This window comes from Hoylesella enoeca JCM 12259 (assembly GCF_000613405.1).
GTDB lineage: Bacteria > Bacteroidota > Bacteroidia > Bacteroidales > Bacteroidaceae > Prevotella > Prevotella enoeca.
The window spans coordinates 115,344-173,014 of the sequence record NZ_BAIX01000001.1 but is presented as its reverse complement, the minus strand read 5'-3'; the positions used below and the strand labels follow the sequence as shown (position 1 = coordinate 173,014).

At 47.7% G+C, this 57,671-nt stretch carries 30 protein-coding genes and 7 pseudogenes (1 of these 37 only partly in view); 24 read left to right on the top strand and 13 right to left on the bottom strand.

What is annotated here, in order from left to right:
* Positions 1–55 precede the first annotated feature (55 nt).
* Positions 56–631: an outer membrane beta-barrel protein gene (locus JCM12259_RS00705; RefSeq protein WP_025065031.1), complete on the top strand. Its 576-nt coding sequence runs from the start codon at positions 56–58 to the stop codon at positions 629–631.
* A 399-nt stretch (positions 632–1,030) separates the two neighbouring features.
* Here the strand turns inward: JCM12259_RS00705 and JCM12259_RS00695 are convergent, their stop codons facing one another.
* Positions 1,031–1,987 carry a hypothetical protein gene (locus tag JCM12259_RS00695; RefSeq protein WP_025065029.1) on the bottom strand — a complete coding sequence of 319 codons (957 nt, stop codon included), beginning with the start codon at positions 1,985–1,987 and terminating at the stop codon, positions 1,031–1,033.
* 905 nt (positions 1,988–2,892) lie between these two features.
* On the opposite strand from JCM12259_RS00695, the gene JCM12259_RS00685 reads away from it, so the two are divergent.
* Positions 2,893–5,565: a substrate-binding domain-containing protein gene (locus JCM12259_RS00685; RefSeq protein ID WP_025065027.1), complete on the top strand. Its 2,673-nt coding sequence runs from the start codon at positions 2,893–2,895 to the stop codon at positions 5,563–5,565.
* 136 nt (positions 5,566–5,701) lie between these two features.
* Here JCM12259_RS00685 and JCM12259_RS00680 read toward each other — a convergent pair whose 3' ends face one another.
* On the bottom strand, positions 5,702–6,928 hold the full coding sequence (locus tag JCM12259_RS00680) for a 3-deoxy-D-manno-octulosonic acid transferase (protein ID WP_025065026.1): 1,227 nt from the start codon (positions 6,926–6,928) through the stop codon (positions 5,702–5,704).
* 25 nt (positions 6,929–6,953) lie between these two features.
* Positions 6,954–8,471: a glutamate--tRNA ligase gene (gltX, locus tag JCM12259_RS00675; RefSeq protein ID WP_025065025.1), complete on the bottom strand. Its 1,518-nt coding sequence runs from the start codon at positions 8,469–8,471 to the stop codon at positions 6,954–6,956.
* A 111-nt stretch (positions 8,472–8,582) separates the two neighbouring features.
* On the opposite strand from gltX, the gene JCM12259_RS00670 reads away from it, so the two are divergent.
* The 8 genes and pseudogenes from JCM12259_RS00670 (at position 8,583) to JCM12259_RS13020 (ending at position 25,241) form a co-directional block, all read left to right on the top strand.
* Positions 8,583–10,643: an HD family phosphohydrolase gene (locus JCM12259_RS00670; protein ID WP_025065024.1), complete on the top strand. Its 2,061-nt coding sequence runs from the start codon at positions 8,583–8,585 to the stop codon at positions 10,641–10,643.
* Positions 10,644–10,818: 175 nt separating this feature from the next.
* Entirely contained in the window at positions 10,819–12,339 is a 1,521-nt protein-coding gene (locus JCM12259_RS00665) for an outer membrane beta-barrel protein (protein ID WP_025065023.1), read from the top strand.
* Between the two features lie 430 nt (positions 12,340–12,769).
* On the top strand, positions 12,770–15,499 hold the full coding sequence (locus JCM12259_RS00660) for a carboxypeptidase-like regulatory domain-containing protein (protein ID WP_025065022.1): 2,730 nt from the start codon (positions 12,770–12,772) through the stop codon (positions 15,497–15,499).
* 172 nt (positions 15,500–15,671) lie between these two features.
* On the top strand, positions 15,672–16,052 hold the full coding sequence (locus JCM12259_RS00655; RefSeq protein WP_025065021.1) for a hypothetical protein: 381 nt from the start codon (positions 15,672–15,674) through the stop codon (positions 16,050–16,052).
* A complete protein-coding gene (locus JCM12259_RS00650; protein ID WP_148299525.1) occupies positions 16,040–17,563 on the top strand; it encodes a DUF6850 family outer membrane beta-barrel protein in 1,524 nt (507 codons plus the stop codon). Before JCM12259_RS00655 ends, JCM12259_RS00650 begins: the two co-directional genes overlap by 13 nt.
* 32 nt (positions 17,564–17,595) lie before the next feature.
* Positions 17,596–18,825, top strand: a complete 1,230-nt coding sequence (locus JCM12259_RS00645; protein ID WP_025065019.1) for a DUF4876 domain-containing protein — start codon at positions 17,596–17,598, stop codon at positions 18,823–18,825.
* Positions 18,826–18,844: 19 nt separating this feature from the next.
* Positions 18,845–21,653: pseudogene (locus JCM12259_RS13025) on the top strand (M16 family metallopeptidase).
* A 432-nt stretch (positions 21,654–22,085) separates the two neighbouring features.
* Positions 22,086–25,241 (top strand): annotated as a pseudogene (locus tag JCM12259_RS13020) (glycoside hydrolase family 2 TIM barrel-domain containing protein).
* 62 nt (positions 25,242–25,303) lie between these two features.
* Here JCM12259_RS13020 and JCM12259_RS00630 read toward each other — a convergent pair.
* Together JCM12259_RS00630 and JCM12259_RS00625 are read right to left on the bottom strand one after the other, a co-directional pair.
* Positions 25,304–26,215: a transporter gene (locus JCM12259_RS00630; protein ID WP_172793022.1), complete on the bottom strand. Its 912-nt coding sequence runs from the start codon at positions 26,213–26,215 to the stop codon at positions 25,304–25,306.
* 88 nt (positions 26,216–26,303) lie between these two features.
* Positions 26,304–27,041 (bottom strand): acid phosphatase, encoded by a 738-nt coding sequence (locus tag JCM12259_RS00625; protein ID WP_025065017.1) that lies wholly within the window; start codon positions 27,039–27,041, stop codon positions 26,304–26,306.
* A gap of 431 nt (positions 27,042–27,472) precedes the next feature.
* On the opposite strand from JCM12259_RS00625, the gene JCM12259_RS00620 reads away from it, so the two are divergent.
* The 9 genes and pseudogenes from JCM12259_RS00620 to pnp all read left to right on the top strand — a co-directional run bounded on the left by JCM12259_RS00620 (position 27,473) and on the right by pnp (position 41,728).
* Positions 27,473–30,175 (top strand): 4-alpha-glucanotransferase, encoded by a 2,703-nt coding sequence (locus JCM12259_RS00620; protein WP_025065016.1) that lies wholly within the window; start codon positions 27,473–27,475, stop codon positions 30,173–30,175.
* A gap of 283 nt (positions 30,176–30,458) precedes the next feature.
* Positions 30,459–32,383, top strand: a pseudogene (gene pulA / locus JCM12259_RS13015) (type I pullulanase).
* A gap of 82 nt (positions 32,384–32,465) precedes the next feature.
* Positions 32,466–34,285: pseudogene (locus tag JCM12259_RS13010) on the top strand (glycoside hydrolase family 13 protein).
* Positions 34,286–34,372: 87 nt separating this feature from the next.
* Positions 34,373–35,230, top strand: coding sequence for an enoyl-ACP reductase FabI (locus JCM12259_RS00605; RefSeq protein WP_025065015.1), 858 nt, complete (start codon positions 34,373–34,375; stop codon positions 35,228–35,230).
* 442 nt (positions 35,231–35,672) lie between these two features.
* Positions 35,673–35,843, top strand: coding sequence for a hypothetical protein (locus JCM12259_RS16655; protein WP_156409640.1), 171 nt, complete (start codon positions 35,673–35,675; stop codon positions 35,841–35,843).
* A gap of 27 nt (positions 35,844–35,870) precedes the next feature.
* Complete coding sequence (locus JCM12259_RS00595) at positions 35,871–37,520, top strand: hypothetical protein (protein WP_025065014.1); 1,650 nt, start codon at positions 35,871–35,873, stop codon at positions 37,518–37,520.
* A 182-nt stretch (positions 37,521–37,702) separates the two neighbouring features.
* Positions 37,703–38,119 carry a hypothetical protein gene (locus JCM12259_RS00590; RefSeq protein WP_148299524.1) on the top strand — a complete coding sequence of 139 codons (417 nt, stop codon included), beginning with the start codon at positions 37,703–37,705 and terminating at the stop codon, positions 38,117–38,119.
* 24 nt (positions 38,120–38,143) lie between these two features.
* Positions 38,144–39,103, top strand: coding sequence for a DUF6261 family protein (locus JCM12259_RS00585; RefSeq protein WP_025065012.1), 960 nt, complete (start codon positions 38,144–38,146; stop codon positions 39,101–39,103).
* Positions 39,104–39,337: 234 nt separating this feature from the next.
* The gene (pnp, locus tag JCM12259_RS00580; protein ID WP_025065011.1) at positions 39,338–41,728 is read left to right on the top strand and encodes a polyribonucleotide nucleotidyltransferase; all 2,391 of its coding nucleotides are present in this window, start codon (positions 39,338–39,340) and stop codon (positions 41,726–41,728) included.
* Positions 41,729–41,808: 80 nt separating this feature from the next.
* On the opposite strand, the gene gpmA is transcribed toward pnp, so the two are convergent.
* Entirely contained in the window at positions 41,809–42,501 is a 693-nt protein-coding gene (gene gpmA / locus JCM12259_RS00575; protein WP_025065010.1) for a 2,3-diphosphoglycerate-dependent phosphoglycerate mutase, read from the bottom strand.
* A 465-nt stretch (positions 42,502–42,966) separates the two neighbouring features.
* Here gpmA and JCM12259_RS00570 point away from each other — a divergent pair, with 465 nt between their 5' ends.
* From JCM12259_RS00570 to JCM12259_RS00550, 5 genes and pseudogenes are all read left to right on the top strand, one after another.
* Entirely contained in the window at positions 42,967–43,809 is an 843-nt protein-coding gene (locus tag JCM12259_RS00570) for a glycoside hydrolase family 32 C-terminal domain-containing protein (protein ID WP_025065009.1), read from the top strand.
* 77 nt (positions 43,810–43,886) lie between these two features.
* Positions 43,887–45,044 carry an MFS transporter gene (locus JCM12259_RS00565; protein WP_025065008.1) on the top strand — a complete coding sequence of 386 codons (1,158 nt, stop codon included), beginning with the start codon at positions 43,887–43,889 and terminating at the stop codon, positions 45,042–45,044.
* A gap of 16 nt (positions 45,045–45,060) precedes the next feature.
* A pseudogene (locus JCM12259_RS13005) lies at positions 45,061–45,953 on the top strand (carbohydrate kinase family protein).
* A gap of 506 nt (positions 45,954–46,459) precedes the next feature.
* Positions 46,460–48,279: pseudogene (gene argS, locus JCM12259_RS13000) on the top strand (arginine--tRNA ligase).
* Between the two features lie 36 nt (positions 48,280–48,315).
* Entirely contained in the window at positions 48,316–48,777 is a 462-nt protein-coding gene (locus JCM12259_RS00550) for an RNase H family protein (RefSeq protein WP_025065007.1), read from the top strand.
* Positions 48,778–48,779: 2 nt separating this feature from the next.
* Here the strand turns inward: JCM12259_RS00550 and ribD are convergent, their stop codons facing one another.
* The 7 genes and pseudogenes from ribD to rpsB all read right to left on the bottom strand — a co-directional run.
* The gene (ribD, locus tag JCM12259_RS00545; protein ID WP_374188294.1) at positions 48,780–49,790 is read right to left on the bottom strand and encodes a bifunctional diaminohydroxyphosphoribosylaminopyrimidine deaminase/5-amino-6-(5-phosphoribosylamino)uracil reductase RibD; all 1,011 of its coding nucleotides are present in this window, start codon (positions 49,788–49,790) and stop codon (positions 48,780–48,782) included.
* A gap of 36 nt (positions 49,791–49,826) precedes the next feature.
* A complete protein-coding gene (gene ispF, locus JCM12259_RS00540) occupies positions 49,827–50,309 on the bottom strand; it encodes a 2-C-methyl-D-erythritol 2,4-cyclodiphosphate synthase (protein ID WP_025065005.1) in 483 nt (160 codons plus the stop codon).
* 109 nt (positions 50,310–50,418) lie between these two features.
* Positions 50,419–51,591: a type IX secretion system outer membrane channel protein PorV gene (gene porV / locus JCM12259_RS00535; RefSeq protein WP_025065004.1), complete on the bottom strand. Its 1,173-nt coding sequence runs from the start codon at positions 51,589–51,591 to the stop codon at positions 50,419–50,421.
* Positions 51,592–51,632: 41 nt separating this feature from the next.
* The gene (gene porU, locus JCM12259_RS00530) at positions 51,633–55,193 is read right to left on the bottom strand and encodes a type IX secretion system sortase PorU (protein WP_025065003.1); all 3,561 of its coding nucleotides are present in this window, start codon (positions 55,191–55,193) and stop codon (positions 51,633–51,635) included.
* Positions 55,194–55,288: 95 nt separating this feature from the next.
* Positions 55,289–55,904, bottom strand: a pseudogene (locus JCM12259_RS12995) (fumarylacetoacetate hydrolase family protein).
* Between the two features lie 392 nt (positions 55,905–56,296).
* Positions 56,297–57,289: a translation elongation factor Ts gene (gene tsf, locus JCM12259_RS00515; RefSeq protein ID WP_025065002.1), complete on the bottom strand. Its 993-nt coding sequence runs from the start codon at positions 57,287–57,289 to the stop codon at positions 56,297–56,299.
* Between the two features lie 46 nt (positions 57,290–57,335).
* Positions 57,336–57,671, bottom strand: partial view of a 30S ribosomal protein S2 gene (gene rpsB / locus JCM12259_RS00510; protein ID WP_025065001.1) — the final stretch only. Its footprint extends 498 nt past the window's final position; the window shows 336 of its 834 coding nt (coding positions 499–834); the start codon falls outside the window, past its right edge; the stop codon is at positions 57,336–57,338.

The following is a 57,671-nucleotide window of genomic DNA, read 5'->3' as shown; positions in this document are numbered from 1 at the left end:
GATTGAACTGGAAACATAATCATAGAAAAGAAGTAAACCATAAAAATCAATTCTTATGAGAAGATTCATGTTTTTGCTGCTGCTGCTCTGTACGGGGCTTGAGGTTTCGGCACAACATCCAATGGGGTCGCTTACATGGCAGCCCAAGGTGGGGCTTAATGTGGCCAACGTTTCGGGTAGTTCGAGGTCGAGTCGTATAGGGCTTGCCGTTGGGGCCGAGGCAGAGTGGCAAGTGAAAGCGAAATTAAGTCTGGCAGCGGCTCTGCTATATTCACAACAAGGTTGCAAGGTTAAGGCTGGCAGTTATCAGGCTACCCACAAGTTTGATTACATCAATATTCCACTGGTGGTCAACTTTTATGTTGCCCGAGATTTAGCATTGAAGGTGGGATTACAACCCGCTTTCAATGTCAACGCCACAGTCAGGAGTTCATTAAATGGCTATACGGGCACAGCGAAAGAAGGGGGGATGGAAACATTTCTCGTAGAAGTGCCCTTGGGAATCTCTTACGAATGGCAGGGTTGGGTCATCGATGCCCGTTACAACTGGGGACTGAGCAGAATCAATAAAAGCAATGACCACAACAGTGTAACTCAAATCACGATCGGCTATAAATTCAATATGAAATGACGGGGTGCAGGCGACATTCAGTTTGTAAAAAACAGAATGACTGTCTGCACCGAGCTTGTTACCTTGCTGAACGGCAGAAAGATGTAAGCAGCTATAGCTAACGACAATACAAAGACCCATGCATATTTTATTATGGCACTCCGATCTTTGTCTTTTATAGCTCGAAACAAATCCATGCCCCGCATAATTAATGCATAAACGACGTAAATAAAGAGGCAGGTTCCGAACAGATTAACGGTGAGGTCCCAAAAAGTTACTTGCATAATACTTATTTGTTATCGTTGTTTTATTGGTGAGAATAGCGTCTTGGTAATCTATTATCCGTTATCGATTGCCAATACTCTACTCTTTGAGATTTTTATTGTTCCTACATTAGGAAAGATCGGATATATACGGTTGCTATCGTTTGAATTTGGGTTTTCGAATAGCGATATCATTATATAAAGAATCAATCATATCAGGAGTTCCCACGTAAGCTGTTTTATTATCATTGCATACGTGCTGCTTATGCAAGCACCAAAGAAACTCTCCTAAGGCAAGTGCAACTCCAATTGGTCCCATAACTCGCTTTGCAACAGTTTTAAAAGTTTTTTTCATGGCAGCCTTTGACCAGGCTACTGCACTAGATGAGCTCAAACAAAAAAAGATATCAACGCCTAAAGCTTCTATGGCGCAATCAAAGGCATAACTGAGACGGCCTTTATCGCGAGCGCAGTATGCCGGAGTAGCAAAGAAACCTAAGGGATTAAAAGAAGCCGTAGATATCTTATTAGAAGAGATTCTTTCTCTCATTTCTTGCTCACTGAGTAAAAGTGCAAAAACGCTCAATACCGTTTCATCTGCATTATTCTCCTCTAACAGCTCTTGTATATCACTCTCTGAAATGCCTTTACCATAAAGATATTGTCTACTTGCATTTACCATTGGTGACAATTCCTGTCTAACTTTTGTCTCTGAAACTTGAATTGAATACTTAGAATTTGACGAATTAGAACACTCAAACTCTGCTGCTGTTAACCTATGCAAAGCACATATATCTTGAATCGTTTGTATATGATGATACAAATCCTTAACTTCCTCTTGCGTATCTGCTGGGAAATTAATATAAAGTGTTACATCATCTCCTTTTTCCCCATGTGAAATTATACTAGATCTTGTAGTTGGTATGGATACAATTGGAGTTGTTGTGATCTTAGCATAATTCTCTTGATAACACTTAATGAGGTCGGAAGCCTTTGATAAAACAGTACCATCTCTCTTCTCTCCATCTGTTTGGCATGAATGGAAAACAGAAACGACACTAATTGAAATCGATATAACTAATAGGACTATAAATCCTTTAAAAAAACGTTTCATGTGGATTGATATTAATTAATAAATACATAGCTCTTACGGGAATGCTGTCTTCGATCACCCCGAATAAGGAACTAGTGAATTACTAGGATGCTAAGCAAACACTAAAATATACTTTTGAATAATAGATTTTCGTTTTTGTTTTCTTGATAGTTTTTTTAGTTACTCTGTGTTGCAGGGCATAGATATTCTCTCAATTTTGACAGTTTTGTTCTGTTTTGATTGCAATCTGTGGACAAATATAGAAAAAAATCTTGAAAGAATGGGGGTTAAGACGAGTGTCATTTACATATAATTTTGTTTTAATAACGTGTATTTAACTCTTTTTCTTTATCTTTCCACACTCCATTCTGTCAAAGTCTTGCCAGATAAGAAAGAAATGAAGTACGCTTTGCAGCGTGAAGAGAAAATATTTAGGCACACGTACAAGCACGCATATATGCCATTATTAAAACATCGAGAGACTTTGCGAGAGGGCCTTTACAAACCCTTTTCAGTATATATAACTCATAAATCATCTATTTATCCAGAATCTTCATTAATTAACGATAAGAAAGGAAAACAATTAAAGATAACTTTTTATATTAAGCCATAGGACGAGGAAACGGCTGTATTTGTAAGCTCAGATTAGACTGCGACACGCACTTTGATCGACTACACTTGGGTAGAACGGCCTTGTATGTAGGTGCAACTCCGAGTCGAATTCACACTTTTTTATCTCAACTCCATCTTTTTCGAATAACAAAAGAGCAACTTTCAGCCTTTTATTATATCTTTGCGGTGAGATATTAAAATGATTGTATTTCCGATTCAAGCACTAATATTGGTGTTACTCTTACCTAGACCGATTGGCAAATTAAGTAAAGTAGACAGACAAACCGATGTGATTTAAAGCAGAAACAAGCCCTATGTCGCACACGCACCGTATATTTCCACTCTGTTTGGTATTCTTACTCGTACTCACAGCGTGTAGGCAGACTCCGAAACGATATGTGATCGGCGTGTCGCAATGTAGCGAGGACATTTGGAGAGACAAGCTCAACGACGAGTTGGTGATGGGAACTTACCAGCATGAGAACGTTACGCTGAAGTTTGCTTCGGCCAACGATGACGACAAGTTGCAGTCGGTACAGATCCAACAGTTTGTAAACGAAGGCGTTGATTTGCTGATTGTCTCACCGAATCAGATGCACACAGCCGCCGCCGACATCAAACGGGCATACGAAAAGGGTATTCCCGTGATCCTCTTCGACCGAAAGACAGCCTCGAATCAATACACTGCGTTTATCGGAGCAGACAACTTGGAAGCCGGTCGGGTGATGGGCGACTTCATTGCACGGCAATTACACGGACGGGGAACGGTGGTCGAGATCCTCGGTCTGCAAAATTCATCGCCCGCCATTGATCGACATAAGGGCTTTGTACAGACCATCAGTCGGTATCCTGGCATCAAACTGATCGACAAACGGTATGCAGGATGGTTGAAAGACAGGGCCGAACGCGCGATGGACAGCATATTGACAGAACATCAGCACATTGATTTCGTCTTCGGACAAAACGACCGTATGGCTATCGGAGCATTGCAAGCGGCCGAGCGGAGAGGGATTCGAGGCATTCGGTTTGTAGGTATCGACGCGTTGCCTGTGCCCGGAGGCGGACTCGAAAACGTACGGGATGGCCGACTCTTAGCTTCGTATATCTATCCCACACGCGGCGACTTAGTGATGCAGTTGGCTCTGAATATCCTCGAAAAACGACCTTACCACCGTGACAACTATCTGCGGAGTGCCCTCGTCACACGCGACAACGCCAACGTCATGCTTATTCAAAGCGAGGAGATGAATAAACAGCGCAGTCGGCTTTATTCATTACACGGGTTGGTGGACAGCTATCTCGCTCGTTACAATCACCAGAAAATCTATCTTCTTTTATTCGGAATCATCACACTGCTGCTTATCGGACTCATTGTTTACATTTATCGAACAATCGTGATAAAACAGCAATTGAAAGAAGAAGCCACCAATGCCAAACTCCAATTCTTTACCAATGTGAGCCACGAATTGCGCACGCCGCTCACATTGATTGCCGATCCCGTGGATCACATCATTGCCGACTCGAATCTCACCCGACAACAACGCAACATGTTGCAAATCGTGCGGCGTAACACGGGTGTACTCTCCCGATTGGTCGACGAGATATTAGACTTCCGCAAAATACAATCTGGCAAGATGGCACTCACATTGAGTGACTTCGATCTTTCGACGTATATGCAACAATGGTTAAATGCTTTTTCTACTCCCGCCAACCGAAAACACATCACACTCGAACTGCAAGTAGCCGACTCAATCAGCATCAGAGCCGATCTGTATAAGATGGAACGAATCTGCTACAATCTGTTGTCCAATGCGCTGAAATACACGGATGAAGGTGGGCGCATCATTTTTGCGGCCAACGAAAACGATGAAACCGTCTGCATTCGTGTAGCCGACAATGGTGCAGGAATCAGTAAAAACGAACTTCCGCATATCTTCGACAGATTTTATCAAACGTGCAATCCACGTCCGAGCAGCACAGGAATAGGTCTTGCCATCGTGCATTCCTTTGTCGAATTACAGGGCGGACGCGTGACTGTTGAGAGTGAATTAGGCTCCGGAACAACCTTCATCATCACATTGCCGAAGATTGTCCAAGGCGTCAATATTGCTTCTGCAACCGACGTTCACACCCTACCCGACGGTCCATTTGATGACACATCGGCCCGCGACATATCGTCAAACGTGATGACCGAAAAACTCACCGACATTGGCACCAAGGAAAAACCGGCCCTGCTGATCATCGATGACAATGAAGACATAAGAGCTTATCTCATGGCACTTCTGAGTAATGACTACGACGTTTCACAGGCTGCCGACGGACAAATGGGACTTCAAAAGGCGATGAGAGACATTCCCGACATCATCATTTGCGATGTGATGATGCCCGGATTAGACGGTCTTGCCCTTTGCAAACGCATCAAGACAGATATTCTCACGAGCCATATCCCCATCATTCTGATCACGGCCCGCACCCTGGAAGAACAACGCGTGGAAGGCTATAATGAAGGAGCCGACGCCTATTTGACCAAGCCTTTCAGCAGCGAAGTGCTGAAAGCGCGTATCAGAAACCTGTTGGAGAGTAGGCGACAATTGAAATATCACGTGAGCAATACGACTGAGATAAGCGATAAACCGCTTGATGCCGACACGCAATTTATCGCCAATTTTAGGCAGATTGTCCTCAAACGGCTATCCGATTCTGAGTTCAGCGTAGAAACAGCAAGTGCAGCAATGGGCTTGAGTCGCGTCCAACTATATCGCAAAGTAAAGGCGCTGACAGGTTCATCACCCGTAGAACTCATTCGGATCACCCGTTTGAAACAGGCCGAACAACTGCTCCGCACCACGTCGAAGACCATTGCCGAGATTGCTTACGACGTCGGTTTCTCCTCCCCTTCATATTTTTCCAAATGCTATAAAGATTATTTTGGTCGACAACCGGGCGGTTTAGACAAACGAACGAATAGCTCTCCGAAAATCAAATAAATACACATTCATTGCCAACTCACCGTTAATTGGCGTGCAACTAACGGTGAGTTGTTGTGCAATTAACCGTTAATCGCACAACAACCGATAAAACAATGTTTTGGCGTTAATTCAATGATGCCCTATGAATGATGCATCATGATTGAGAAACAAAGATGTGGTGGAAAATCTTTTCGGTGGCTCCGGCGAGATCGTTGACGAATGTTTCGGCCCGGATTCCGGCTTCGTGTAAGGAGGATTGATCGTCGATGAAACGCTGCATGATCGTTTCAAACGAGGTGTAATCGGTGATTTCAAAACCTCCCCGAGCTGCAAGCAATCCTTGAGCTTCGTGGAATCGCTTGTTGTTTGGGCCGAAAATGACAGGCATTTTCCATACGGCTGCTTCGAGAACATTGTGGATTCCCACACCGAAACCACCGCCGACGTAGGCCACTTCACCATATTGATAAATGCTGGAAAGCAATCCGAAACAGTCGATCAACAGACAGTCAGCATCCCTTACTTCATCAAGTGTGGCGCGAGTGTATCTCACTGCTTTTCGATTCAACTTGGAAAGAATTTGCTGCAAATGGTCTTCACCAATGACGTGAGGCGCTATGATCAACTTCCAATCACGATGTTTGTCGAAGAATCGGATGAAAATATCCTCGTCGGGAGCCCAACTACTACCAGCAATAAACACTTGTCGATCTTGCTTGAAAGTCTCAACAAGGGGTAGATGATGGGCTTCGTGCTTGATTTGCAACACCCGATCAAATCGCGTGTCGCCCACAACGTCTACGTTGGTGATGCCGATTCGGGAAAGCAACAGACGGCTTTGGTCGTTCTGAACAAAGAAACGCGTGAAGCAGTTGAGCACCTTTCCATAACCGCGACCATACCATTTGAAAAACACTTGACCCTCACGAAAAATGCTGCTCACGCTATATGTGGGTATGCCTCGATGTTTCAGGATGTGGAGGTAATTATACCAAAACTCGTATTTGATGAAAAACGCCATCTCGGGTCGCACCAAACGGAGAAACCTGCGGGCATTACAGATCGTGTCGAGAGGTAAATAACAAATGATGTCTGCACCCTCATAGTCTTTTCGGACTTCATAACCTGACGGCGAAAAGAATGTGAGCAGAATGCGATAAGCCGGAAATCGGCGACGAATAAGTTCTATCAGCGGGCGTCCTTGCTCAAACTCGCCCAGTGATGCAGCGTGAAACCAAATATAATGGGCCTGTGGATCGACTTTCGAACGCAGTATATCGAAAGCCCGGCGTTCGCCGCGCCACATCCGTTTGACCTTTGGATTAAACAGACTTGCTATCGCAACGCCCAATAAATAGATATAAATAAACAGATTATACACTACCGAAAAGATGGAGTTAGATCGTTTATTTCAGAGTATCTATGGCCTTATGGAGACGCTTTAAGGTCTCTTCTTTGCCAAGAAAAGCAGAGATATCGAACATTCCAGGCCCTTTTCCGATACCGACAAGAGCCAAACGGAATGCGTTCATTACATCTCCTAATTTATAACCTTGCTGTTCGACCCATGCCAAGACCACGTGTTCCTGTCCCTCGACAGTGAAGTCTTGAACACTTTCAAGTACTTCGGCAAGTTCTGACATCACCTTGGCTGAGTCAGGTTTCCAGCGCTTTTTCACCGTCTTTTCATCGTATTCGGTGGGCGGAATAAAGAAAAACGAACAGAGAGGCCATAGTTCTTTCACGAAGTTTACGCGATCTTTCATCATCGAAACCACCTGAGTGACGCGCTCCAAAGTCTCATCCACACCATTGTTAGCCACAATTGGGGCAAAGAGTCGGGCTATTTCGTCATCGCTCTTACGCAGAATGTACTCATGATTAAACCAGATTCCCTTTTGGAAATCAAACTTAGCACCGGCTTTGGAACAGCGCGTGATGTCGAAAGCAGCCACCAATTCGTCGAGCGAAAACAATTCTTGATCAGTTCCGGGATTCCAACCCAAGAGGGCAAGAAAGTTGATTACAGCCTCGGGAAAGTAACCACTCTCACGAAAACCGGTACTGATCTCACCCGTTTTAGGATCTTTCCATTCAAGCGGGAACACCGGGAATCCCAGCCGATCACCGTCACGCTTAGAGAGTTTTCCCTTTCCTTCGGGTTTCAAAAGCAGCGGGAGATGGGCGAATTGAGGCATCGTCGCTTCCCAACCGAACGCCCGATAGAGCAGCACATGCAGCGGAGCGGAGGGCAACCATTCCTCACCACGGATGACATGAGTGATTTCCATCAAGTGGTCATCAACGATATTGGCCAAGTGGTAAGTAGGAAGTTCATCAGCACTCTTATACAACACCTTGTCATCTAATATGTCGCTTTTGATCATGACATCGCCTCTGATCATGTCGTTGACGTGCACTTCTTCGCCCGGATCAATCTTGAAACGCACTACATACTGCTCACCGTCTTCGATAAGTTGGTCTGTTTCTTCCTTGGAAAGTGTCAAAGAGTTGCGCATCTGCATACGAGTCCGGGCGTCATATTGGAAATTCGGAATCTCATTTCGCTTGCATTCCAACTCTTCCGGAGTATCGAATGCAATGTAAGCTTTATCGTTTGCAAGCAGTTTTTCAACGTATTCCTTATATATTTCACGTCGTTCGCTCTGACGATAAGGGCCGTGTTCGCCTCCGAAAGTTACTCCTTCATCAAACTTTAAACCCAACCAGCGAAACGATTCAATGATATATTCTTCTGCGCCCGGCACAAAACGAAGACTGTCTGTATCTTCAATTCGGAACACGAAATCGCCTCCGTGTCGGCGGGCAAACAAATAATTATATAACGCAGTGCGTACACCGCCGATGTGTAATGCCCCTGTCGGGCTCGGTGCAAACCGCACTCTGACTCTTCTTTCTGCCATAATCAAGATGTAATCAATGCTTGAATTCCGTGCAAAATTACGATAAATATTCGAATATTGACCGCTTTTTTAGTATTTTCGCAAGGTAAATCAAATGAAGAGAGCAGTATGATGCGGAAATTCAAATCATATAACAGTCGTTATGGGCACAATCTTCTCGCGCGCACCGGGCTGATTATTGGAACAGTGGCAATTATTGTTTGGTCTCTGCCAAGAAAGGAAGAGCTGCGCTTCCACTATGATATGGGCAAGCCGTGGATGTATAATTCATTCATTGCAAAGTTCGACTTCCCTATTTATAAGACCGATGAAGCGATCAAAGCAGAACGAGATTCGATACTCTCAGTATTCCAACCTTATTATAATTACGACCCGACAGTGGAGCAAACACAGATCGGAAACTTTCTGAAAGACTTCAAAGCAGGTATTCCCGGACTATCCAAAGACTATTTGTCTGTCATCGCCGACAGATTGCATAGGCTTTACCAAGCTGGTATTATGGCTACTCCCGATTATAACACCATATTTAAAGACTCGACAAGTATGGTGCGAATCGTCAACGGGAAGAAAGCACAGAGCGTGCAAATCAATTGTATTTTCTCTACAATGGCAGCTTATGAACGCTTGTTTTTAGATGAAAAACTGGCTCCTCAACGACAAATTCTGCAACGTTGCAATCTCAATGATTATCTTACTCCTAATCTCGTGTACGACAAAGAGCGTAGCGAAACCGAGCGAAATGATCTTCTCAGCAGCATTCCGATAGCCAGCGGAATGGTGATGAGCGGCCAGAAGATTATCGACCGAGGCGATATTGTGAGCGATTACACCTATCGTGTGCTTTCATCTTTTGAACGAGAGATGAAGCGAAGGAGTGCAAGTTCGGAGGAAATCACCATGACAATTATCGGACAAACGATCTTCGTGTCGGTGATAATGATCTTGTTTACACTTTATTTGTCGCTCTTTCGCAAGAATTATTTCGATAAGCCACATAGTATCTCAATGCTTTATGCCTTGATTACAATATTTCCTGTCATCGTTTCTTTGATGATGGAACACAACATTTTGAGTGTTTACATCATCCCATTGGCCATTGTTCCGATGTTCATCGGCATCTTTATGGACTCGCGCACAGCCTTTATTTCTCACGTAACAATGATACTTATCTGTGCCGCTGCAGTGAAATACCAATACGAATTTATCATTATTGAAATCTCGGCAGGCCTTGTCGTCATTTTCTCACTGCGTGAATTATCGAGTCGGGCACAAGTATTCAAGACGGCGATCTTCGTTACGCTGGCCACGTCTTTGGTCTTTTTCTCTCTTCAATTGATACAAAGCAACGACCTGTCGAAGCTCGACAACACAATGTACACGCATTTCATGGTCAACGGCGTATTGCTTTTGCTGGCCTATCCGTTGATGTTTGTCATTGAGAAAACATTCGGATTCGTGTCCAGCGTCACGCTGTTTGAGTTGTCAAATACCAACCGCGGCATCCTCAGAGACCTCAGTGAGGTGGCTCCGGGCACGTTCCAACACTCCATCACTGTGGGTAATCTCGCGGCCGAAATTGCCAATCGGATTGGTGCCAACAGTCTGCTCGTGCGCACAGGGGCACTCTATCACGACATCGGTAAGATGGCAAATCCCGTCTTTTTCACAGAGAATCAAGTGGGGGTAGACCCTCATCGCGGAATGGATTACCGCGAAAGCGCTCGTATTATCGTGAGTCACGTCACAGAAGGAGTAAAGATGGCCGAGCAAGAGAATCTTCCCACGATCATCAAAGACTTTATTTTGACTCATCACGGAACCGGAATGGCTAAATATTTTTATATCAAATACAAGAACGAACACCCCGATGAAGAAGTCGATAAGGCGTTGTTCTCTTATCCGGGACCCAATCCTTTCACCCGCGAACAGGCTATTCTGATGATGTGCGACACTGTTGAGGCAGCCTCTCGATCGCTGTCCGAATACACGGAAGACAGTATTAGCAATCTGGTTAACAAACTGATAGACGGTCAAGTGGCCGAAGGATTCTTTAAGGAGTGTCCCATCACATTCCGAGACATTGCCATTGCCAAACAGGTGGCTATCGAACGACTCAAATCTATCTATCACACGCGCATTCAATATCCTGAATTAAAGAAGAAAGATGAATGATTTCGGATAAACGATCTTTCGTTTGTCAAAGATCGAATGATGGTTACACAAACCGCAGGAATTGTGTAGCATCATTCTTTTTACACGTTAACAAATTGTAATAAATTATTTTGATTTACAGAAATAAGGAACAATCATACTAACTTTGCGACCAAATTGTGAAACGTTTTTTAGTATGTATCAATTCAAATCAGCCCTTATCGCTTTGTTGGTAACGATATCCGGGGCTTCGGTTCGCGCTGGCGGACTACTCACCAACACCAACCACAACATTGCTTTTTTACGAAATCCAGCCCGAGACGGTGCCATCGGCATCGACGGTGTATATAGTAATCCGGCCGGCGTGGCCTTTCTCAACAAAGGATTTCACTTCTCTTTCAACGTGCAAAACGTGTATCAAACTCGCACCGTGCTGAGTGGTATCACAGTTCCAATGCTGAAAGGTACGCCGTTTGAGCAACCTTTCAAACTCAACGGCGGTGATGAACAGGGGCGTAAATCGTTTGTCGGCAAGGCTTCGGTGCCTGTTCTGCCTTCGTTTCAGGCTGCGCTGAATTATGATCGATGGGGATTTCAACTCGGTTTTGCCCTAAACGGGGGCGGTGGAAAGTGTACTTACAACGACGGATTAGGTTCGTTCGAGCGCCAAATAGCGTTGATTCCAGCCCAACTTGCCTCGCAAGGATTGACATCCAAGACACCCGGCTATGCGGTTAACAGTTATATCAAAGGTCAACAGTATGTTTTTGGCCTACAATTAGGTGCTACTTACAAGCTCACCGACCATCTTTCGGCCTATGCCGGCATGCGTTTTAATTACGTATATAATAAGTATAAGGGAAGCATCACTAATATTTCGGCCAATATCAACGGTAAAGACGTGCAACTGAATCCTTATTTCGAGGCGCAGGCTACGGATCTTTCAAACAAAGCGGCAGCATTCAATGCACAGGCAGCAGCTGCTACAGACCCCACCGTGAAGGCCAAATTGGCCGCAGCCGCAGCGCAATACTCTGCGGGAGCCACCAAGATGCGCGAGGCCGCAGGCCAAGTAAAAGATCGTTATTTGGACTGTACGCAGACGGGATGGGGCGTGACGCCCATTATCGGTATCGACTTCAAACAAGGGAGTTGGAACGTAGCCACTCGTTTGGAATTCAACACGCATCTCAACATTGAGAACGACACGAAACGCGATGACACCGGACTCTTCCCGCAAGGAGTGAACACGCCCAATGATCTGCCGGGTCTTTGGACGCTCGGCGCACAGTATTCCATTCTGCCATCGGTGCGTGTGATGGCCGGCTATCACTATTTCTTCGACAAAGGTGCACGCATGGCAAATGACAAACAAAAGCTCTTGAAGCACAACACACAGGAGCTTTTGGCTGGTGCCGAATGGGATATCACGGATCGAATACTCGTCAGTGCGGGTATACAGCGCACCAAGTACGGACTGGGCGACGGTTCTTACCTCAGCGATCTGAGTTTCGTCACAAGCAGTTATTCCGTCGGTTTCGGAGCTAAATTCCGCATCATGAAGAATGCTTCGGTCAATGTGGCTTACTTCTGGACCAATTATGAGCATCATAAAAAGGAATATCAGCAAACTTACTCGACATTGACCGCCGTCAACACTGACGATTTCACCCGCACCAACAAGGTTCTCGGCGTGGGCATCGACATCGATTTCTAATTGAGCGGAAGTTCGGAGTGATCCCGAACTCTCTGTAAACAAATAGACCAGTGGACAAGTAAATGAGTGAACCAAGGCCTCCCTTTTACTTGTTTACTGGTTCACTTGTTCACTCATTAATTCATCCCTCTTTTTTCAGGAAGCGTGAATCACCTCCTGATTAACGCTTAATCGCATTACAACTAACCGTTAATCAACGTGCAACTAACGGTTAATGAGAAGATGCCTTTTTCTTAGTCTGTTCCAGAATGGAGAGAAGTCAAGATGAGAGTAGGGCATTTTTGATGTTCTTTTATTCCTATACTTGAAACGAATACATACTTAACTATTGGTATATCAATGTCTAATTTCCTCTTGAATACTTATTTTTAGGTATTGCCTAACTATCCGATTCCTCTTAATTTTGCACACTTATTAAGAGAGTTACTCCATGACGAAGGTGAGAATCGGGCTTTTATGTATATGCTGTTTATGGACACTCGCCGGCTGGGCACAATCAAAACTCCATGCGACGGTGCTTGATCGGGAGAGTCACGAACCGATTGTCGGCGCCACCATCACTGTCGAAGGACAGAAAAAAGGCGGTGCTGTGACCGATGTTTCGGGGCGTTTCGTCATCGATACAGCAGCAGGAAAGACACTCATCATCACCTATATTGGATATCAACGGCTATCGGTAAGGGCTGCCGAAGGAGCTGTTTATACGCTCGTTCCCGATGTGAAACGTCTCGGCGAAGTGATTGTCACGGCACAAGAATCGCGCGGTTTGGCCGGCGCCTCTGTCATTCGGCGTCACGCCATGGAGCATCTCCAACCCTCATCATTTGCCGATCTACTCGAGCTTTTGCCCGGTGGACGTGCTCATGATCCGTCGCTCACTGCGCCAAACACCATCCACCTACGCGAGGCCCTACCCTCTTCAAACAGCAATTATGCCACATCATCGCTCGGAACAAGTTTTATTCTTGACGGCGCTCCTATCAGTAACAATGCCAACATGCAGTTTCTCGCAAGTTCGTGGGAGCTGAAAGCCACCACGAGAGACTTCACCAACCAAGGTGCAGATATGCGAACCATCCCCACAGATGATATCGAACGCGTGGAGATCGTGCGCGGCATACCCTCTGTGGAATATGGAGATCTCACCAGTGGAGTGGTTCGTATCGAGCGCAAAAGAGGCGGACACGATCTCAATGCACGCCTGAAAGCCGACATGGGAAGCAAACTGTTCCACCTGGCCAAGGGTTTCGAGTGGAACGGGAAACGCACGCTTAACCTCAGTGCAGACTATCTCGACGCTCGCAGTGACCCTCGAAACACTCTCGAAAACTATCAGCGCATAACGCTCTCAGCCCGTTTTGGCAAGCTGTGGACGGGTGAAAAGCAAGACATCCAACTATCAACCAATCTCGATTACGGTGGTTCTTTCGATCGTGCGAAGGTCGATCCAGACCTCAATTACGGTAATGTCGACCGCTATAAATCCACTTATAATCGCATCGCTGCACTCACTTCGGTGGAAGTGAAAACAAAAAGAGCAACATGGTTCAAGTCTTTTCTCGCATCGGTTTCGAGTTCTTACCAGCATGATTTGTTGTCACGCACCCGTTTGGTGCAGCTCCAACGCGAGACACCTGCGGCCACAACGCTCGCCGAAGGAGAGTCTAACGCAGTGCTGTTACCCTTCACTTACACCGCCACACAGGATGTAGACGGCAAACCTTTTAATCTTTTCGCTAAGCTGAATGCGCATTTTCAACTTCCGACACACCGTGTTTCCAATACGCTTTTGATCGGAATCGATTGGAATATGGATAAGAATTACGGGTACGGTCAGGTATTCGACCCACTCCGCCCGCTGTATCCCGGCACATCGGCAAGGGCTCGTCGACTTTCAAGTATTCGTGCGCTACACACCGTTTCGGCCTATGCCGAAGAACGAATCGCGGTCTCTGTGGGACAAAATCGATTCGAGTTGGTGGGCGGTTTACGTGCAAGCGAAATGCTGAATTTACCCACCACCTATATGATGCACGGTAAAGTGTATCTTGATCCACGTGTAAATACCGGTTGGACATTCCCCCGTTTCACCCTCGCCAACCGTTCTTCATCTGTCCGGATAGCTGTGGGCGTGGGCCGACACACCAAGACTCCCACGATGGATCAGCTCTATCCGGGCCTTGCTTATCTTGATATCACACAGCTGAATTATTATCACAACAACCCCGCTTACCGTTTGATCAATCAGCAGACTTACAGAATCGATCCCACCAACGAAACTCTTTGTCCGGCGCGCAATCTGAAATGGGAGGTCAGTGCAGACGTAAACGTCGGCGGAAATCGACTTTCCGTCACACTGTTTCGCGAAGACATGCGTTCCGGGTTCAGGTCTTCCACGATTTATTCACCTTTTACTTACAAGCAATATGATGCTTCGGGCATAAACGCTTCCACACTAACGGCGCCTCCATCAGTGTCTGATCTGCCATATACAACGGTGACAGAGCTTTTCGGTCACAGTGAATGCACCAACGGCAGTCGCACATTGAAACGCGGAATCGAATACACTTTCGCTTCCGAACGCATCAAGCGGTTTCACACCCGACTGACAATCACAGGCGCATGGTTTGTTACACTCTATCGCAATTCCATCACTTCGATGCAGCGTCCGAGTGCAGTTGTGGGCGGAAAGCAAATTCCCTATGTCGGCATTTACAAAGACGTCGACGGCGTGAAAAATCAAATGGCCAACACAAACTTCACTTTCGACACAGATATACCTAAACTCCGGTTAGGCTTTTCGGTGTCGGCGCAATGCTTATGGTTCACGTCTTCGCAACGCCAAAGATTGAGTAACGCGCCCGATCAATATATGAGCGCCGACGGAAGCGTGCATGATTGGCAGCCCACCGACGCCCAAGACACCTATCTTCGATGGCTGGTGAGAACTTATACAGATGCCGACTACCGCAAGAGAACGCTCCCTTTCTGTATGAATCTCAACTTGAAAGTGACGAAGAAGTTGCTCAACGACCGCCTGAATATTGCCATGTTCTGCAACAAAATATGGGATTACACGCCCGATTATCGTGATAACGGCACGATGATTCGCCGTCATGTGAATCCTTACTTCGGGTTGGAGATGAACGTAAAGATATAGCCTTAGTCCCCTAAATGAGGAGATCTAGGATCTGAACAAATAAAAATTGCAAAACGATCATGTCAGAACGCCAAAAGAAGAAACCGTTAATCACAATGCAACTCATGCTTAATCAGCGTGCAACTAACGCTTTATTGGCGTGCAAGTAACATGAAAATAGAAAAGGAAAAGAATGAGAAGACTCATATATATATTATGTGCTGCGGTGATCATAGCCGTCAGTGCCTGTCACGAAGAGCATGAAGACTATTTCGCAGAGGCTGCTGTCACGGTGAATGCAGGCGACACTGTCACGGTGGATCGTGTGCAAGCAACGGCTGTTTTGACCAATCTCAATACGCGAGAAGTGACCACTTCGGCCGATTTCAATGGTCAGACGTTGCATCTTTCGTTGCTGCGCGGCGCTTATATCGTGAGTATTGAGGGGCTGATCAAATATACAAACGCAGCTCGAACAGTATATACGCGGCGTTTCAGAGCCTATACCGACTATGCCGAAATGGCTCAAACGAAAGGCAATTCTTTGGTGTTGAACGTGATATGGATAGATTGATGAAACTTTTCCGATACGCAATCGCACTGCTCGTAATCCCCACTCCAACAGCAGAGACGAGTGCATCAACACTCGATTCGGCCCGAACAGAGCGTGCCGTGATGTGGAACAGCACGCGCAGCGAGGGTTGGACGAATCCCGCTCTTTATGGCACGGCCTTCCGCAAGACTCGTTCTGTCCTATTCTTTCAGGGCGATTGGCGTCACGAAAAAGTGCCCGTGGTGATGCAAAAAGGCTCCGGCGCACTGTCGGGAATGCTCCAAGCCGATTCGTATATCCGTCTTTCAGACCGTGCCACGGTGTGGGGTGCCGCCTCATACACATCTGGCGGCACGCGAGACATCACTTGGAACAGCACAACCGACTATGATTTGCTGGCCCCCTATGTGTTAGCCGATACCGTGGGAGGCAACACTCGCAGTGAGCGTTACCGTTTCGGCGGCGGTTATGCAGCACGGATCGGTCGATGGACAGCGGCCGGCGAACTGCTGTTCAGAGCCAAACAGGAATATCGTAAACGTGATCCACGCATGCGCGGCATCGTTTCCGACCTCACGTTACGCATCGGAGCAGCCCACGATTGGGGGCAACAGCGATGGGCGTTGGCCGTAGAAGGCAATATCTATAAGCAAAACAACGACGTCACATTCTATCAAGAGGCCGGCGGAGCAACCGAATATCAGATGACAGGATTGGGTTCTTATTATACTCGTTTCACTGCTTCGCGCACTAACATATATTATGAAGGTGGCGGCATCAGCCTGCAATTAGATGCCCAACCTGCGTCGGATGCAGGCTGGTTCGGTACATTTAGATTTTCCACACATCATTATGAACGCATCTCCGATGAATATAACTCCCTGCCGTTGACCACACTTTACGTTGCACGAGCACATCTCACGGCAGGTTGGAAACGCGAAGGCACCCATCGTTTGGCCATTTTCGGCTGCTTCGATCACATGCGGAAAAGCGGCGACGAACATGTGGCGGGCAACGCAGTGGGTGGCGAATACCCCGTGTTAGCTGATCTGACAATGTATAAACACCGGTTGACGGATGCCTCGCTGCACGCTGTTTACGGGCAGCAAAATCGTGTCTGCTGGTATGTGCAAACCTCTGTGGGTTATCGAAACAGTTGCGAACGTTATGCATATCCGCAACGGCAGATGGACGACCGGCGGCTTTACGGCCGGTTAGAGACGCAGTGGCTCTTCCCCGTTACGCGTCGCCTCGCCCTCGAATGCGTGTTGGGCGGCAGCTATTCTGCCAACATCGACAAGGCCATCACAATGCCCTATGCCAACATGAAACCACCGTTTGTCAGACAAGTGAATGAAACCTATCGACAACTAACGGCTAATCGCACGACAATTAACGGTAAGTTGCGCTGCGATTACATGTTAAACGCACGCCAATTAACGCTTTATTGCGAACTTGTCGGAAATCAATGGTTCGGCAATGTACAGAATAACGGACAACAACTGGGTCTCACCGTGGGACTCACCTATTAATATATGTATAACAAATCAATCAAAAAAGAACAATGAATAAGAAAATTTTGATGAGCATCATGATGCTCCTGACCGTGTTCACAACACTCATTTCATGTAAAGATGATGACAAGACAGATCCTGTTGCACAGCAATCGGTGACCTTGCAGATGCCTCTGAATCTGACGGATGCCACCTTGCAGCGCGCCACGGCAACGTTTACGAATGTTCAGACAAGCCAAACTTTTGTCGTGACAGCCTTTACCAAGAACGGAAACAACTATGTGGCAACCACCGTTTTGCCCGTGGGTACGTATAACGTCACCGTGGATGGCATCATCGCTTACACCGTCGATGGCACCCAAACCACTAGTCATGTGAAAGCGCAGACGCAAAACGTGGTCGTGCAAGAGAGTGGTTCGCAGCCGGGCAACGTCTCGTTGGCACTCAACACCTATACAGCAAAAGAGGGATTCGTGATTTCCGAAATCTTCTTTACAGGTAATCTGACACCCGAAGGTAAGCAATATTTCAGTGATCAATACATCAAAGTAACCAACAACACGAGTGAAACGCTTTATGCCGACAGCTTGGCGATCGTGGAATCAGCCTTCAACAGCGCAACAAAACGCGATTACACGCCCAATATCATGTCGCAAGCCATGAGCGTGGATGCCATCTATATGATTCCCGGCAATGGCAAATCGGTGGCTGTTCAACCCGGAAAGAGTTTGCTGTTGGCCCTCAATGGCATCAATCATAAGGAAAAATGTGCCACCTCTTATGATCTGAGTAAAGCTGATTTCGAGTTTTACGACGTGAGCACCAACACCGTTACGGATGTTGATAATCAGTCGGTACCCAACCTAGATAAATGGTATTGCTATACGAAATCAATCTTCGTGCTCCATAACGGAGGCAATAAAACCTATGCACTGGTGAAGATGCAGGGATCGAAAGAAGACTTTTTGAAGAACAATTTCTATACGGCAACTTATCAATTTGTTTTCGGTGGCACCTCGAAAACAATGAAAGAAGAGGCTTACAAGATACCTAATTCATGGGTAGTGGATGCTGTCAACCTCGGTATCCAAGGCACATACGAGTGGAATGTGATCTCAGCTGCCCTTGATGCAGGCTGGACTTATTGCTCGGAAAAGCGTAGCGACAAGACGCGTTACGGCAAATCAGTGATTCGGAAGATGGAAAACGGCAAATATGTCGATACCAACAACTCGACCAACGACTTCGTTCCGCGTAGTAAACCGAGCTTAGCCAACTAATGAATTAGAGCGAACAGAGATGCAGAGAATCCTTTTCGGCTTGATACTTTATGTCTTGTTGCCGGTCGTGTCATCAGCACAGACCGTGCAACAAGACAATACATACCGTGTTGGTAAGCTCAAAAACGGACTGACTTACTATATTCGATACAACGGGAAAGATCCGGGTATGGCCGATTTCTATATCGCCCAACGCGTGGGTTCTATCTTGGAAGAACCTCGTCAACGCGGACTCGCCCACTTCTTAGAGCATATGGCTTTCAATGGAACGGTGAATTACCCCGGCAAAGATGGTCGGTTGGGCATCGTTCCATGGTGCGAGACAATTGGTGTAAAGTTCGGAACCAATCTGAATGCGTATACCAGCGTCGACCAAACGGTCTATAATATTTCCGCAGTACCCGTGAAATGCGAGGCAATTCTTGATTCCACATTGCTCATTCTGCATGATTGGAGTCATGATTTGCTGTTAACGGACAAGGAAATCGATAAAGAACGCGGCGTGATTCACGAAGAGTGGCGCACGAGAAGAGCTGGGAAAGCGGCCCAAAGAATGATGGAACGCGTGTTGCCGACCGTCTATCAGGGTACGAAATACGCCGACTGCCTACCCATCGGATCAATGGACATCGTCGATCATTTCCCTTATGAGGATTTGAGAGACTATTACCGGAAATGGTATAGACCTGATTTGCAGGCCATAATTGTGGTTGGCGACATCGATATAAACCGTGTCGAGGCTAAGATTAAGCAACTTTTCGAACCTATTCCGATGCCAAAGAGTCCTGCGAAGCGCGTGTATTATCCTGTGACTGACAATGAACGGATGATCGTTGCTGTTGATCGAGACCGCGAACAACCGATTATTTTAGCGCATCTTTACATGAAACGCGCTGCAACCAATGATGATCAAAAAACCACGGTGCGTTATCAGCGCGACGGTTATATAGAAAGTCTGGTTGCATCGATGCTCAACGAGCGACTCAGTGAGTTGCAACACCATGCCGATCCACCCGTTTTGAGTGCTACAGCACATGTTGGACAGTTTCTCGTTTCGCGTACAAAGGACGCTTTTTCACTGTCTTTTGGCTGCCGACAAGAGAATATTCGTGGCTCGTTCGATGCTGTTATCGCTGAGAGTGAGCGTGCACGACGTTACGGTTTCACGCAAACCGAACTCCAACGGGCCAAAGCCATCCGACTCAAAGCGGCTGAGCGCCGAGTCAAAGAGCGTGATACGCGCAAAAACGGATACTATGTGCGGACGGCATTGCGCCATTTTCTTGAATCGGAACCAATACTTTCGGCCGACGAAAACATGCAACTCACGGCGCAGTTTGATTCCAACGTGACGCTTGCTGAGGTCAATGCAGCTGCCAAACAGCTCATTTCCGACCGCAATCAAGTGCTTACTGTTTTTGCACCTGACAAAGAAGGACTGCACATTCCGACAGCTTCGGAATTTGAAAAATACGTTCTCGACGCGCAGGCTCGTGCTTACACACCTTACCAAGACACTGCCGTGACACAAGAACTCATCACCAAACATCCCGTGCCAGGCCGTATTCTGTCGGAGCGAAACTATGGAAAGCACGGTGTGAAAGTGCTCAAACTGAGTAACGGAATTGATGTTTACGTCAAACAAACAGACTATAACAAAGATCAAATCACGATGCGTCTTTTCGGCGAAGGCGGCTATTCGCTTTATCCGGATAGCGATATGGTCAACTGCTTGCTGGCTGTCAATGCGATCAAAGATGCTGGCGTGGGCCGTTTCAAAGCATCAACACTGCGCAAGATGTTGGCTTCCAAGGTTGTCAGTGTGGATCCTTCGATCGAAGACGACATGCAAAGCATCCAAGGTTCGTCGTCGGTCAAAGATTTAAAAACGATGATGGAACTCACATATCTCTACTTCACGCAACCCCGAAAAGATTCAACGGCTTTCCGAAGTCTCATCAACCGCACGCGATCATTTCTTACCAATCGCGAAGCCAATCCCAAGTGGCCTACAACGACTCGTTGAGAACGATCCTATTTGACAACAACCCGCGTGTCCAACCCCTCAAACGGTCGTCGCTCAAACATGCTTCTTATGATCGGATGATGCAGATTTATCGCGGATGTTTCAGTGATGCGTCGGGCTTCAAAATGATTCTCACGGGCAATGTAGACCTTCAAACACTGCGTCCTTTGCTCTGCCAGTATATCGCTTCACTACCTGCGACACGCCAGAAAAAGGCTGTTGTCAACGCCCATCCGCCTTTCCGGAACGCTGATGAGACACGACTCTTCCGCAAAAAGATGGAGACTCCCTCGGCGCTTGTCAGTATCTTCTACAATTTCTCGGTGCCTTTCACGGCCAAAAACGATCTGATCCTCGATATGTTGGGGCGTGTCTTGACCATTGCTTACACAGATTCCGTACGCGAAGAAAAGGGTGGAACCTATGGTGTTGCCGTCAAACCGGCACTCGAAAAAGATGCCAATCCCACGGCAATGGTGCGTATTTCGTTCCGCACAGACCCCCAAAAATATGCCGATCTCATCCCGATTGTCTATCGGCAGATGCTCATCTCGCCACAGAAGGTCCCGATCCGGTCCGTCTGAACAAAGTGAAAGCGTTCTTGTTGAAGAACTATTCGCTGAACATTGTGAATAATGAGTATTGGTATTACATACTATATAATGAGCTTCAGACAGGTGTCGACTTCCACACAGGCTATGAGTCGCTGGTGAAAAGTATCTCACCCGCCGATATCAAACAGATGGCCCGCACATTGATCCATGCTCACCGCCGAATTGAAGTGACGATGATGCCAGAGTGAAACTCCATTTGAAAATGGAGCGTTGAGAATAGATCATCCTCCTTTGTTCCCTCTCTTTCTTTTCAAAGGAGGCGGAGGGGGTATCTCATGAAGCGTTAGTTGGCGTGCAACTAACGCTTCATTGCTATGCGATTAAGCATTAGGCGCCTTTCGATTAACGGTTACTTGCAAGAGGAATGGAAAGGAGTTGGAGAGTGAGAACGTTGAGTCCCTGTGGAAAGAGAGTTTCCTACGTCTGTGGTTCATCATTTTCAACGAGGGAATTCCGCATTCATCATGGTGTCACGGGGTAATCATTCTTCATATCTAAGTGTTACTCAACACTTAAAAAACGTTGCTGTTTGCGCAATCAGTAATTGAAATTCCACCCGTATTACGATGATTCTTTGTATATTTGCGACGAAAATCTACGATTAAACCATCTAAATTGCAATGAATAAATTTCTTTTTCTTGTGGCGGCAACGTTTTTCTCGCTGCACACAAAAGCTGTAACGGATGGGAAACCAACATTTACTGAATGGCATGATTTGCAAATCAATTCGATCAATCGGTTCCCCATGCATACGGATTTTTTTGCTTATGAATCACTCGAAAAGGCGTTGGCAGGCGATCGAACAGCGTCAGCCAACTTCCTTTCACTCAATGGCGACTGGCAATTCAGATGGGTGGCAAATGCCGATGAACGGCCAACAGACTTTTACACAACGACCTTCGACGATTCACAATGGGGAAAGATGCCCGTACCGGTGTATGGGAACTCCACGGTTTCGGCGATCCTGTTTACATCAATGTGGGTTTTGCGTGGCGCGGACATTTTAAAAACGATCCGCCGAATGTACCGATCAAAGATAATCACGTGGCTCTTACCGCCGCTGGGTGCAGTTGCCCGAAACGTGGAAAGGGCGCCAAATCATTGCGCATTTCGGTTCAGTGACATCCAATATTTATCTCTGGGTTAACGGAAAATTTGTCGGTTACGCCGAAGACAGCAAGATTGCGGCCGAGTTCGATCTCACTCCTTACTTGCATCCGGGGCGCAATCTCATCGCCTTTCAAACCTTCCGGTGGTGCGACGGGTCATATTGCGAAGACCAAGACTTTTGGCGTTTGAGCGGTGTTGGTCGTTCGTGCTACCTATATTCACGCGACCCCAAAACGCACATGACAGATATTCGTATCACACCCAACCTCGATTCGCAATATCGGAACGGTTCACTTGAAATCGAAACACATTCGGAATGTCCTGCATTTATCTCCTATGAACTGTTAAACTCACAAGGAGAAAGCGTGGTAAAGGCATTTGGAACAGAGACGAGAAAGACATTATACGTCGAAAATCCACATCTGTGGACGGCCGAGACACCTTATTTATATACATTATTGGCGCGCGTTTTCACAATTGCTACACCTAAAAAGGAAGAACGCCCACAAAAGATGACACCATTCAGACTCCTTGAAGTAATCCCGTTGAAAGTCGGATTCCGAAAGGTAGAAATCAAAAATGCGCAGTTGTTAGTCAACGGTAAGGCCGTATTTATCAAAGGAGCCGACCGACACGAGATGGATCCCGACGGCGGATATGTAGTAAGTCGGGATAGGATGATTGAAGATATCAAGATTATGAAACGCCTCAACATTAATGCCGTGCGTACCTGCCACTATCCCGATGACCCGCAGTGGTACGACCTCTGCGATAAATACGGGCTCTATGTCTGTGCTGAGGCCAACCAAGAGAGCCACGGATTCGGTTACGAAGATACGTCCGAAGCTAAGAAGCCGCAGTTTGCCAAGCAGATTATGGAGCGCAATCAACACAACGTGAAATCATTCTTCAATCATCCAAGCATCATTTATTGGTCAATGGGAAATGAAACCGTAGACGGCCCTAACTTCACTTCGACCTACAAGTGGATAAAAAATACGGATCCATCACGTCCCATTCATTGGGAACGTGCAGTGAAAGGAGCCAACACCGACATCTTTTGTCCGATGTATCGCTCGCAAGCCGACTGTGAAACTTATGCCAAGAGTACTGCTCCCGAAGATCAAAAGCCGCTCATCCAGTGCGAATATAACCACACGATGGGCAATTCCGGCGGCGGATTCAAGGAGTATTGGAATCTCGTGCGCAAATATCCGAAATACCAAGGAGGTTTTATTTGGGACTTCGTTGACCAAGGTTTGCACGGTAAAGATAAAAACGGGACGCCCATTTACACCTATGGCGGCGACTATAATGATTATGACGGCAGTGACAATAACTTCAATTGCAACGGTATCATAGGCCCGGACAGGCAACTGAATCCGCACGCTTATGAAGTAGCTTACGTGCATCAGAATATATGGGCAACACCCATTGATTTGCAAACAGGTAAGATCAAGGTATTCAATGAATATTTCTTCCGTGATTTAAGCAACTATAAACTGGTGTGGAAACTACTTGCCGGCGGTCGAACCATTCAACAGGGAGAAATCGATCGACTGAACATCGCACCACAACAAACGGCAGAATATACACTGCCTTATCATCTTGACGCGGTGACGAACGCTGACGAGGTCTTGCTCAATATCGATTTCAAGCTGAAAACTGCCGAGCCTCTGATGGAAAAAGACCAAACTGTGGCTTACGACCAGTTTGTAATTAGAGGTTATAAATATCTTCCGAAAGGAAAGATTTACAGTGCATCGAAAAAAAATATCAAAGTGATTGATGACCGAAAAGCAGATGAAATCGTGCTGAAAAATGCTGATATCGACATCCGTTTCAATCAAAAGACAGGACTTCTCACCACTTATCAGGTAGGCGGAAAATCTTTCTTAGGCGCAGGCGGTACCTTACGTCCCAATTTCTGGCGTGCAGTGACCGACAATGATATGGGTGCCAGACTGAACAAGAAGTATCGGGTGTGGCACAATCCGCCGATGAACGTCACCTCAATGACTGTCAAGAAAGAACGGAAAACACGTTCGACAAATGTCATCGTAACCTATTCGATGCCGACAGTAAAGGCAGAACTCACGCTCTCTTATCAAATCTTTGCCGACGGAAATATCCTTGTCAACGAGCAAATGATTACAGACAAAACGGCCCAAGTGCCCAATATGTTCCGCTTCGGAATGGTAATGGACTTGCCTTATACGATGGAGCAAAGCCAATTTTATGGTCGCGGCCCTATCGAGAACTATGCCGATCGCAAGCTCTCGCAACGTATCGGCATCTATTCACAGACTGCGACGAGCAATTCTACCCTTACATCCGTCCCCAGGAGACCGGAACCAAGAGCGATATACGCTGGTGGAAACAAACGGATGCCCACGGTCAGGGCCTTCACATCGTGTCCACAGATGCCTTTTCAGCCTCTGCGCTGCACTACAACATCGCTGATCTCGACGGCGGTTTGGAGAAAGCACAACGTCATTCGCCACAGGTTCCGAAGTCAAAATATACCGAACTCTGTATAGATGGTATACAAGCAGGTGTCGGCGGTATCGACAGCTGGAGCCCGAAAGCCACAGCATTGCCTCCCTATCGAGTCACTTACCAAGACCGCGGCTTCACATTCTGGTTACAACCGATAAACAACTAAAACAAAACGGACAATGGGGAAGAACTCCATTGTCCATTTTTTATATGCCTTTGTCAATCCTTTCACGTTTCGACTCGATATTGATAACGCCTGATTTCAATGGCATTGACAAGGTTTTGCCATAAGATGTAACAGCCAGGACCTACTGACGAGAGAGGACTTAAATAGGCATTGGCAATCCAAATAGCAAAAGCTGTATTCTTTTGTCCCAATGCCTGTCCGGCATTTGTTGTAGAACAAAAGTGACTCCCGATGTAACGGCCCACGCCGAACTGTATTAAACAGAGAACGAAACTGCCTGAAGCGATGACCAAAAGGAAGCTGATGGTGGTATCGGCGTGCACGATATTCCGCGCCGTTGTACCCATCACAATCATCAAAAGACATCCCCATAAATAATAAGAAAGATCTTTCACACCGATGATCCATCTGTGAAAACGCGTCATTCGGTGCTTAACAATATAGGCAAAAAGCATCGGGGTAAGCAGCACGATGCACACTTCATAAAGTATTTTGAGAAAAGCAGCAATAAATCCCGCATCTGCCGACTGATGAATCAACGGGAAACAAGACGGTATCAGCACAGCAGTGATAAAATTGGAAATGAAAGTATAGGTGGTCATCTCTTCAAGATTGCCACCCAACTTTTGTGTAACGACAGCCGCGGCAGATGCACACGGGCAAGCAATGCTGGCTAAGAGTGCTTCTGCCAGCAGCAAGTCATTACCCGTAAGATGCAGACCGAATGCCAATCCAATGGTAGTCAAGACGAAAATAATCTGAGATACACCCACCCAAAAGTGCCATTTCACGGGGCGGAGACGCCGAAAGTCTACTTTGCAGAACGTAACAAAGAGAATCAGAAACATAAACAACGGTAATATCCGATTGAAAAACGGGGCGAGTGTAGTTCCCATTCCGTCGAGTGCCGGCACAAAAGCGAACAGCAAGTAGACTGTTATGCCGGTACACATAGATATCGGTAACGTCCAGTTCTTAATGAATCGAATGACATTCACGGCATCTCCCGTCTTCAATCTTGCTGCCTTTGTATTTTCATTGTCATTTCTTCCTATGTTGAAATTTCTCTAACTCTTTCTTCGCCAACGCCAATTGCTTGATAAAAGCAGGACAGGCGTGGAGACGGGCAACCACTGCCGAGGCTGCGATTCGGGCTACATCAACATCGCTCTGATAGTGGAACCCGGCAATAACACGACTCTCCCCATAATCGAATCCTCGTTTGAGAATCTCCGTTTGATGCGCAGGATTCAGCTCACTCAGTACCAATGCAATGGCCCAACCGCGTGCAGAGTGCCCCGAAGGATATGATCCTGATCGGCGTAACTCCTCTTCATCCCAAGGCACCGATGTAGATTCGTGGAACTGCACGTATGGACGTGTGCGTTGATACTTGCGTTTTACACTGCGCACTCCGGCACTTCCGTCATTTTCCACACGCTCGATCAAGTCGTAAGTCACGGGGGTCTGCTCTCTTGTTACAAGCATTCCGAAAGCCTCGGAAAAGCCTTTCAGAATAGAATCCGTCTGTACATACGCATCGAAAACAGCCTGTCGACCGCGCTCAGTACCGCGCATCGATTTGCCCCATTGATACCGATGGAAGTCGTTCAGATATGCCACACTCGACGTGTCGGGTGGAGCCGGAAGATAAACCGTGCCTTGCGGCAGTTCGTCTTTCGCCAAAAATCCCGTCATTCGAGGCCTCTGCTCCTTGTTTTGTGCCGTTGTCGCCAGCGTAATAACAGTTGAAATCAGTATCAGCAATAATTTTTTCATGATCAAATGATTTGTCTTCTCAATTTTCAGTTTACCTTTGTTTCGTACATTTTACTGCCACAAAGATAGCCGAAATTCTTGTAATGACCAAGCAAATCTTACGCATTCATTTTCAGGCCAATAGTTAGCCATGAATCAAAGAATAATTAATTGCACGCCGTTTAAGCGTTAATTGCACGCCGATTAACGGTTAGTTGTTGTGTGACTTATACTTGATTGAAAGTCAAAAAGATACAAGTCACACCTTATTTTTATTCTGATGCTCTCCAACTTGAAATGCAATCGAAGAACGCTTCACATGCTATGCTCACTTCTTAATGCATTAGTTGTGCAAACGTTTGCACGCAATTGGACCGTAATTAGGAGTTGAGAGCGTGACAAATATTGATGAATAATGTATAACTTTACAGCACATTCACTAACTTAAACCAATGATTTTAGATTTCAGTATTGACTATAAAACAGCCTATGGAGAGCAACTCGTTCTCAATGTCGTGGCTGATGAGACTGCCGAAACGGCGGAAACAACCGCGTATAGAATGGTAACGACCGACGGATTGCATTGGACTTGCCGAATGAATATCAAACAGGTGGATCTACAACCGCGGTTAGATTATTATTACTCCGTGTTCAATGCTGACGGAGAAACAACTCACGAATGGATCACAGAGGCTCATCGGCTCGATTTCTCTGCGCTCAACGGCACGCATTATGTCGTTTACGACCATTGGATCGATATTCCCGAGGACACCTATTTGTATAGTTCGGCTTTTACGGAGTGTATTCATCATCGGCGAGAAACCGATGTCAAGGTTACTCGTTTTGGTAAAACGTTGCGTCTGGCGGTGCGGGCACCACAGCTCAGGACATCTCATCGTCTGGCGATTGTGGGTGCGGGTGAGGCACTCGGAGCGTGGAATCCTGCGCGGATGATTCCGATGTGCGAGCACCATTACAATGAGTGGGTGGTAGATCTTGATGCTTCAGAACTTGAAAGTCATCAAATCGAATTCAAATTCATTGCTTTCAACGCCACTGATAAGGCTGATGTGCTATGGGAAACGGGAATGAATCGAACGGCGGAAGTACCTCGGATGAGCGCAGGTGATGTCGTGGTGTATAGTCTTTCACAAGCATTCTTCCCGCTGTACGATGTTAAACTGGCTGGAACGATGGTTCCCGTATTCTCGCTTCGGTCGAAAACGAGTTTCGGAGTGGGTGATTTCGGCGATCTGAAAAAGATGATCGACTTTATAGCTCTTACCCGTCAGCGCGTGCTTCAGGTGTTACCCATCAACGATACCACCACTACCCACACGTGGACAGACTCTTATCCGTATAGCTGTATCAGTATTTTCGCTATTCATCCGCAGTATATCGACCTCACACAGCTACCTACGCTCAAAGACGAAAACGTAAGAACGCATTTTGAGGCATTGAGAACGGAACTCAATTCGCTGCCGCAGATCGACTACGAACGTGTTAACGAAGCTAAGACGGCCTACTTGCGTGCCGTCTATGAACAGGAAAAGGCGAAGGTGTTGAAGTCTTCCGGTTTCAAAACTTTCCTCAAAGAGTCCGGTCGTTGGCTGGTTCCTTATGCCCGATATTGCAGCCTTCGTGATGCGTATGGTACCGCAGAGTTTGACAAATGGCCTGCACACAACAGCTGGGACGAGGTCGATCGCAAGGTGCTTACAACCGCTTCGACCAAGGTTTTCAAAGAAGTGGCATTCTATTATTTCATTCAATACGTGCTCAGTGAGCAGATGTCGGCCGTACACCAGTATGCACGTGCCAAGGGAGTAATCCTTAAAGGAGATATTCCTATTGGTGTGAGCCGTTACGGTTGCGATGTTTGGATGGAGCCGAAATACTTTAATTGCAACGGACAAGCAGGTGCCCCACCTGACGATTTCTCTGTAATGGGACAGAACTGGGGCTTCCCTACCTACAATTGGGATGCTATGCTGAAAGACAACTGCCGCTGGTGGGTGCGCCGTTTTAAAGCAATGGCCAAGTATTTCGATGCTTATCGCATTGACCATGTACTCGGATTTTTCCGCATCTGGGAGATACCTATCGACTCGGTACACGGTTTACTGGGTCAGTTCTCACCCTCGTTGGGAATGACTCGTGATGAGATAGAGGCTTACGGACTGCATTTCCAGGAACAACAGTTCACCAAACCTTTCATTGCCGACTGGGTTTTAGATCGCGTTTTCGGTCGGCACGCTGCCGAAGTAAAAGCAAAGTACCTCGTTCATACACACGATGATATCTACGATTTACGGCCGGAATACGACACGCAACGCAAAGTCGAGGCTGCGTTCGAGGGCAAGTTGTCGGCAACGGACATTCAGATTCGCGACGGTTTGTATGCACTCATCAGCGATGTGCTGTTCGTTCGCGACCGCAAGGACCGTGATAAGTTCCATCCCCGCATATCCGTTCAGTTCAGTTTTGTTTACGAAGCTCTTTACGACAGTGATAAAACAATCTTCAATCGCATTTATAACGACTATTATTATAGGCGTAACAACCGGTTCTGGTACTATGAAGCGATGAAGAAACTACCGCGACTCGTTGAGGCAACACGTATGTTGGTGTGTGCCGAAGACCTTGGAATGGTGCCCGATTGCGTGTCGTGGGTGATGAATAAATTGCGCATTCTCAGCCTCGAATTGCAATCTATGCCCAAGGATTCAAGTGTTCGGTTCGGTAATTTGGCGCATAACCCATACCGAAGTGTATGTACCATCAGCAGTCACGACACCCCGACGCTGCGCCAATGGTGGCAAGAAGACCGCGAGCGCACGCAAGTCTACTATAATTCGATGCTCTATCGCGGGGGTGCCGCACCTCAACCGCTGCCCGGTTGGCTTGCACGCGACATCCTTTCAAACCATCTCGCCTCTCCGTCAATGCTTTGCATTTTCAGCATCCAAGACTGGATGGCCATTGACGAACGGCTACGCATTGCCGATCCTGATGCCGAACGCATCAATATTCCGGCCAATCCGAAGCACTATTGGCGCTATCGGATGCATGTAAACATTGAGGATCTTATTGCCGATCGCGATTTCCGCGACAACATCTCAGAGTTGGTGGAGCAGAGTGGGAGAAGTAATTAGGAGTTAAGACATCGGAAATTAAGGAGTTGAGCCATTGCTTTTGACTTCTTGTCGGGGCGCGTCGGCGTGTTCTCTCGCTGTTAAGAGACACCTCTCTTACCGTTTATCTCTCATCGCTTATCCGTCCACAGCGTTGCAACTAACGGTCTTTCGTCTTGCGATTAGATGCTTTTCGCACGCCATTTAACGGCTTTTCGCCTTGCGTTTAACAGTTAATTATCGTGCGTTTAACAGTTAATCGTCGGAGGATATACGGTAACGGAGAATTTAAACAGATATAACGATGCTGATAAGAAAAATGTTTGTCACGGGTCTTTTATCGCTGATCATCGGCCAGACGACGGCCGGACAGCCCTTTGAAGAGATGATATACAGTAAGAAAAAGACTGTTTTCAGACTCTTCGCACCCACGAATGCCAAGCGTATTGTGGTCAGATTGTATGCCGATGGACTCACTGGCACACCGTTGAAAACCGTTAAGATGAAATCGACTGGTGCTGATCGATGGGAAGTTTCAGTACCAGGCGACTGGCGAAATCGCTTTTATACGTTCGAGATTCCAAGTTTCGGACGAGGTGAAACACCCGGAGTCTTTGCCCGTGCAGTAGGTGTCAACGGTAAGCGTGGTGCTATTTTGCCGCTCGGAGCGACCGATCCTGTGGGCTGGGAACACGATGTTCGACCGGTATTGAAGTCGCCTGCCGACCTCGTTATTTATGAAATGCACCACCGCGACTACTCTATTTCGCCTACGTCGGGCATCAAACACAAGGTAAATTCTTAGCTTTGACCGAACCACAAGCCATCAATCATTTAAAGGAGTTGGGCATTAACGCCGTTCATTTGCTTCCTTCGTTCGACTATGCATCGGTTGACGAAACGAGACTTGATACTCCTCAATACAACTGGGGCTATGATCCGCTCAACTATAACGTGCCCGAAGGCTCGTATTCTACTGATCCTTACGACCCCGCCGTGCGTATCCGTGAGTTCAAACAGATGGTGCAGGCTTTGCATAAAGCCGGTATTCGCGTTATCTTAGACGTGGTTTATAACCACACGTTCGATATAGATGGCAGCGGTTTTCAGCGTACTTACCCCGACTACTACTATCGCAAGCGTACCGACGGCACTTATTCTGACGGGTCGGGATGCGGCAACGAGACTGCCAGCGAGCGTGAAATGATGCGCCGCTTTATGATAGAGTCGGTGCGTTTTTGGGCCAAAGAGTATCACATCGACGGTTTTCGGTTCGATCTGATGGGCATTCACGACATCGAAACGATGAATGCCGTGCGCCGCGCTGCCAGTGAAATAGATCCTACCTTATTTATATATGGCGAGGGATGGAGCGCCGGAGGCTGTGCACTTCCCATCGAAAAATTGGCCGTCAAAGCACATATCAGTCAGCTTCCGGGCATCGCAGCCTTTTCAGATGAGCTTCGCGATGCCCTGAGAGGACCTTTCTCGGACGATCACAAGGGTGCTTTCCTGGCCGGTTTAGCCGGTTCAGAGGAAAGTATCAAGGCCGGAATCGTCGGTGTTATTCGTCATCCGCAGGTCGATTATGCGCAAGTCAACTACACAAAAGCACCTTGGGCCACATCGCCTACACAAATGATAGCGTACGTAAGTTGTCACGACGATATGTGTCTTGTGGACAGGCTGCGTGCAAGTGTGCCCCAAATCACCGACGACGAACTGATTCGCTTGGATCTGTTAGCGCAGACTGCCGTGCTCACTTCACAAGGAGTGCCCTTCATTTTGTGTGGAGAGGAGATGCTTCGGGATAAGAAAGGCGTACACAACAGCTTCAATTCGCCCGACAGCATCAACCGGCTCGATTGGCAAAACTTGGCAAAATACCCACAGGTTTTCCGTTATTACAAGTCGCTGATACAGCTTCGAAAGCACCATCCGGCCTTTCGGTTGGGCAATGCAGACCTCGTTCGGCGTCACTTAGAGTTCTTACCCACGCAGCCATGTGTGGTCGGTTTCCGACTAAAAGATAATGCCGGCGGCGATGAATGGCGTGATATCATCGTCATTCTGAATGCCAATAAGGATGCAAAGATGGTCGAGATTCCGGCCGGTCAGTACACAGTCGTGGCCTGCGATGGTGTGATAGACGAGCGCGGTTTAGGCGAAATGGAAGGTGGAAAAGTAGAAGTTGATCCGCAATCGGCGCTGATTCTCTATCGAATGTAGCCCCTTCCTAACTTATAAACTTGTGAACTTATAAACTTAAAATAATGAAATGGCTTTTTCTTTCTGCCTCATAGCAATGAATATGATGGCTAAGGCTGCTGTAAATATCGATAGAATCGATCCCGCCTATTGGTTTGCGGGAATGAAAGATGCGTCTTTACAGCTGATGGTTTACGGCAAAGATATTCGCAATTGCACGGTAACGGCAGGTAACCAAAGTGTTAAAGTAGACAGCGTTGTGCGTTTAGATAACCCCGATTATCTGCTTGTTTACCTCGATGTAAGTGCTGCCAAGCCTGGCGTTGTACCGTTGAATTTTGTTTCGGGAAGTGCTAAACGGCAAGTGAAATACGAACTTCGGGCCCGCGAGATGAGCGGAGAAGACCGTCGCGGATTTACCAATGCGACGTGCTTTATATGCTGATGCCTGACCGTTTTGCGCGAGGCGGCAAACAGAAAGATCCTATCAAAGGGCTGAAGCCCTATCGTGTGGATCGCAATCAGCCCAGTTTACGACACGGAGGCGACCTTGAAGGCATTCGCAAACACCTCGATTATTTCAACGAACTGGGTGTAACGGCGCTGTGGTTTACGCCTGTTTTGGAAAACAATTCACCCGATCGCGACGGGCAAAGTACCTATCACGGCTATGCAACGACCGACTATTACCGGGTAGATCCGCGTTTCGGAACCAACGAAGAGTATCGAAATCTCATTCACGAAGCCCATCAACGGGGCTTGAAAGTGGTGATGGATATGATCTTTAACCATTGCGGGAAAGACCATCCGTGGCTTGTTGATGTTCCATCGAAGGATTGGTTCAATTCGCCCGAGTATTTGCAAGGCGGCAAATACTCGCAAACCAGTTACAAACTGACGCCTGTACTCGATCCGTATGCATCCCAAATAGATAAACAGGAGGCCGTAGACGGCTGGTTTGTACCCACAATGCCCGACCTCAACCAGCGTAATCCGCACGTTATCAAATACCTGATTCAGAACAGTAAATGGTGGATCGAGACCGCAGGAATCGACGGAATACGAATGGATACCTATCCTTATGCCGACCGAAAAGCAATGTCTGAGTGGATGAAAGCTATTGATTGGGAGTATCCCAACTTTAATACCGTAGGCGAAACGTGGGTTACCGAGCCTGCATATACGGCTGCTTGGCAAAAGGATTCGCGGTTATCCGCGATCAATAGTTACCTCAAAACAGTGATGGATTTCAGCTTTTTCGATAAGCTGAATCAAGCTAAATACGAAGAGACCGACGGCTGGTGGAAGGGCTATAACCGTGTTTATAATAGTCTGGTTTACGATTATCTCTATCCCGATCCATCATCGGTGATGGCCTTTATAGAGAACCACGACACCGACAGATTCCTCGGATCGGGACAGAATGTGCCTGCTTTGAAACAGGCATTGGCGCTCTTGCTCACGATGAATCGCATTCCCCAGCTCTATTACGGGACTGAAATCTTGATGAATGGAACGAAAGAAGTGACCGACGGTAACGTGCGTAAAGACTTCCCCGGAGGCTTTCCGGGCGATAAGCGCAATGCTTTCACCGCTGCCAGTCGCACCGAAGCGGAGAACGAAATGTTCTCTTGGTTGAGCCGATTGTTGCATTGGCGCAAGGGAAATGATGTAATTTCGCGAGGTCGACAGACGCAGTTTCTTCCCTATGAGGGCGTTTATGTCATTGCACGTCGTTATCAAGGGCGTACTGTTCTGACCATTCTCAACGGTACAAATAAGGCTGCAGTGATGCCTGTGGGGCGTTATGCAGAAGTCATCGGAGCCGCCACCGAAGGCACAGATATTCTCACCGGCACCTCGATCCGCTTAGACCGAGACATCCGTTTACAGCCGCGCCAAACGTTGGTTGTAGCGTATTGATGGCCGACATATTGTTTTATATTTCCTCTTTTTTGGTATTTCGCCATAAAAAAGGTAATTTTGCAGCGGATAATATATAAGAAGATTATGGCTTACAATTTATTAAAAGGTAAAAGAGGTATCATCTTCGGCGCATTGAACAATATGTCTATCGCCTGGAAAGTAGCTGAACGCTGTGCCGAAGAAGGTGCCAAGATTGTTTTGAGTAACACTGAAATGGCGCTCCGAATGGGCGAGTTGAACGAGCTTTCAGATAAGATCAATGCACCGATTATCGCTGCCGACGCCACGAACTATGATGATTTGGAGAACGTTTTCGTCAAAGCGCAGGACGTTTTGGGCGGAAAAGTCGACTTTGTACTACATTCCATCGGGATGAGTCCTAACGTTCGGAAGCACAGAACATACGATGACCTTGATTATAACTGGCTGAACAAGACGTTAGATATATCTGCCATCTCATTTCATAAGATGTTGCAAGCGGCCAAAAAGACGGATGCCATTGCCGAATACGGCTCTGTTGTGGCGCTGACTTACATTGCTTCGCACCGCACTTTCTTCGGATACAACGATATGGCGGATGCAAAGAGCCTCTTGGAGAGCATTGCCCGCAGTTTCGGTTACATCTACGGTCGTGAGAAAAGCGTGCGAATCAACACCGTTTCGCAGTCTCCCACGCCCACGACAGCAGGCAAAGGAATCAAGGATATAGATAGTATGATGGACTTTGCAGATAAGATGTCGCCGTTAGGTAACGCCTCGGCAGACGACTGTGCAGACTATTGCGTAACGCTGTTCAGCGATTTGACGCGTAAGGTTACGATGCAAACGCTGTTCCACGACGGTGGTTTCTCGAATATGGGAATGAGCCTTCGAGCCATGAATCAGTACAGTAAAGATCTGGATGCCTATAAAGACGAATCCGGAAAAATCATTTACGGCTGATCCATTTCCGAACAGTCTCACCCCCGCCTTTTCCACTTTTCTCGGAAAACATTTGCCCATTTAAGATTCTTTCCTTACCTTTGCCCCCGGCTTAGCCTCTTCCGCCCCCTAAGTTAGGGGGATGGGGGTCTGAACAAATAAGAATATGACAACAAAAGCAAATATAAACAGTCGTAACGCGATGCAAAAGGACTCCGTTTCTCTTGCATCTTTTAACGCTTTATATTTGCATATCTCGGAAAAAGTCTTAACACACACACACACATCTTACCTGGCATAGACGCCTTTCACGTCTCACCCTACGCGCGCGCGTAAGGCGTGAGCTAATCCCCAATAAACAAAGGGCTTCTCGGAGTTCCCTTTGTTCTCTTTTTCATGCCCTTTTGCCAACCGAGCAAGGGGGAAAACTTCACGAATTTTTCACTCAAAACAACATGAAATAATGAAGAAACAAGTAGAGAGTTTAACGGCTTATCTGAAGCCCGAATGCCATGTCGTCGAAGCGGCGACAGAGCGATTTATTTGCACGTCGGTGCGCCCGCACCCAGGTTCACAGCAAGAGGATTGGGATCCGGACGAGGATGTCGACGGAGGAGAGTATGAATTTGAGTAATCAGCAATTAAAAACATTAAGAAAACAATGAAGAAATTTCTATTTTTAAGCGCAGCGCTGTTGCTATTGACAGCGAGTTGCAGCAATGACGAGAATAACGAACAGAAAGAGCCGACGCAAACGGTACAATTCAGCTTTACCAACGAAGACTTTGGCGAAGACGAAACGCTGACAAGAACGGCAGAAACAGCCAAGCCACAAATCGTAGATTTAGGCGACTGCGAAGCCGAAATTAGTGTAGAGAGCGAACCGGTAGCTAAAACGCGCGGCACCCAAACGCCCGCCAATGGCCACTACACCATCCGTGCCTATCAAGCCGGTACGCTGAAAGGCGAAATGAGCGGCACGTTTAACGGCGGAACTTTTACGCCCGATGTAGCGAATAAGGGCAGCATAAAATTAGCTCACGGCACTTACGACTTCGTTGCCTTCAACGACGACGTGGTTCCCTCGGGCAACGAGTTGACCGTTGCACGCGACAAAGCTGCAACGGCGATGATCGGAATAGCAAATGCCGAGAGCATCAACCAGGAGCCTGACCAACAAGTCACATTTACGATGAAGCACGTCGGTGCCCGCCTGCGCACCCAATTCGTCTGCCAGAAGCACATCCCCAACGCCATCACGGCCACGCTCGAGCAGACTGCCGCCAACGTTGTACCTGCCAGCATAGCCTACAATCCGACAACAAAAGTTTATACGGCCACCAATGGAGCCATCACTCCTTCTACCTGCAATTCGCCGGCCAGCACCGGAGCCATGTACTCGGCTTCAAACTTTGGCCAGGATTATGCGTATACTTCCACAAGCGCCGATTACCATTATTTTCTGCCTGGCACCGAGGCTTCTAACCTGAAACTTAGTTTCTCGGCCGGTATCGTATTTTGGAAGTCTCTCACCGCTGCACAAAAGCTGAACTTCGCCCTCTCGATGCAATCGAATAAATCGTACCTTGTCAAAATCAAACTCAAACCCAGCTATACTTACCTGATGAGCGACGGCACCACCGGCCATTTCAAAGACACCACTTTCGGCGGCGCCCCTGCAGCAACAGCAAAAACGCCCATCGCTCTGGTAGTAGACCAAGATAACCATATAGCCATTGCCCTGAACGAAGCTAATAGTGGAGCAATGATGCGGTGGTGCAATAATACCGACAATGCATATTGGTACTTGCAAACCAACACGCATATGGTGCCTATTATGCCTGAAGACGCATTTACCAGTCAGACAACCAGTGGTGTAGATGAGACATGGGATCCAAGTTATTCAACCAGCATTGTAACCGGCAATAAGGTAAAGGGCCAGAATCCCGACTTTCTCGCCTTTAAAGCCGCCGCCGACTATAATCCAGGCGTAGCCTATACCGGTTCACCAGCGCTGCAATGGTACTTGCCATCGGCCAACGATTTTCTGTTGCCAATCGTCGTTTTGGGCTTTGGTAATAAGATAACTTGGATTTATAAAGCTTACGGTTATTATCAAAATCTAGTTGATGTCGCTTTTACTCAAGTGGGAGGCACCTCGATTTTTACGACAGGTTTTAAGTCTTACTGGACGAGTACTGAGTACCACTATAACGGAGCCTATTGCGTCAACCTAGGTATGGTAGGTATGCCTTGGAATACTACTTACAAGGCTAACCCTGGCCTCGTCCGTCCCTTCGTCAAATATTAATTCAATACATCCATTCCAAATGGAAAATGAGGAAAACCTACAGGTTACAGCCCTTTCCCGAGCGGAAATTGAGAAAAACTTGCAGGTTATGGCCATTCCCGAATGGGAATTAGGAAAAACCTGAAGGTTTCCCCCCTTTTTCAGTAAGAAAGCAGTTTTTAACCTCAAAGTAATAAATGATTATGAAACAGATTCAGAAAATTAACATCTTGCACCTTACCAATGCGGCGCACATTCTGTTTGTGCGCACGGCGGTGGGTCGCGCCGAGGCCTGCGACGCCCTGAAAACGAAGGCGACGGAGGAGTTGAAGGCACTGAAAAAGGCGCTGGAAAAGGAAGACGAGCTGTTCGTGCAGTCGCAAAAAGACCTCACGACGGGGCCGCGCACCTACTGCATGGGCCAAAAAGAATCTCCGATGGGGCCGTGCACCGCTGCATGGACCAAAAAGAATCTCCGGTGGGGCCACGCACCTGCTGCATGGGCCAAAAAGAATCTCCGACGGGGCCGTGCACCGCTGCATGGACCAAAAAGAATTTCCGACGGGGCCGCGCACCGCTGCACGGACCAAAAAGAATTTCCGACGGGGCCAAACTATTGATTTCACCATAAAATAACAAGCAACATGAAACCTATTAAGCAAATCAACAAAACATTGAGTTCGAAATTCTCACTCGGCCTGCATGCCGACTTGCAAATTCGGTTTTACAACATGATCTCGAAGACTGCACCGGCCAAGATTCTCCTGGAAGCCGCCGACATCGCCCTGTGGAAGACGGGTATCGACACAGAGAGTGAGGTGGCCCGAGAGACGACGGCCTCGGAAGAGACGGCGCGACTCGCGCAAAAGGACCAGGAGCGCGATCGTCTCGTTACGGCCATCTTTGAAGAGATTCGGCAGGCTGCTAAATCGCCCATTCCGACTCGTGCAGAAGCCGGTCGCAAGCTCAAACTCATTGTAGACACGTATGCCGGGTTGCAACGGGAGACGCTGGCCGAGGAAACGGCCCATATCACCGGACTGCTGACGGATTTGGCTAAACCTGCCGCCTTGGTCAATGTCAATGCGCTTGCTCTTGCTCCGCTTATTAATTTATTGCGCAAGGCCAACAGCGAGTTTGACGTCATCCGCACACAGCGTGCACAGGTGAAGGCCGCCGACATGTTGCCCACAGGGGCTGCCATTCGCAAGAAGAACGATCAAACGATAGCTGCTATTTTTCGTCATATCGAGGTGGCCTATATGATGGCTGCCAATGATGCTGATCGCAAGATCGCTTCTGATCTCATCGACAAACTGAATCGCATTATCAACGAGTCGAAGACCAGTTACAATGAAAGCACGGCGCAGAAGAAGAGAAAAGACGGCGAGAAAAAGCCCTCGGGCAGCAAGAAGACAGTGGAAAAATTGCTCCCAGCCTTTGAACAGGAGAATGGCTTCGCCCCCGGCACGCTTTCGCTCACCGGCAAAACGGCCAAGGGCGAAGATGGCACAAAACTCTATGAACTGAAATCCGCCAGCGGCGACTCGCTTTGGGTGAAGGTCGAGGATGGGAAGCTGGTGAAGGTGGAGAAGGCGAGTTAGGCCGGGGAAAAGTGAAAGAGTGAATTAGACCGGGGAAAAGCGGGAAGGGTGAAAAGATGGCTGGAGAGCTTCTTTTCACCCTTTTGCTTTGCTGGTTGTTGGTGGTTTGATGAATGGGGGCAATGAAACATTTAATTTTATAAAATAATCCCGGTTTCCTTCTTTCGTTCACCCGAAATTGACTACCTTTGTCCGAATTATTTTTAGATGTTAGTCAAAACAATAAGATTTTAGATGAACGTAATTACGAAAACAGTTCAATTGCCTGATGGCAGAACTATCAGCATTGAGACCGGGAAAGTTGCAAAACAGACCGACGGTTCAGTTGTCCTGAGAATGGGAAACACCGTACTGCTCGCAACTGTTTGTGCAGCAAAGGATGCAGTTCCCGGCACAGACTTTATGCCTTTGCAGGTTGATTACCGCGAGCAATACGCCGCAGCAGGACGTTTCCCTGGCGGATTCACCAAGCGCGAAGGCAAAGCCGGCGACAACGAGATATTGACTTCTCGGCTGGTTGACCGCGTTTTGCGGCCGCTTTTCCCATCAAACTACCACGCAGAAGTATTTGTCAACGTGATGCTTTTATCGGCCGACGGTGTCGATCAACCTGATGCCCTTGCGGGTTTCGCTGCTTCCGCCGCGATGGCCGTATCAGATATACCTTTTGAATGTCCTATTTCCGAAGTTCGTGTAGCTCGTATCAACGGCGAGTATGTCATCAATCCTACTTTCGAACAGATGGAAGATGCGGATATGGATATTATGGTCGGTGCTTCGGCCGAGAATATTATGATGGTCGAAGGAGAGATGAAAGAAGTTTCGGAGCAAGATATGATCGGTGCCTTGAAAGCCGCAATGGATGCTATCAAGCCGATGTGCGAATTGCAGACGGCTCTTTCCAAGGAGTTGGGTAAGGACGTCAAGCGGACGTATGATCACGAGATCAACGACGAAGAACTGCGCAAACAGATCGCCGATGAGCTTTATCAGCCCGTTTACGACATAACGAAACAGGCGTTGCCTAAACAAGAACGGCACGACGCCTTTGATCAAATCATTGCCGATTTTCTTGAAAAGTATGACGCAGCACATACGGATCTCTCTGCCGATGACCTTGAAGAGAAGCACGCTGAGGCTGCACGCTATTATGATGATGTGCTGCGCGATGCGATGCGGAGATGTATTCTTGACGAGGGCAAGCGTCTCGACGGTCGAAAAACGGATGAGATCCGTCCTATCTGGTGCGAAGTTAGTCCGCTTCCGATGCCTCACGGCAGTGCGATTTTCACTCGCGGCGAAACGCAGAGCCTCTCGACGTGTACGCTCGGAACCAAACTTGATGAGAAACTGATTGACGATGTGCTCGACAAAAGCTATCAGCGGTTTCTACTTCACTACAATTTCCCACCCTTCTGCACAGGAGAAGCTAAGGCACAACGCGGTGTCGGACGTCGCGAAATCGGTCATGGACACTTAGCTTGGCGCGGTTTGAAAGGCCAGATTCCCGCAGAATTTCCTTATACGGTGCGCTTGGTGAGTCAGATTTTAGAAAGTAATGGTTCGTCGTCAATGGCTACCGTCTGTGCGGGTACATTGGCTTTGATGGATGCCGGTGTGCCAATGAAGAAACCGGTAAGCGGTATTGCGATGGGACTTATCAAGAATTCGGGCGAAGACAAATATGCAATCCTGAGCGATATATTGGGTGATGAGGATCACTTAGGCGATATGGACTTCAAGACAACGGGTACAAAAGACGGTCTAACAGCTACGCAAATGGACATCAAATGCGACGGATTGAGCTTTGAAATCATTGAAGAAGCATTGATGCAAGCCAAAGCTGGCCGTGAGCATATCCTCGGGAAGCTGACTGAAACGATTGCAGAACCACGCGCAGAACTCAAACCTCAGGTGCCGAGAATTGAACAATTCGATATTCCCAAAGAGTTTATCGGTGCCGTGATCGGCCCTGGTGGCAAGATTATTCAGCAGATGCAGGAAGAAACCGGAGCCACAATCACCATTGATGAAGTGGACGGTAAGGGTACGGTTCAGGTCAGTGCACCCAACAAGGAGAGCATAGACGCTGCCATTGCCAAGATTAAATCCATCGTGGCCATCCCCGAAGTAGGAGAGGTTTACGATGGAACCGTACGCTCGATAATGCCTTACGGCTGTTTCGTTGAGATTATGCCGGGCAAGGACGGACTGCTTCACATCTCCGAAATAGATTGGAAACGCCTCGAAAGCGTAGAAGAAGCCGGTATCAAAGAGGGTGACAAGATTCAGGTGAAACTGCTTGATATCGATCCGAAGACAGGTAAATACAAACTCTCTCACCGTGTGTTGATGCCCAAACCGGAAGGATATGTCGAGCGGGAACGTCGTCCTCGGCGTGAGTCGGGCGACAGAGGAGACCGCCGCCAGGGTGGAAACGACCGCCAACCACGCCGTGAACACAGCGACCATAACGATCGACGCTCATTCAATAACGACCGTCAGCCACGCCGTTTCGAGCATCGTGAGGATCGCGAAGACCGCGAATTTCATGACCCGATGACAGAACGTGAACCGCGAGACTTCAACGACAGCTTAGACCATAACAGCGAGTTTGATCTCTAAGTCAAGCGAATCAAAACCCAAAAGACCCGCATTCCGGTGGAGAATGCGGGTCTTTTTTTGTAGCTGTTGAATGTTGTTTTCTATTTATCCAGATAATATTTCTTTATCACATTGAAATTGTCGTCAAACTCATACACCAACGGCGTGCCCGTGGGAATCTCCACATTGACGATCTCTTCATCCGAAATATGCTCGAAATATTTGATGAGCGAGCGAAGCGAATTGCCGTGAGCAGCAATCATCACACGCTTACCGGCCATCACGAGCGGTTTGATTTCTTGTTCGAAATAGGGCACTGTGCGAGCGATGGTGTCCTTCAAACTCTCGCACATCGGCACCTCCTGGGCCGGCACATCACGATAAGCGGGATTTTTGCGTGAGTTATAAGGATTGTCATCTTCCATCTTCGGCGGTCTCACATCAAAACTCCGGCGCCAGATATGCACCTGTTCTTCGCCGTATTTCTCTGCCGTTTCTTTTTTGTTCAGTCCCGACAGAGCACCGTAATGCCGTTCGTTGAGTTTAAACGACTTATAAACCGGCAGCCATTCGCGGTCCATTTCTTTGAGAATGATCTGTTGCGTGTTGATGGCGCGACGCAGATAAGAGGTGAAACAGATGTCAAAGTCAATGCCGGCATTGCGCAATGCCTGTCCAGCTCGCTTTGCTTCGGCACGTCCTTTATCGGATAATTCCACGTCAACCCAGCCTGTAAAGAGGTTCTTCTGATTCCACTCGCTCTCTCCGTGGCGGACAATTACTAATCTTTTCATACGTTTGAATGATTATGTTGATTATTGTTTAATATACTTTGCGCGCAAAGTTAACGATTCTCTTCGACGTTTGCAATACCTAAAAATGATGGTATTAGAAGCCACGGAGAAGTGAAGGGGAGGCCAACTAACCGTTAATCACGCTGCAACTAACGCTTAATCGGTGTGCAATTAACAGTGAATTACCATACAACTAAGCGTTAATGAAAAAAGGGCCAATCGCTTGTTGCCAAAAGTATTCTATCTTATTGATTTGTCATCGAATACGAACTTGTCTGCAAACAACATCAAATGCACGATCGCCAACACCGATTTGCCCCATGCGATATATCGTTCGAGTGCTCACAAAAATGTTGCAGTGCAACAAATGTGATAGACTTTGAACGATTTTTGATATTTGTTTAGAAACGATTTTGCTATATTCGCAGCGGAAATCTACTGTCTATTACATCTAAGCATACGGCTATGACGCATTTCAATCTACACCTCGGAAGATGGCAGACAGCGACGCTTGTTTCGCTGTTGTTCATTGGTGTTGCTCACGCGCAAAGCAATGCAGGAGCACAGAAATCAAAGAAAGAGAGTTCGCAAACCAATAAGGAGGAGAACAATCGTAACGTGATGCTCAACGCGGCAAGTGCAAACGGACCGCGCGAGATTCAAATCGGTCTGCCATCAGCAGATGTCAACGTCTTGGAAAACGGTTTGCCGGTGACCTATGCCACCAATCCGCACAGCGTCAACACAATTTGGCGCGGCGATGCAAGCCTCAGTCATCAGGGATTACTCAAAATATCGGAGACCGCTATCACAACAGGTAATATCGGTTATGCCGTCAATTCGTTTACAAGATTGGGACAAGAGGGGTTTAACGGACTGCTGAATTATAAGACCAATCACTTCGGTTTGCAAGAGATTTCGCTCAATCTGAACGGCAGTCTGGGTCAAGGATGGTATTACTCGGGCAACATCTATCAGGATTTCGACCCCGGTACGTTCAAGATCAAGTCTTCGCAGTATCAGGATCGCACGCAGATTTACAAGGCAGCCATCACGAAACGCTATGCCGAGAACTATAAAAATGATTTTGCCTTGGACACGTGGGCACCGCTCAGTCTATGCAATGGCACCACCTATCACCTCGACATCTTCGTTGGCAAATGCTCTGTGGAAATCTTTGTAGATGGTGGTCGCATCGCCATGACCAATCTCGTGTTCCCCACCGCACCCTACACTTCGGCCAGGTTATATACCGTGGGCGGACAAGCAACCGTTAATCACATGACGGTTAACCGTCTTTCGCTGTGAGACTAACCGTTAATCATCTACCGAAAATGATTCACTGCAAAAAACTGTAACATTCGCTCATAACCAAACAACAAGCTATGGATAAGAAAAATATCACTCAACTCATCCCCTTGATGCTGTGTTTCTTTGCCATGGGATTCGTCGATCTCGTGGGCATTGCATCCAACTACGTCAAAAACGATCTGCATTTGACAGACGCGACAGCCAATGTTTTCCCCTCGTTAGTGTTTTTTTGGTTCCTGATCTTCTCTGTTCCCACCGGGATACTGATGAATAAAATCGGACGGAAAAACACTGTGCTGCTCAGTCTGGTCATGACAATCGCATCGCTGATACTGCCTTTCTTCGGCGAGACTTATCTGCTGATGCTCATCTCTTTCTCGCTTTTGGGCATCGGGAATGCGCTGATGCAGACATCACTCAACCCGCTTGTGGCCACTGTGATACGTGGAGGAAACCTCGCCAGCACACTCACTTTCGGGCAATTCATCAAAGCCATCGCCTCATTTTCGGCTCCTTACATCGCAATGTGGGGCGCAACGGCATCGTTGCCCACATTCGGTCTGCAATGGCGCGTGCTCTTTTTGATTTATACATTGATCGGTGTGGCAGCCACACTATTGCTTTGCGCCACGCCTATTGAGGAAGAACAGCACGACGAGGGTGCTTCGTCTTTTGTCGATTGCATCCGACTTCTGGGCCGGCCAGTCATCTTGCTGTCGTTCATCGGCATCATGTGCCATGTCGGAATCGATGTGGGCACCAACACAACAGCCCCTAAGATCCTGATGGAACGCTTCGGAATAACCCTCAACGAGGCCGCTTTTGCCACCAGCCTTTATTTTATTTTCCGAACGATCGGCTGTCTCACAGGATCCTTTTTCCTACGAGTGATCAGCAATCGCGTGTTCTTTATCATCAGCGTTGCTATGATGGCACTCGCGATGTGCGGGCTGTTTGCAGGCACAACAAGGCTCGTTCTCTACACTGCTATTGCTCTCGTGGGTTACGGCAATTCAAATATCTTCTCCTTGGTGTATGCACAAGCGCTGCTATCTGAACCCAATCGCAAGAACGAAGTATCGGGATTGATGATCATGGGACTATTCGGCGGCACGATATTTCCGCTCTTGATGGGATTCGCCTCAGATGCTTTCCACCAGGCAGGAGCCGTTTTGGTGATGGCCGTTGGCGTGATTTATCTGCTGACTTACATACCGCAAGTGAAACATTAATCAACAACATACGACAATGGAAACAAACAATCAACAGGTCCGATACATCATCGGCGTGGGCGAAGCACTGTGGGACGTGCTGCCCGAAGGCAAAAAACTGGGCGGCGCACCAGCCAATTTCGCCTATCACATTGGCCAATTCGGCGAGCGATCTATTGCTATCAGCGCGCTCGGTGAGGACAAACTGGCCGAAGAAACCATCAAACAGCTTGACGCAAAAGAGCTTCGATACATCATGCCACACGTTCCTTATCCCACAGGAACGGTGCAAGTGACACTTGATAATGAAGGAGTTCCCACTTATGACATACGTGAAAACGTGGCGTGGGACAATATTCCGCTCACCGACGAGATGTTGGCCGTGGCCCAAAATGCCCGTGCTATCTGCTGGGGATCACTCGCCCAACGCAACGTTGTATCGCGAAACACAATCTATCAATTAATTAAAGCAACACCAAGCGATTGTCTCCGAATCTTCGATATTAATTTAAGACAGACCTTTTACACCAAAGAAATCATTCAGGAATCATTAAAACTGTGCAACGTTCTCAAAATAAACGACGAAGAACTGGTTGCAATCGGCCGGATGTATGGCTATCCCGGGCTGGACATTCAGGATAAATGCTGGCTCATTTTGGCAAATACGATCTCGACATGCTCGTGCTCACCTGCGGAATCAACGGTAGTTATGTTTTCACTCCGGGTACAATGTCGTTTCGAGAGACACCCAAAGTGGACGTAGCAGATACTGTCGGTGCCGGCGATTCATTCACTGCAGCTTTCTGTACGGCTGTGTTGAAAGGCGAACCAGTAGCTGAAGCACATCGTTTGGCCGTTGAGGTCAGCGCATTCGTGTGTACGCAAAACGGTGCCATGCCGCCTTTGCCGGCGCATTTATGCATCCGTTGACATCCCCATAGATTGCATACGCTCCTTTCGCATGTGCAAAAAGGCTGGTGAAAAAGGAGCGATGAGGATAACATCAAGACCAAAACCTTGGCGCTTTGCGCGTCAGGGGGCAAGGATCGGGCGCGAATGGGCACCAGCCTTTATACCTATCGAGAACCCATTCCCCCGTCCTTGATTTATCAAATGGCCGATTGAGAATTGAGAAATTCCCATTCATAAGACAAACATTCACAATGATCTCATTCACACTGAGATATATTCTCCCACATAACCAACCATTAGTTGCCTTGCGATTAACGGTTGGTTAGCGTGCGTTTAACTATTAGTTGCGGTGCAACAAACGGTTGATTGAAATCTCATTTGCTTTCTATCCGAAATCACTCGGTAACTAAATTCTCAATTAACAAAGCTCCATATCAAAATTTCCCGACATCAAATCTCCTACTCTTAACGAAAATGCGTAACTTTGCAGACCATAAACCACATTTTATCGGATAATGAACGGTATGAAAATCGAGAATCAGATAAGCCGCGCTGTGATAGCAGCCGTGAAGGAATTATACGCACAAGAGGTGACGGAAGCAATGGTTCAGTTGCAGAAAACGAAGTCAACTTTCGAGGGAAACTACACACTTGTGGTGTTCCCTTTCCTCAAAATATCGCGTAAAAAACCCGAAGACACAGCACAGGAAATCGGCGAATACATAGCCAAACACTGTGAGGCCGTGGCCGATTTCAATGTGGTGAAAGGCTTCCTGAATCTTGTCATCGCAGCGGAAGCGTGGATCAGTTTGCTGAATGACATCCATTCGGATGACCATTTCGGTGAAAAGCCTGTTACGGAAGCATCTCCGCTCGTAATGGTTGAATATTCTTCGCCCAACACCAACAAGCCCTTGCACCTGGGACACGTGCGTAACAACCTTTTGGGTTGGGCCCTTTCGCAGATTATGCAGGCCAATGGCAATCGCGTAATCAAGACCAATATCGTGAACGATCGCGGTATCCACATCTGCAAATCAATGTTGGCGTGGCTGAAATGGGGCAACGGCGAGACGCCCGAAACGAGCGGAAAGAAAGGCGATCATCTGATAGGCGACTATTATGTGGCCTTTGATCAGCATTACCGTGATGAGATTTCGCAACTCAAAAAACAATTCATCGGCGAGGGAATGACCGAAGAAGCGGCCGAAACAAAAGCCAAAGAGGAAGCGCCGCTGATGAAAGAAGCCCACGAAATGTTGGTGAAATGGGAGCAGGGCGACCCCGAAGTACGGGCTCTCTGGAAGCGGATGAACGACTGGGTTTATGCCGGTTTCGACGAGACTTACAAGGCTTTGGGCGTCGGTTTCGATAAAATCTACTACGAATCGGACACGTATCTTGTCGGGAAAGCAAAGGTAGAAGAGGGCTTAAAGCAAGGACTCTTCTTCCGAAAAGCCGACAACAGCGTCTGGGCAGACCTTACCGGCGACGGATTAGACCAAAAATTGCTTCTCCGTTCGGATGGAACGAGCGTCTATATGACGCAAGATATCGGTACGGCAGCTTTACGTTTCAAAGACTATCCGGCACTTCATAAGATGATTTATGTCGTCGGAAACGAGCAGAATTACCATTTCCAGGTACTCTCTTTGCTGTTAGACCGCTTTGGATTCGAGTGGGGAAAAGACCTCGTTCACTTCTCTTACGGAATGGTGGAACTACCCAACGGCAAAATGAAAAGCCGCGAAGGCACTGTAGTTGATGCCGATGAGCTGATTGAAGAGATGATTTCCGATGCACGGAAGACGAGCGAAGAGTTAGGAAAATTTGCCGATATGAGCGATGAAGAGCGCAATAACATTGCCCGAATCGTGGGTCTCGGCGCCCTGAAATATTTCATTTTGAAAGTCGATGCACGCAAGAATATGTTGTTTAATCCCGCTGAAAGCATCGACTTCAACGGCAATACGGGTCCGTTCATTCAGTATACCTATGCCCGAATCCGTAGTATTCTGCGCAAGGCCGACGCCGAAGGGCAGTCTGTTCCGACGTCGCTTGCCGGTGATATGCCTATCAATGACAAGGAGATTGAACTCATTCAGAAGATGAACGAATATGCTTCGGTGGTGCTGCAAGCAGGTAAAGATTACAGTCCCAGCGGCATTGCGAACTACTGTTACGAGCTAACGAAAGAGTTCAATCAATTCTATCACGATTACAGTATCCTCAATGCAGAGGACGAAAAACAGAAAATAGTACGCCTGGTATTGGCAAAGAATGTAGCAAAATCATCAAAAACGGTATGCGTTTGTTAGGAATCGAGGTTCCGGAGCGTATGTAAGCCATCCCGAACTCACATTATCTACTGTACCAACAGATGCTGCACAATCCACCGGAAACCCGCCACGATACCGTGCTTCCATTGCCTTTGGAAGTCAAGGCAGCTGCTATCGCTGTGGATGCAGCCTGCTCCGGAAATCCCGGACCGATGGAATACCAGGGCATTGACTTGCAAACGGGTACGCAACTCTTTCATTTCGGTCCTGTGAAAGGCACCAACAACATCGGCGAATTTCTTGCAATTGTCCACGCACTGGCCCTTTTAGAGAAGCAGAATATCACCAATCGGGTGATTTACAGCGACTCTTACAACGCCATTTTATGGGTTAAGAAGAAGCAATGTAAAACCAAATTAAAGCGCGATTCACAAACAGAAGCGCTCTTCGCAGTCATTGCCCGCGCCGAGCAATGGCTGAAAACGCACATCGTCAAGACGCCCATTATCAAATGGGAAACAAAAAAATGGGGGGAGATTCCGGCCGACTTCGGTCGCAAATAAATTCATCTGTGCCGATAAACATCAATTATATTGACTTCCATTAACTTACTTCCACCCTCATTCACTCGTCTACTTGCTAACTTGTCAACTTCAAAATTCGAAAAGATTTGCCGACTTTCAAGTTGTGCTTCACCCGGAATCGCAGGGGCTTTTGTACCTGTTTGCACAGTGAAAGATGCCGTTTCTACTCGAATTTCATCCCATAACTCAGCCTCGATAAAACTCCGATGCGTAGCAGCACCGCCCTCTACGAGGAGCGATTGCACGCCGCGCACATAGAGATCGGCCATCAGCTCGGACAACAAAAGCCTGTGATCAAGTACCAAACGCAATGGATTCTGCCCCCACCAATCGCGTACATCCAGGCGCGGATGCTCTCTTTCGTCGGTAATCCGGCCCACAAGGATGGCGTCGCTTTCGGCTCTCAGCTTATGAACTAACATTCGGGTGAATGGCGTCGAGAGCACAATGGGCCGTAAGTTGTCGTCTATGAAGCCGTTGGAAGTCTGTGCCCACTTCAAGATGACATACGGACGATGTTGCGTATTGACTGTTATAAAACGTCTATTGAGCTGCAAACATTCCCTTTCCAATACCCCGACAGTCACCTCGATACCTGCTTCGCGAATGCGTTTAATACCCCTTCCCTGTACTTTTGCAAACGGATCGACACACCCGCAGACCACTCTTCGTACACCTTTCTGCACAATCAGGTCAGCACAAGGCGGCGTTTTGCCATAGTGCGAGCACGGTTCGAGACTCACATAGACGGTCGATTGTGTCAGTAAAGGCTCGTCTTCGGCCCTCACTGACGCAAAAGCGTTGACTTCGGCGTGCCCTTCGCCAGGCCGAATGTGATATCCTTCGCCGATGATTCGCCCTTTATCGCTCACGATAACAGCCCCAACCATCGGATTAGGTCGAGCTGTCAGCAGTCCGTTTCGCGCCAATTGCAAACACCGACGCATATACATCTCGTCTACTTTCACTTGATTTTCCATTGCACAACACATGAAAGAACAAAATTATAAATAATCCGTCAGCGATTCTCAATACTCAATCCGCTCTATCAACACGACTGCATAGGCCGCTATTCCTTCCTCTTTGCCAATGGCATCGAGGTGCTCGTTGGTGGTGGCTTTGATGGAAACGTTGTCGGGATCGGTGCCGATGATGTCGGCAATACATTGTTGCATTGCCGGGATATGCGGATTTAGCTTGGGGCGTTCGGCACAAACGGTGGCGTCGATATTGCCGAGACGGTAACCTTTCGATGCAATCAAAGCTACTGTTTTACGCAGAATCACCTTGCTGTCCATATTTAATGTGTCGGCAGAAGTGTCCGGAAAGTGGTATCCTATATCACGCATATTGGCCGCACCGAGCATCGCATCGCAGATGGCGTGCAGCAAAACGTCGGCGTCACTGTGGCCTAACAGACCCGAACTGTGGTCTATCTTGATGCCGCCAAGCCATAAATCGCGGCCTTCTACCAAACGGTGGACATCGTATCCAAAGCCTACTCGAATCATTGGTAATTGAAAATTAATAATTGAGAACTGATAATTAGGAACCGTATTCATTGATAATCGGGAATTGAATGAATTCTCAATTCTTAATTATCAACTATCAATTCCCTGTTCATTTGCGCCGAAACAGATCCTTGATACCATCCATATCGAAGGTAAGAGAGAAGCGGAGGGTCTGGTCGAGTGGATTACTCTTGGTCGTGGCAATGACATATCCCGCATCCAAAGAGAACACATTCATCTTGAATCCGGCACCGACGGTAAAGTATTTAAGATCTCCTTTGTTGGCGCTTTCATTGTGATAGCCGGCTCGCAGACTGAATTTGTCATTGTAAATATATTCTGCTCCGATGCTCCATTGTACCTCTTGCATCTCTTCTTTGAATCCTCCGGGAGCGTCGCTGAAACTCTTGAAGATGCCGCTGATGCTCGAAACGTCGTAGTAATCGCGTTGAAGGCGGTCTTGGTAAGCCTGCGTGGTTTCGCCGTCTTGCTGTTTCGGTTTGGTGGGAACAAGCAATTTGTTAGCATCGGCAGCCAAAGTGAGCCGGTTGTAATTGTCAATGGGAATTATCAAAGCACCTCCCAAGCGCAGGTTTGTGGGTATAAAGTCGCTGTTGTCATCGTTACCCATATTGATTTTGCTGCCGATATTCGAGATGTTCAGGCCCAAGCCCAACTGGCATTCACGCGCTCCGAGCATGGGATAGGTCTGGTAATAGAGTCCCAAATCAGCTGCAAAGGCCGATCCCAGACTTGTTTCCTCGCTGTAACTGTATGTCAGATCGGAATAGATCCACCGCACACCGGCCGCAATCGACAATTTCTCACTCAGCATAATGGAGTAAGCCACATCGAAAGACATCTCATACGGGCGTATGGTCATTGCTGCTGTGCCGGGCTTGTTGGTCTCAACCTCGCCGAGAGAGAAGTATCTTAGTGAGCTTGAAACGGCCGAATAATTGCCGATTCGATAATAGCCTGCGAGATAGGCAAGGTAAATATCGGTGACCAATTGCCGCAGCCAAGGCGTATAATTCAGTGAAACGCCGGCCCGTGAGATGTTAAACGGGTACTTGGCGGGATTCCAATATTGTGAATTTACATCCGGATCGGTGGCTGCTCCGACATCACCCATACCAGCGGCACGGGCATCCGGAGCAATCATCTGCGAGGTAACGGAATAGTAAACGGGGTTGAACATCCGCGGTTTGTCCTGTGCCCGTATTATAATCGACGCTGTACAGAGCAGCGAGAGCAGGGCTATTCTTGTCAGTTTGTTCATTCTTCGGTCAATGATTTTAATAATGAAACGTTGTCATTGGGCTATTTATTGCTCGTAATGATTAGTTTTCGGGCTTTGGAAACGTAATGACTGCCGTTGCAGGCGATGCTTACGCGGTAGAGATAAACACCCGTTTCGAGCCGGTTTCCGTTGTCGGCGGTCAGATTCCAAGGCACGGTATAGGTGCCCGAAGTGCTCACACCGCGCTCTTGGTGGGTCCAAAGCGGGCAGCCGTTGAGGTCGAACACCTCGATGAGTACATCTATTTCGCTACCCGTTCGGTCGTGATTGATGATGAAACCGGTGGTCGTTGAGGCCGGGTTTTCAGTGCATCCGATGCTGAAAAGCGACGGTTCGAGACCTTCTACGACCGTGAATGAGAGGCGTGTTGTCGATGAGTTGTTCAGCACATCCCACGCTTTGAACGTGAGTTCGTGCTTTCCCGGTGTCAGCATCGGTATGTTGAAAGCCACTGATCCGGCGGTATATGAATTGAAATCGTATGTAAAGCGGTCGTTCAACACATAGCTTTGCGCGGCCAGTCCGTCGATAGTCAGCTGCAAGTCGTGCCCGATGCTGCTGCCGCTGACGTTCAGCCCGCTTTCGTCTCGTAGTTGAGCGACAAAGTAAGGTGTGCTGTTTACCTTTCCACCATTGGTAAACGAGGGTGAGTTGAGGTAACAATAGATGGCGGGTCCGATGGAATCGGTGCTCGAAATACCGCTTCCGCCGATGAGAAACCTATCTGATGAGCCGTGAGCAGTCATTGTTCGGCCGGTATTAACGGCATAGACGTTGATCAATCCGGTGCCTTCGGTATAGTCGATGTCTTTTGGAATGGCGAAGGAAAACGTGAAACGACTGCCCCGAACACTGTCGGAACCGTTAAAAATCGTGCGTGTCCGGTCGTGATAAGTGAATGGTGAGAAGGCGCCCGACTTCGAATTGTCGTTCAACCGGCATGTAATCAGCTCTCGTTTGTCTCTGACGAGGGCCGTAACGATACCTTGAAAGTTGCTGATTCCCTCTATATGGCCTTTCACTGTGGCTACAGTGCCGGCCCGCAAACGTGCAATCGCTGTGGCAGAAGCTGTCGGAACATCGTTCACCGAGTCGATAACAGCTCGTAAGGTGGGCTGATTGAGAGCCAGAGCCGGGTCTCCCAAAAGGGCGTATTGCAGTTTATTAGTCGTCAAGTCTTGCTCGGTGGTAATCAATTCATTCTTAGCCAGTCGCTGAGCTTCGCCTATCGGTATAGGTTTTCCGTCTTTTTTGCCGAGCACGTAGCGTAGAAACGCCATATTGATAACGCGGTTTCGGTCGGCATAAACGGTACGCGTGGTTCCGTAAAAGGCCACAGCGCCGCCCCGTTTGTTGAGAATGGCTGCCTCGCCAATAGTCGGCACAGCACCATCGAACGGCATAATGTCGCACGACGCAGTAATCCAAAGCGGCAGATTCTTATTTGTGAAGCGCTCGAAATCTGTGAGTTTCAATACCGATTCGTGCGAAATTACATCCTCACGACCGTGTCCTGCATAATCCATTATTAATGCCCCATCGGTCTGTTGCTGCTTAATGGTGCGCTCAACATCGGGATATGTGAAGCCCGTAGACGACGATTCGCGACGGTAAGCATCCCACATCATCTTGCGAACAACGTACCCCGGATGTCCTGTTGCAGCCTGTTCGGCAGCGTCATCGGCGTCTTTCATATGGAGATTAGCGTTTCCGTCGTCGCCCATAAACAGCAAAGTGTTTTGCCACGGACCCGCGTTGGCATTACTAGCATAGGCTATCGTCTTGTCGACAAGTGTTTTGGCATCGTCTGGATCGACCACAGGGAAACGCCCGACAGCTACATCCTGCTTGTCGGTTTGCTGCAAATCGCCCCCCTCGCCGTCGTCTAACAGACAGAAAAAACCATCGTCCACGTAACACGAAACCTTGTTAAACGAATTCTCGCTTTCATAACATAGCAGGTAATCTTCGGGCTTTGCGGCAGCCCAATGAGCCGTATTCATTCGGTTATCCCACGCACAATCGCCGAAGAGTAACAGATAACGGGGCAGATCTTCGGCCTTTTCGGCACGGTCGTAAAGCATTTTCAGATAGCGGCGATAGGCATTGGCGTCGGGTGTTCCGCTGCTGAACTCATTGAGAAGTTCGTCTGCCGGCACGATGCGCACCCGCAATCCGTCGTGACGTTCGTGAAAAGCGGCCAACCGACGAGCCTGCTCCAAGAGCTTTTGCGATGTCGGAATGATGATTACCATATCGCAAGCTGCATCGGCGTGACGGTCTTGCGGGGTGATGTTATGTACGTATTCGGCAGCCGGAAAGGCATCGACAGCTAAGCGAGGAGCCGGTTTCGGCGTGTCGAATGTGATGGAAATATAATCTAATCGTACCGGACCACCGGCCGTTGTACTGACAGTGACGGCGTTATCGGGCGTTAGATTGTCTACGGGCAGTGTAACAACGGCTTCCTTTCCTTTCTCATACGTGTCGGCTTCACTGTCTGTCCACGTCATCGAAGCGGTTCCGATGCGTGTTCCGTTGCACGTGATGACGGCCTCGCTGGTGGTTCCCGCAGTTACGGCAACCGATAAAACGCCTCGCGATTGATGGCCGGGCGCTTTGACGTTGAATGTATGCGATGTGCCTTTGGCTATGGGAATGTCCTCGAAAAGATTGCGACCGCCTTGGTACCAAGCATAATTATCTACCTCGTGCAGAATGTGATAGTCGGCTGCCGAGGGATAAAACGATGCGAGAAAAACTGTGGAATCGACCGTCAGAGGTGCTGCATCGCTTTCTGTAATAAAGTAATAGCCATAGTCGGAATAGGGGTTTCGCGTGCGAATGGTGGTCTTTCGGTCGGCCCAACTCACTGTACCGCGACCGTAAAAAAGTCGTTGTCCGCCCACGATACAGGTCGGAATTTCTTTCAAATCGTCATATTCGGTCAGGTCATTGGCCGTCAATATCTCGTTTTGTAGGTGTCCGCCGTAGCCGTAAATCTTTACTTTCTCAGGATGGGTAAAGCCTGCCCGTCGGATCACTTCATCCGTCAGACGATGCACGCCGTTGTCTTTCACACGGATTTTTGCCCATCGTCCGCTCGCCAAAACAGAGTGATCGGCATACGGCAGACTACTTTTCGGGCTGCGTGTAATGGCTTTTGCCTGCACTGCGGACGACTTCTTGCGCCGCGCCTCTATACTGATCATAAAGCTACTGAGTATCAACCACTTGCCATTGCGGTGTACTAAGGGACAGAAATTCACTTCCAAGGCACCTCGTTTGCGGTCGACGACGATGCGACGGTTAATTCGCGGGAATGCAGGCAATACCGAATCGGTCAGCATCCGGAGTTTTTTCACTTCTGCAATAGGCATCTCCGTGAACTCGGGATATCTGATTCGGACGGTGTAAACAGAGTCTTTGAACTGATCTCCAAGAGCAAATGAGCGGGTAAAATACGGCAATCGTCCCTCGATTCTGACGTCTTTCGCCGCCAAATTTACAAACTCTTGCCCTTGCATCTGTGTGCAAAGCAAGAGCAAAAGACTGATACAAAGATGTCTAATAATTCTCATTCCTTTACTCTTCTCCCCTCAAACAGATTGCGAAAAATGAGATTTCTTGTTCTCATTCGTGTCTCCTTTCTTTCGGAGGGGCTGCCGGAGACCATTCATTTGCAATTGAATTCCATTACCTTTTGCTCTTCGATATACCCTTCGATGTGGTCATCGATGTGTACGGGACCCGTTCCTGCGGGCGTTCCTGTATAAAGAATGTCGCCCGTTTTGAGGGTGAAGAACCGACTGATATAGGCTATCAGCTCATCTACTTGAAACAACATATCGCTCGTACAACCCTCTTGCACGGTGCATCCGTTGATATCTAACCGAAAGCGAAGTGCCTGAATATCACGTAATTTGTGCACATCTATCCAGTCGCCGATAGCTGCTGAGCCGTCGAAACCTTTGCATAGGTCCCACGGCAGACCTGCTTTGCGCAGCCGTTGTTGCCATTCGCGGGCCGTAAAGTCTACTCCCAAAGTCACCGCATCATAGTAACGGTGGGCGAAACGCTGTGGAATCGTCTTGCCTAACCTGCTGATTCGTACCACGATTTCGGCTTCATAATCGATTCGTCCCATATCATCGGGGATGAAAAAGCTTATGCGACCTTAGCAAAGCAGTGTCTGCTTTGGTGAAAATGACCGGAGTCTCCGGTTTATATAACGTTCCGTCCAACTCTTTATTGTGTTGGATGTAATTCATTCCGACTGCAAATATCTTCATTCTGACAATTTTTTAGCCCTTTTTCTTCCCTTTCGGAGAAGTTGAAAAGGTGGGGTGAAGTGCTGTTTTACAAATTGATTATTGCTGATTAGTATTGAGAGCTTGCGCGCTTTATAGCCGGTTGAGAATCGAAAATACACAGAGTACATTGCCATTAATGCTTACTTGTATTGCGAAAAGCCGTTAATCGTTGTGCGATTAACTATTACTTGCACACCGTTTAATGGTTAGTTGCAATGCATGTAACCGTTAACTGAATTGCTATTTGTATCTCTTCTGACTCCAAATCGCAGCAGACTGCTTTATTCCTATATTAAAAATGCCGGCCCTTTTTTATAAAAGTGGCCGGCATATAATTATATTTACTAAAAATTTGAGATATGATCCGAATTTTATTCAGCCCGAAGTGTGAAGCGTTTAAATGCTGTCACGGTGAGCTCTTTATCCGCAGCGTGCAGGTAGTCACTGACAGTGAGCTTGCTGTCTTGGATAAATTCCTGGTTCAACAGGCACGAATCTTTGTAGAATTTAGCCATTCTTCCCTTGGCAATGTTCTGTATCATCTGCTCGGGTAAGTTGTTAGCTTTCTCCGTTGCAACGTCTTTCTTGATGCGACGGATTTCTTCTGCTTGTGCTTCTGTTATCTCTTTCTTAGCGATTCCTTCTGCAATGTGCTCCTCGTTTTCGGCTATATAGAGATTGAAACCGGCCTTCTTCAAAGCTGCCTGAACAGCTTTCTCAATCTGTTCTTCCTTTGTTTTCTCGATGGCTACCTTCAACTCGTTGTCCTTAACGTCCTGAGGCACGCTCGCTTCATCAAGAGCCACGGGATTCATAGCGGCAATCTGCATCGTCACTGCGTGTCCCTGCTCTTCTGCCGGCTTGTTTAACTGAACCAAAGTGCACAAAAGATTCTTGTTCATGTGGTTGTATGAGTAGATGTTTTGGCCTTCAAGATAGTTGTATCCGTCAAGTTCCATCTTCTCACCGGTGATTCCTGAGCGTGCAATAATTGCCTCTTGAACGGTCTGTCCGTCGTTGAATTTCAGGTTTTTTACCTCTTCTAAGCTCTTGGCTTTGGCTGCAACGGCCTCGTTGAGGATGTTGCGTGTGAGCTGAATATAGTCTTCGCCGTTGGCAACGAAGTCGGTTTCGCACTTCAAAGCGATGATGGCACCGAAGCCGTTAACTACTTTTACGAGCACGCAACCATTGGAAGTCTCGCGGTCTGAACGCTTAGCGGCGATGGCTTGACCCTTTTCCCGGATGATTTCTATTGCCTTTTCGATATTGCCCTCACTGTCGGTGAGTGCCTTTTTGCAGTCAGCAAGCCCCGCACCTGTCAGTTTACGGAGTTTCTGAACATCAGCTATTGAAACATTCATTGTCAATATTCCTTTGTCATTTAGATATTAATAATAATGAGAAGAATTATTCTGCGGCAGGTGCTTCAGCCTCAACCGGAGTCTCCGTAGCAGCTGATTCTTCCTCTTTGCGTGCCTTACGAGATGTGCGGCGACGACCTTCTGCGGCTTCTTCTGCCTGTTCTGCGGCTGCTTTTTCATCCGCTTTCTCGGCTTTCCGTTCCTCTAATCCCTCGGCAATAGCAGTGCAACAAGCTGTGAGAATCACGTCGATGCTGTCTTTTGCGTCGTCATTGGCCGGGATAATAAAGTCTATATTCTTCGGATCCGAATTCGTATCGACTATTGCAAAGACAGGAATACCAAGACGGTTGGCTTCTCTTACAGCGATATTTTCTTTCAT

Excerpts from the sequence above, each read along its gene's own strand:
- JCM12259_RS00705 (WP_025065031.1), top strand. The coding sequence starts at position 56 with ATGAGAAGATTCATGTTTTTGCTGCTGCTGCTCTGTACGGGGCTTGAG.
- JCM12259_RS00695 (WP_025065029.1), bottom strand. The coding sequence starts at position 1,987 with ATGAAACGTTTTTTTAAAGGATTTATAGTCCTATTAGTTATATCGATT.
- JCM12259_RS00685 (WP_025065027.1), top strand. The coding sequence starts at position 2,893 with ATGTCGCACACGCACCGTATATTTCCACTCTGTTTGGTATTCTTACTC.
- gltX (WP_025065025.1), bottom strand. The coding sequence starts at position 8,471 with ATGGCAGAAAGAAGAGTCAGAGTGCGGTTTGCACCGAGCCCGACAGGG.
- JCM12259_RS00670 (WP_025065024.1), top strand. The coding sequence starts at position 8,583 with ATGCGGAAATTCAAATCATATAACAGTCGTTATGGGCACAATCTTCTC.
- JCM12259_RS00665 (WP_025065023.1), top strand. The coding sequence starts at position 10,819 with ATGTATCAATTCAAATCAGCCCTTATCGCTTTGTTGGTAACGATATCC.
- JCM12259_RS00660 (WP_025065022.1), top strand. The coding sequence starts at position 12,770 with ATGACGAAGGTGAGAATCGGGCTTTTATGTATATGCTGTTTATGGACA.
- JCM12259_RS00655 (WP_025065021.1), top strand. The coding sequence starts at position 15,672 with ATGAGAAGACTCATATATATATTATGTGCTGCGGTGATCATAGCCGTC.
- JCM12259_RS00650 (WP_148299525.1), top strand. The coding sequence starts at position 16,040 with ATGGATAGATTGATGAAACTTTTCCGATACGCAATCGCACTGCTCGTA.
- JCM12259_RS00645 (WP_025065019.1), top strand. The coding sequence starts at position 17,596 with ATGAATAAGAAAATTTTGATGAGCATCATGATGCTCCTGACCGTGTTC.
- JCM12259_RS00630 (WP_172793022.1), bottom strand. The coding sequence starts at position 26,215 with ATGTGTACCGGCATAACAGTCTACTTGCTGTTCGCTTTTGTGCCGGCA.
- JCM12259_RS00625 (WP_025065017.1), bottom strand. The coding sequence starts at position 27,041 with ATGAAAAAATTATTGCTGATACTGATTTCAACTGTTATTACGCTGGCG.
- JCM12259_RS00620 (WP_025065016.1), top strand. The coding sequence starts at position 27,473 with ATGATTTTAGATTTCAGTATTGACTATAAAACAGCCTATGGAGAGCAA.
- JCM12259_RS00605 (WP_025065015.1), top strand. The coding sequence starts at position 34,373 with ATGGCTTACAATTTATTAAAAGGTAAAAGAGGTATCATCTTCGGCGCA.
- JCM12259_RS16655 (WP_156409640.1), top strand. The coding sequence starts at position 35,673 with ATGAAGAAACAAGTAGAGAGTTTAACGGCTTATCTGAAGCCCGAATGC.
- JCM12259_RS00595 (WP_025065014.1), top strand. The coding sequence starts at position 35,871 with ATGAAGAAATTTCTATTTTTAAGCGCAGCGCTGTTGCTATTGACAGCG.
- JCM12259_RS00590 (WP_148299524.1), top strand. The coding sequence starts at position 37,703 with ATGAAACAGATTCAGAAAATTAACATCTTGCACCTTACCAATGCGGCG.
- JCM12259_RS00585 (WP_025065012.1), top strand. The coding sequence starts at position 38,144 with ATGAAACCTATTAAGCAAATCAACAAAACATTGAGTTCGAAATTCTCA.
- pnp (WP_025065011.1), top strand. The coding sequence starts at position 39,338 with ATGAACGTAATTACGAAAACAGTTCAATTGCCTGATGGCAGAACTATC.
- gpmA (WP_025065010.1), bottom strand. The coding sequence starts at position 42,501 with ATGAAAAGATTAGTAATTGTCCGCCACGGAGAGAGCGAGTGGAATCAG.
- JCM12259_RS00570 (WP_025065009.1), top strand. The coding sequence starts at position 42,967 with ATGACGCATTTCAATCTACACCTCGGAAGATGGCAGACAGCGACGCTT.
- JCM12259_RS00565 (WP_025065008.1), top strand. The coding sequence starts at position 43,887 with ATGGATAAGAAAAATATCACTCAACTCATCCCCTTGATGCTGTGTTTC.
- JCM12259_RS00550 (WP_025065007.1), top strand. The coding sequence starts at position 48,316 with ATGCTGCACAATCCACCGGAAACCCGCCACGATACCGTGCTTCCATTG.
- ribD (WP_374188294.1), bottom strand. The coding sequence starts at position 49,790 with ATGTGTTGTGCAATGGAAAATCAAGTGAAAGTAGACGAGATGTATATG.
- ispF (WP_025065005.1), bottom strand. The coding sequence starts at position 50,309 with ATGATTCGAGTAGGCTTTGGATACGATGTCCACCGTTTGGTAGAAGGC.
- porV (WP_025065004.1), bottom strand. The coding sequence starts at position 51,591 with ATGAACAAACTGACAAGAATAGCCCTGCTCTCGCTGCTCTGTACAGCG.
- porU (WP_025065003.1), bottom strand. The coding sequence starts at position 55,193 with ATGAGAATTATTAGACATCTTTGTATCAGTCTTTTGCTCTTGCTTTGC.
- tsf (WP_025065002.1), bottom strand. The coding sequence starts at position 57,289 with ATGAATGTTTCAATAGCTGATGTTCAGAAACTCCGTAAACTGACAGGT.